The sequence below is a fragment of the Arthrobacter sp. RAF14 genome, from assembly GCF_052114185.1.
In the GTDB taxonomy this organism is placed as follows: domain Bacteria; phylum Actinomycetota; class Actinomycetes; order Actinomycetales; family Micrococcaceae; genus Arthrobacter_E.
Window position 1 is genome coordinate 222,421 of the sequence record NZ_JBFREG010000001.1, and the last position, 57,510, is coordinate 279,930.

The following is a 57,510-nucleotide window of genomic DNA, read 5'->3' on the forward strand; positions in this document are numbered from 1 at the left end:
GCCGGAGCTGCGCCAGATAGACGCGCAGATACTGCGTCTCCTCCGTGTAGGCCGGCCCCCAGACGGAACGCAGGAGATGCTGCTGCGTGACCAGCTTTCCCGAGTTCTCCACCAGGAGCTGCAGCACCGCCCACTCGCGCGGCGTCAGGTGCACCCGCTCACCGTCCCGGCTCACCGACGACGCCGCCAGATCGATCCGGAGCGCACCGGCCTCGACCGCGCCGGGTGCGAAGTCCTGGACCCGGCGCCGCTCCATAGCACGCATGCGGGCCAGCAGTTCGTCGAGGCCGAACGGCTTGGTGACGTAGTCGTCCGCCCCGGCGTCGAGGGCCTCCACCTTGTCCGAGGAGCCGTGCCGGGCCGAAAGCACGATGATCGGGACCTCCGTCCAGCCCCGCAGACCGTGAATGACCTCGGTGCCCTCCATGTCCGGCAGGCCGAGGTCCAGGACCACCACCTGTGGCGGATTCTCGGCGGCGGCGCGCAGTGCCGAGCCCCCGTCCGCGGCCACGGTCACGTCGTAGCCCTCGGCTCTCAGATTGATCTGCAGGGCGCGCAGCAGCTGCGGCTCGTCGTCCACCACCAGCACTTTTCTCATGCCACTTCCTCCCGTCCGTCCAGCCGTGGCCCCGCGTACAGGGGCAGCCGGACCACCATCGTGAGGCCGCCGCCCGGCGTCTCCTCCGCGGTGAGTTCCCCGCCCATGGCCTCGACGAAGCCGCGGGCCACCGCCAGTCCCAGCCCCAGGCCGCTCGCCTGCTCGTCCAACTGCCGGAACGGCTGGAACATCTCGGCCAGCCGGTCGCGGGCCACCCCGCCGCCATGATCCACCACACGCAGTTCGCTGGCGGGCCGCCCGTCCAGGACCGGACCCAGGAGACCGCCGGGCGTCGCCACCAGGACCACGCCGGAGTCGGGCGCGTGCTTGACCGCGTTCTCGACCAGGTTCGCCAGGGCGCGCTCCAACAGGCCGCGGTCCGCGTCGACCGGCGGAAGATTCGGCGCCAGTTCCACCCGCACCTGGCCCTCCCCGACGCCGGACAGCGCCTCCGGGACCACCTCCAGCCAGGAGACCGGTTCATGCAGCACCGTGACGGCGTCCCCGGAGATCCGGGACATGTCCAGGAGATTGGCGATCAGGGACACCAAGCGGTGATTGCAGCTTTCGATGGTCTCCAGCATCTCCTCCTGCTCCTCCTCGGTCATCTTGCTGCGCTGCCGCCGCAGCGCCGTGGCGGCGAGACTGATCCCCGCCAGCGGCGTGCGGAGATCGTGGGACGCCGCCTGCAGCAGTGAGGTCCGGATCCGGTTGCCCTCGGCGAGCTTGACCGTGTCGGCGAGGCTCAGCGCCAGACGGTCCCGTTCCAGCAGTGCCAGGAGATGCGATTCGAAGGCCCGCAGCAGACGACGCTCGCCACCCGAGAGCACCCGGCCGTTCCAGGCGAGCAGCACCGACGCCGTGAGTTCCTCCGCGGTGCCCGCCTCCTCCGGAGTGAGCGGCGCGGAGACGCCGCTGGACGCGCTCAGCCGCCAGCCACCGTCGTCGTCCGGGGAACCCGAGCCGTCCCGCTCGAACAGGGACACGGCCTCCAGCGCGAACTCCTCCCGCACCTGGCGCAGGAAGTCCGCGGGGCTCTGGTCACTGGCCAGCGACGACGACGCCAGCTCGTTCAGCGTGACCGCTTCGGCCCGCGCGCGGCGGGCCTCCACGCTGCGCCGGGCGGAGAGGCCCACCACCAGCGAGACGGCGATCGCCACCCCGAGGAACACGATCAGGGCGAAGAGATTCTGCGGATCCGAGATGGTGAACGTGTCCACCGGGGGTGTCACGAAGTAGTTCAGCAGCAGCGAGTCCAGGACGGCCGCCGGGACCGCCGGTTTGAGGCCGCCCACGAACGCCACCGTGATGACCACGCAGAGATGCGCGAGCACATGCGTGGCCAGGTCGAGGCCCTGGAACGGGGAGAGCAGCAGCGTGATGAGCGGAGGTCCCACGACCGCCAGCACGAAGCCCAGCGTGGTCCGGAGCCGCCCCAGCGACGGCGCGGTGGTCGGCAGGGCCGCCTGGCGGCCGGTGAAGGGATGGGTCACGAGGTGGACGTCGATGTCCCCGGAGCCGCGCACCACGGCATTGCTGACCCCGGTGCCGAGGAGCTGGTGCAGCCGCCCGTGCCGGGACACCCCGATGACGATCTGCGTGGCATTCGCGCCCCGGGCGTAGTCGAGGAGCGACGCCGCCGCGTCCTCGCCGGACACGTGGACGAAGCGGCCGCCCAGGTCCTCCACCAGGCGCTGCTGGGCGCCCAGCCGGCCCGCGGAACCGTCGTCCAGGCCGTCGGCGCGGCGCACGTGCACGGCCAGGAGGTCGCCGTCGTTCACCCGGGACAGGATGCGGGCGGCCCGCCGCAGGAGGACCTCGCCCTCCGGCCCGCCGGTCAGGCCCACCACGATCCGTTCGCGGGCGGGCCAGGTGCCTTCGATGCCCTGATGCTCGCGGTAACGGGCCAGGCCCTCGTCCACCCGGTCGGCCAGCCAGATCAGGGCGATCTCGCGCAGTGCGGAGAGGTTGCCGAGGCGGAAGTAGTTGGCCAGGGCGGCGTCGATGTTCTCGGCCGGGTACACGTTCCCCTGGCTCAGGCGCTGGCGGAGCAGCTCGGGGGCGATGTCCACCAATTCGATCTGGTCCGCATGACGCACGACGGCGTCGGGGACGGTCTCCTGCTGTCTGGTCCCGGTGATGGCCTGGACCACGTCGTGGAGTGACGCCAGATGCTGGACGTTGACGGTGGAGAGGACGTCGATCCCCGCGGCGAGCAGTTCCTCCACGTCCTCCCAGCGCTTGGCGTTCCGGCAGCCGGGGGCGTTGCTGTGGGCGTATTCGTCCACGACGGCGACGGCCGGCGCACGGTCCAGCACGGCGTCGAGGTCCATCTCCTCCAGCACGGTGCCGCGGTGGGTGTGGCGGCGGAGCGGGACCGCCTCCAACCCGTCCAGCAGGCGGGCGGTCTGGGGCCGTCCGTGGTCCAGGGCCACGGCCACCACGACGTCCTCCCCCGCCGCGCGGAGCCGGTGCGCCTCCTCCAGCATGGCGTAGGTCTTGCCGACGCCCGGGGCCGCCCCGAGGAACACCCGCAACCGGCCGCGTCTCATGCGCCGATCCTAACAGCGTGGGCGCGGACCGTGCGGGTGGCCGCCGGGCAGTCCACTAGTGGCTCCCGGCCTGCGGCGGGACTCCCCGCATCCGCTCTCCCACGGCCAGATTCAGCGTGGTGGTGTTGACGGATTCCTGGCCCAGCAGTGATTCGACGCCGGTGGTGGTGGACCCCTGGATGAGCGTCTTCACCTCGCCCAGGCCCAGCCCGGTGGCCCGTGCCACGCGCGGCGCCTGGAGGGCGGCATAGGCGGGGGAGATGTCCGGGTCCAGGCCGGAGGCGGAGGACGTCACCGCATCCTCCGGAACCGCCGACGCCGGAACCCCCTCACGGGCGGCGACCGCGGCCCGGGCCGTGGCCTTCGCCTCCGCCAGCGCGGCCGCTGTGGGGGCGAGGTTCGTGGCGGAGGACGTCTTCGGGTCCCAGGCCACGGCGGACGGCCGGGGGAAGAAGAACCGCTTCTCCGTCTCCGGCACCGGCTGGGCCAGCAGCGAGGACGCGGCCGCCGAGCCGCTCACGTTCTGGATCGAACCGTTCGCCTGCGCCGGCGCCACCCCCTGGCCGAGGGCGAAGACCGCCAGAGGATACAGCCCGCCCAGGATGACGGTGAGCAGGGCCAGCAGGACGAAGGCCACGCGGAATTGACGCAATGTCGCGGTCATGGGGTGCTCCTACGCGAGTCCGGGCAGCAGAGCCACCACGAGGTCGATGAGTTTGATGCCGAGGAACGGCGCGATCAGGCCGCCGACGCCGAACACCAGCAGATTGCGCCGCAGCGCGTTCTGGGCGCTCACGGCCCGGTACTTCACGCCTTTGAGCGCGAGCGGCACCAGGGCCACGATCACCAGGGCGTTGAAGATCACGGCCGAGAGGATCGCGCTCTGCGGGGAGTACAGGCCCATGATGTTCAGCAGCCCCAGGCCCGGGTACGCCACGGTGAACAGGGCCGGGATGATGGCGAAGTACTTCGCCACGTCATTGGCCACGGAGAAGGTGGTCAGAGAGCCGCGGGTGATGAGCAACTGCTTGCCGATCGCCACGATGTCCAGGAGCTTGGTGGGATCCGAGTCCAGGTCCACCATGTTGGCCGCCTCCTTGGCGGCCTGGGTTCCCGAGTTCATCGCCACCCCCACGTCCGCCGCGGCGAGCGCCGGGGCGTCGTTGGTGCCGTCGCCGGTCATGGCCACGAGGCGGCCCGCGGCCTGCTCCTGATGGATCCGGGCCAGCTTGTCCTCCGGCGTCGCTTCGGCGAGGAAGTCGTCCACCCCGGCCTGCTCGGCGATGGCCGCGGCGGTCAGCGGGTTGTCGCCCGTGATCATGACGGTCCGGATCCCCATGGTGCGCAGCGTGGTGAAGCGCTCGGCGATCCCGGGTTTGACCACGTCCGCCAGTTCCACGGTGCCCAGCACCTGGACTCCGCCCAGGGCGTCCTGGCGCGCCACCACCAGCGGCGTGCTGCCGCGCCGGGAGAGCTCGTCCACGGTGTCCGCCACCTCGGCGGGAAGCCCGCTGCCGCCGTCTTCGGCCCACTGCCCGACGGCGGCCGCGGCCCCCTTGCGCACCTTCACGCCGTGGTGGTCCAGGCCGCTCATCCGCGTCACCGCCGTGAACTCCACGGCCTCGGCCGGATCCGGTCCGGCGAACAGATCCTCCAGGGCGGGCCGGTTCCGTGCCGGGGCATCGCCGAGGCTTTCGGCCAGCTCCACGATCGACCGGCCCTCCGGGGTCTCATCGGCCAGAGAGGACAGCCGGGCCGCGTCCACCAGGTCATCACGGTCCACGCCCGGGGCCGGGAAGAACTCGACCGCCCTGCGGTTGCCATAGGTGATGGTGCCGGTCTTATCCATCATGAGTGTGGTGATGTCGCCTGCGGTCTCCACGGCGCGGCCGCTGGTTGCGAGGACATTGTGCTGGACCAGACGGTCCATCCCGGCGATGCCGATCGCGGGGACCAGGGCGCCGATGGTGGTGGGGATCAGGCAGACCAGGAGGGCCACCAGCACGATGGGGCTCGGGACCGCTCCGGCCAGCTGTGAGAACGGGACCAGGGTCACGGTGACCACCAGGAAGGTGATGGTCAGCGCCACGAGCAGGACGTGCAGCGCGATCTCGTTGGGGGTGCGCTTGCGTTCGGCGCCTTCCACCAGGGCGATCATGCGGTCCAGGAATGTGGCGCCCGGCTCGGCGCTGATCCGGACCACGATCCGGTCGGAGAGCACCGTGGTGCCACCCGTCACGGCGGAGCGGTCGCCGCCGGACTCCCGGACCACCGGGGCCGATTCACCCGTGATCGCGGACTCGTCCACCATGGCCAGACCCTCCACGATCTCGCCGTCGGAGGGGATGACATCCCCAGCCTCGCACACCACCAGATCGCCACGGTGGAGTTCGGAGGCCGCGACCGTCTCCTCGGCGGCACCGGAGAGCTTCCGAGCCTTCAGCCCTTCCCGGCTGGCGCGCAGGCTCTCCGCCTGGGCCTTGCCGCGGCCCTCCGCGAGGGCCTCGGAGTAGTTCCCGAACAGCACCGTGAGCGCCAGCCACACGGTGACCGCCAGGCTGAACCCGGCCTCCGGCGAACCGGAGGCGAACTGCCCCACGCAGACCAGGAGGGAGACGGCCGTGCCCACCAGGACGGTGAACATGACCGGGGAATGGGCCATGGCCCGGGGCGAGAACTTCTTCAGAGCCAGGGGCAGGGCGCCCAGGAGGGTCTTGCGGTCCCACGTGTTCCGGCGCTTGTAGCTGTGGCCGGAGAACTCCTCCTCGCGGGGAGCGGGTGTGGCCTCGGGTAGGGTGGTGTGTTCGTCGAGCGCGGTTTTCATGACAGGGTGCCTTCTGCGAGCGGGCCCAGAGCGAGGGCTGGGAGGTAGTTGAGTGCGGTCAGCAGGACCGCGACGGTGCTGAGCATGACGGCGAACAGGCCGCCGTGGGTGGGAAGCGTGCCGGCCGACGCCGGGACCCGGGGCTGGGTGACGAAGGCGCCCGCCAGGGCCAGGACCAGGACGATCCCCACGAAGCGTCCCAGCCACATGGCGATGCCGAGCATGGTGGACAGGGCAGGGCCGGAGCTGGTGATGCCGCCGAACGCGGAGCCGTTGTTGTTGGCGCCGGACGTGAAGGCGTACAGGACTTCGCTGAACTGATGCGGTCCCTGCGCGGGAGCCTGGGACAGGATCCCCGGGACCAGCACCGCGATGCCGGACAGGACCAGGATCAGGACCGGCACCACCAGGAGGTAGAGCGCCGCGAGCGTCATGTGCCGGGCCTGGACCTTCTTGCCCAGGTACTCGGGTGTCCGGCCGACCATGAGTCCTGCCAGGAAGACCGTGACCACGGCGATCACCAGCATCCCGTACAGACCGGAACCCACCCCGCCCGGGGCCACCTCGCCCAGCATCATGTTGAGCATGGCCAGGCCGCCGGCCAGCGGGGGCAGTGAATCGTGCGCGGCGTTGACCGCGCCCGTGGACGTCAGCGTGGTGGCGGAGGCGAACACCGAGCTCGCGGCGGGGCCGAAGCGCTGCTCCAGACCCTCCCCGGCGCCCGGGAAAGCGGACATCGCCCAGGCCATCGCCGTCGTCGTGAGCGCCCAGAGGCCGCCCATGACGCCCAGGACCGTGTAGCCCTGGCGGGCGTCGCCGGCCATCCGCCCGAAGACGTAGGGCAGGGCGGACGGGATCAGGAGGATCAGGAAGACCTCGAAGAGTGACGTGAAGGAGTTCGGGTTCTCGAACGGGTGCGCCGAGTTCGCGTTGAAGTACCCGCCGCCGTTGGTGCCCAGGAGCTTGATGGCCTCCTGGCTCGCCACCGGACCGCCCGGGATGGTCTGGGACGCACCCGTGAACGGATTGGTCACGGTGCCGCCCCAGAAGTTCTGCACCACGCCGGCCACCACGAGCACGACGGCGCCCAGCACGGCGAGTGGGAGCAGCACCCGGAGAGTGACACGGACCAGATCGGCCCAGAAGTTGCCCAGGTGACTCGTGCCGAAACGGGTGAGCCCCCGCATCAAGGCCACGGCCACGCTGATGCCCACCGCGGCGGACAGGAAGTTCTGCACGGCCAGCAGCGCCATCTGCGCCCCGTAGCCGAGCGTGGTCTCCGGGACGTACACCTGCCAGTTGGTGTTGGTGACGAAGGAGATGGCGGTGTTCATCGAGGTCCACGGATCCACCGCGCCCGGTCCGCCGGGGTTCCAGAGCCCCTGGAGCCGGAGCAGCAGGTAGATGACCAGCACGGAGACGACCGAGAAGGCCAGGACGCTGCGGGCGTAGCCGAGCCAGCCCTGCTCACGGGAGGACGACACCCCGGACAGGCGGAACAGGACCCGTTCCACGCGGGAGTCCTTGCGGCCTTCCAGCGCGGCATGCAGGTAGAGACCCAGGGGTTTGTGCAGCACACCCAGGAGCAGCACCAGCACCGCGATCTGGGTGACGAAGGAGAGCCAGGAGAACTGCATCACTGCCCCTTGTCGGAAGATTTGTCGGAAGAGATGAGGGAGACCACCAGGTAGACCAGCAGCGCTGCCGCCACCAGCCCCAGGAGGGCCCAGATCAGGACGTCGACGGTCATTTCCGTCCCACCACCTTGTCGATCGCACTGGCCAGCCAGACCATGGCGCCGGACAGGAGTACGAAGACCCCCACCGCGATCACGTCGTCCATCACACGTTCCTTTCGCCGCCCGGTGCGGGCGGACCATTCGCACTGGGCGCGGTTCACGCCGCACCCCGGACCGCGCTGCGGCCCACACCATCAGTGAAGTCCTGCGAGGGGCCGTTGACGCCGCCTTTTACGCTTCCTTGATGCGGGCGGGAGGAACCTTTGCGTTTCCTTTACGCGGTGCGTGGGAGAGCGGTCCCGGCCGGGCTCGGACGGCGTGGGGACCGCTCACTACACTGGTCTGGTGACTGAGCTCTCCGCCCTCGCCTCCGCCCGGATCGTCGTCGCTGAACTGCTCGACGGCGGTGTGCGGCACGTGGCCGTCTCGCCGGGGTCGCGCTCGGCGCCACTCGCCTACGCGCTCGCCGAAGCGGAGGCCGAGGGACGCCTCACCCTGCATGTGCGGATCGACGAGCGCGCGGCCGCCTTCACTGCGCTGGGCGTGATCCTGGGCAGCGGGGCCCCGGCCGCCGTCGTCGTGACGTCGGGGACGGCCGTGGGCAATCTCCTGCCGGCCGTCATGGAGGCCGATCACGTCGGAGCCCCGCTCGTGGTGCTCTCCGCGGACCGGCCGCTGGAACTGCGTGGCACGGGCGCCAGCCAGACCACGGAGCAGATGGACCTGTTCGGCGAGCACGCGCGCTTCGCCGTGGATGTTCCCGCCGGGGACGATCCTCAGCGGGGGATCCGGACCGCGCTCAGCGCCGCGACCGGGGCCTTCGAGGAGCTCTCGCCCGGCCCGGTCCAGGTGAATCTGGCGTTCCGCGACCCGCTGCTGCCCGGCCCGGACGCGGAGTTCCCGGCCGCTTCCGAGCGCCGGCCGTTCCACTTCGCCCCGGACCCCGCGCCGATCCACTACGACGCCCCGGACGGCCTGGCGGAGCACCGCACCCTGGTCCTGGCCGGGCACGACGCCGGACCGATCGCCGAGGCCTTCGCCCGTGCCCACGGCCTTCCGCTGGCCGCCGAGCCGAGTTCCAATGCCCGCTTCGGCCCGAACGCCGTGGGCCCGTACCGGCTGCTGCTGGACCGCTTCGGCCCGGAGTCCGCCGAGCCGCTGGAGCGGGTGGTGGTGTTCGGGCGGCCCACCCTCTCGCGTCCGGTGACGGCCCTTCTGGCTCGGCAGGACATCCCGCTGGCGCTCTACGAGCCCGTCCCCGTGGCCTGGTACCAGCCGGGCCGCCGTCTGGAACGGCCCATCAGCACTCTGCGGGAGCTCTCGGAGTTCGCCGGGGTGGCGCCGGAGGGCTGGCTCGACACCTGGCTCCTGGCGGGGGAGAAGGCGCAGCACGGCATCGAGCAGGTGCTCGCCCAGGAGCCCGGGCTCACCGGGCCGGCCGTCGCGGCGGCGGTGTGGGCGTCCGCCCGGGGCCAGCTGGTGCTCGGCTCCTCCAACGGCATCCGCGATGCCGACCTCGCCGCCGCCCCCACCTTGGATCCCTTGGCCACGGTGCAGGCCAACCGGGGTCTCGCCGGCATCGACGGCATGACCTCCACCGCGGTGGGCGTGGCGCTGGGTTCGGGCCGGGAGACCACACTGCTGTGCGGCGATGTCACCTTCCTGCACGACGCCGGCGGGCTCTTCCTCGGCGCGGGTGAGGCGGAACCGGATCTGCGCGTGGTGGTGCTCAACGACCAGGGCGGCGCGATCTTCAGCACCCTGGAGCACGGTGCGCTGGGCGGTGGGTACGAGGCCGCCGTCGAACGCCTCTTCGGCACCCCTCACACGGTCCGGCTCGACGCCCTCGCCGCGGCATACGGCGTCCCGCACGGTGCCGTGACGACGACGGCGGAACTCGACGCGGCGCTCGCCGAACCGGTGCGGGGCCGCAGTGTGCTGGAGGTCCGGTGCTCGCGCGACGGCCTCCGGGACCTCCACGCCCGCATCCGCGAAGCACTCTGAGAACCCTCGCGCCTCCTCACCACCACCCCGCCACTTCTCATCCCACCACGGTCCGTACTCACCTCGCCTCCTCAACGACTGCTCCGTAGGTGTCGTTTTGGGTGGTCAAAACGACACCTACGGAGCAGTCGGCGGGGTTTTGGGGAGCTGGGGTTCCCGGTCGCGTGGTCGCGGCGTAGCCTGAGGGCATGGCTGGGGGAGCTGAGGGCCCGAGGGCTGCTGAGAAGTTCGCGAAATCCACGGGACGTTCGATGGTGATCGCCGGACTCCTGGCCGGTGCGCTGACGGGGTGCACTTCTGCGGCAGCGCCGGACGGCACAGGTTCCGCGGGAGCTGCCCCACCGTCGTCGTGCAGCGCCGTGACGCCGGTCGCCACCAGCGCCGCCCTGCCCGCCGGTCGCTACGATGCCGGGTGCCGCCAGGGTCAGACGGATGCCAAGGTCTTCGACCCGATGAAGCAGGTCATCTCCCTCGACCCCCTCTTCATCCGGGACAACTTCTCCGGTTCCGCGACACCGCAGTTCGACGGCGCGGTCCAGTGGATGAAGGACCCGTTCTTCGTCCGGGCCGGCCGTACGGTGACGGTCACGGTGGCTCCGGACCAGCAGCGGAGCGTGGGGCTCGTGGCGGAGTACGGCGCGAGGGAGGGGAACACCTCCATCACCTTCACGGCGTGCCCGGCGTCCGTGACGCCCTACACCTGGTGGCCGGGCGGGTTCCTCGTGCACGGGGGAGACGCCGTGTGTATGCGTCTGACGGTCGCCGTCGCCGGAGCGGAGGGCGTGCGGAAGCCGGTCATCCCGGCGGGTGACATCGCGTGCCCAGCGTCTTGGTGACCTCTTAACCATCGATTGCTCCGTAGTTGTCGTTCTGGGCAGCCAAAACGACACCTAGGGAGCAGTCGATGGGGAGGGGTCGTCAGAGCACCCGGCTCAGGAACTCCTTGGTCCGGGCGTGCTGCGGGTTGGCGATGATCTCCCGGGGGTCGCCGGATTCCACCACCACGCCGCCGTCCATGAACGTCAGGGTGTCGCCGACCTCACGGGCGAACCCGATCTCGTGGGTCACCACGATCATGGTCATGCCCGACTTGGCCAGATCCTTCATCACGTTCAGCACATCGCCCACCAGCTCCGGGTCCAGGGCCGAGGTGGGCTCGTCGAAGAGCATCACCTCGGGATCCATGGCCAGCGCACGGGCGATCGCCACGCGCTGCTGCTGACCACCGGAAAGCTGCGAGGGGTAGTGGTTGATGCGGGAGCCGAGGCCCACCATGTCCAGGAGTTCCGCCGCCCGCTTCTTGGCGACGGACTTGCTCTGACCCTTGACCTGCATGGGCGCCTCGATGACGTTCTCCAGCGCGGTCATGTGCGGGAAGAGGTTGAACCGCTGGAACACCATGCCGATGTTCTGGCGCTGCGCAGCGATCTCCTTGTCCTTGAGATCGTGCAGCTGGCCGTTCTTCTCGCGGTAGCCGATCAGCTGGTCACCCACGTGGATGAGGCCGGCGCTGATGGTCTCCATGAGGTTGACGCAGCGGAGCATGGTCGACTTGCCGGAACCGGAGGGCCCGATGACGACGGCGACCTCACCCTGCTTGACCGTCAGGTCGATGCCCTTGAGGACATGGTGTTGCCCGTAGTACTTGTGCAGGCCCTCGATACGGACGAGGGGCTTGTTGATATCAGTCATGATCCTGAGCCTTACTGTCCGGACATTCGCGGTGCGCCTTCGGCCAGCATCTGAGCCTTGAGTGCCTCCGGATTGATCACCTGGGGTGCGCCGCCGTCAACGCCTCTGCCGTAGTACTTCTCCAGGAAGTGCTGGCCGACCATGAGAATGCTCGTGATGACCAAGTACCAGATCGCGGCGACGATGAGCAGCGGGACCGGGAGGTAAAGACGGTTGGCGAGTGCGTTGGTGACGAAGGTCAGATCCAGGGTGAACGGCACGGCGAGCACCAGGGAGGTGGTCTTCAGCATGCCGATGGTCTCGTTGCCGGTCGGAGGCACGATGATCCGCATGGCCTGCGGCAGGACGATACGCCACATGATCTTGCCGTTGGACATGCCCAGGGCCTGTGCGGCTTCCATCTGGCCCTTGTCCACGGACTTCAGACCTGCCCGGAAGATCTCGGCCAGGTAAGCCGACTCGTTGAGGCCCAGGCCCAGGATGGCGGCCACGGTCGCAGTGATCACGGTCGACGTGTCGACGCTGAACCACTGTGGACCATAAGGGATCCCGGCGCTGATCTTCGGGTAGAGCACTGCGATCAGGCCCCAGAAGATCAGCTGGGTGTACACCGGGGTGCCACGGAAGAACCACACCCAGAACCAGGCCGACCAGCGGAGGACCGGGTTGTCGGATTGCCGCATGACTGCCAGCAGGATGGCGAGGATGATCGCGATGGCCATGGAAGCCACGGTCAGCAGCAGGGTCCAGCCCACACCCTGCACGACTTTGACGTCGAGGATGTACTTGCCCACCACGTCCCAGTGGAATTCCTTATTGGTGAAGACATTCACCAGGATGGCGGCGACCACACCGATGATGATGACCGCACTGACGATGCGTCCGGGGTGCCGCACCGGCACTGAATGATTCAGTACCGGTGCGTCGTCTTTGTGACTCATGATCTACCTGAGCTTCTGGGGAGAGAGCGGATCAGGACGCGGCCGGAGCCGGGTTCAGCTCGGACTTGGTGATCGCACCTTCGGAGTTGCCCCAGGCGTCGAGGATCTTCTTGTAGGAGCCGTCCGCGATGAGGCTGTTCAGGGTGTCCTGGACCAGCGTCGCCAGAGCCGTGTCGGCCTTGGCCACGGTCACGCCCTGGGGAGCGGCGTCGTAGATGTCACCGATCTTCTCGAGCTGGCCGTTGGTCTGGGTCAGCGCGTAGCCGATGATGGGGGAGTCGGCGGCCATCGCGTCGATGGAGCCGTTGACCAGGCGCGTGGTGACATCCGTCTGGTTCTTCAGGGTCACGATGTCGATCGGCTTCTTGCCGGCGTCGACGCACTTCTTGTTGCGGTCCTTCAGGTCCGGGTCCTCCTGGACGGTGCCGGTCTGGACGCCGATGGACTTGCCGCAGACGTCGTCGAGGCTGAAGCCCTTCGGGTTGCCCTTCTTGACGGCCCAGGTGGTGCCGGCCTTGAAGTAGCTGACCATGTTGACGGCCTGCAGACGCTCCTTGTTGATGGTGAAGGAGGAGATGCCCAGATCGTACTTGGGGCCGAGCGCGGGGAGGATGCCGGTGAATTCGGCGGTCTGGACCTGGACCTTCAGGCCGAGCTTGGCGCCGATGGCCTTGGCGATGTCCACGTCGTAGCCGATCGGGGTCTGGCCGTCGGCGTCGAGGAACTCGGCCGGGGCGTAGCTGGTGTCGGAGCCGACCGTCAGGGTGCCCTTGGACTTGATCGCGGCCGGAACCTTGGCGGCGAGTGCGTCGTCCTTCTGGATGGTGCTGGGGTCGAACGTTGCAGCGCTGGAGGAGCCCGACGACGGCTTGGAGCCGCCGTCCGCCGTCTCGGAGGCGTTGGTGCAGGCGGAGAGTGCGAGGGCGCCGATGGCCAGCACGGCTGCCGTCTTGACCTTGGTGCTGCCGAGGATGGAGCGGTTGAACATCATGTTTTTTACCCTTTGTTGCGCTGGGACCTGGAGTTGAGTCCGCTTAAGTGTAGTCACGCTCTGAGAGGTGCGTCACAGTCAACTTGCATTGACTATTGGACAACGCGAGGCGGCGAAGCACAAGCCTGGAATGTTGCCTCTTGGTAAATTTTCCAGGCGACCTCTCGATGTGACTCCCATCACTAAAGCTCAGATCCGGCGCGGACGGTGAGCGAAAAACGCCAATTTGTCCGGTATCCCGGACGCGAAGGAAGTGCTTCGGAAAACGCGCGCAATCGCGCATTGAGTGCGGCGAAGGACGCGGCATGCCGAAGAAGATGCTATCGGGTGAGACCAGTGCCGAAGCCGCCGGTTCAGGACCTCAAAGCCTCAGGCCTTGACGTTGAGCGCTTCCAGCATCGGGCGGAACTTCGCCCAGGTCTCCGCGAGCTCGGACTCGGGGATCGATCCCTCCACGACGCCGCAGCCGGCGAAGAGCCGCGCCGTCGACCCGTCCAGGAGTCCGCCGCGCAGCCCGATGCCCCACTCGCCGTTCCCGGCGGCGTCGAGCCAGCCCACCGGCCCGGCGTAAGGCCCGCGGTCCAGGTGCTCCAGTTCGCGGATGATGGCGCCCGCCGGCAGGGTGGGCGTTCCGCACACGGCGGCGGTCGGGTGAAGGGCGTTGACCAGCGCGAGGGAGGACGGGATGTGCCCTTCGGCGTCCAGGAGCTCGGCCTTCACATCGGAGGCGAGGTGCCACACATTGGGCAGCTCCAGGATGAACGGCTCTTCATGAGCGTCGGTGGCCTCGGAGAACGGCTCCAGGGCGTTGACCAGGGAATCGATGGCGATCTGGTGTTCGTGGCGCTGCTTCACCGAACCGGCGAGGACCCGTTCGGCGAAGGCGGTCTCGTCCTCGTCCGCGGTGCGTTCCACGGCGTCCCGGCGGTCCAGGGTCCCGGCGAGGACGCGGGCCTGGGCGGTGCGGCCGACCACCTGGATGAGCATCTCCGGGGTCGCTCCGACGAAGCCGTCCACCCGGTACGTCCAGCATTCGCGGTACTGCCGCGCCAGCCGGGCCAGGACGTTCTCGGGGACCACGGCGGAGGGCAGATCCACCTCGACGTCACGGGCCAGGACGATCTTCTCGACGGCGCCAGAGCGGATGCGCGCCACGCCTTCCTGGACGGCGGCCATCCACTCCGCCTCGCTCAGTGAGCCCGGGCGGATGGGGGCGTTCAGCGTGGGGCGCTGCGCGGCGTCGTCGTCCGAGGACTGCGGACGGGGGAGCAGGCGCTCGACGGCGTCGCGGACGTCGTCCTCCGACGGCGCGGAGTCCGCGAAGGTCGACAGCGTCGCCCAGCGCAGGCCGTTCCGCTGGCCGATGACGAGTTCGGGCACCACGAGGCGCGAGGCGTAGCCGGATGTCTTGGAGAACGCGAAGGACCCGAACGCGGCAGGACCGGTGCCGGGAAGGCCGAGGGGGTCGTTGACCTGCGCCGTCAGTGACAGGGCGCGCCACCATTGCTCGGCGAGCATGAAACGTTCCGGGCCGGAGACCTCGAAGCGGGTCACTGCGCCGAAGCCGAGGAGGCCCGAACCGCGGCGGATCCAGCTCAGCGCGACGGCGGGGGCATGAGGGTCGGCGAGGAAAGCCGCCAGACCGTCCTCGGAGGCGTCCTCGCCCAGAGGTACGGTGGTGCTCTTCAGCGTGCTGCTCATGATGGAACAAGGGTACTCCTGAACTGCGCTTCGTCCTGTTCAGAGGCTGTTCCGTCCGTCCCCTCCGAACCGTCATGAGGAGAGCGTGGTCACACGGAATCCGTGGTCGTCGCGAATGTTTGCGACAATGAGACGGTGAGCAGCACACCGATCCGAGCCTCGCTCGACAAGCGCCCCGAAGAAGTAGCCACCATGTTCGACGATGTTGCGCCGAAGTACGACGTGGTCAACGATGTCCTGTCCCTCGGGCAGACGCGGCGGTGGCGCAAGATCGTCTTCGATGCGGTCGGCGCGGTTCCGGGGCAGCGCGTCCTCGACCTGGCGGCCGGCACCGGCACCTCCAGCGAGCCCTACGCGGATGCCGGGATCGACGTCGTGGCCTGCGATTTCTCCCTCGGCATGCTCAAGGTCGGCAAGCGCCGCCGCCCGGACATCGACTTCGTGGCCGGCGACGCCATGAACCTCCCGTTCGAGGACGACAGCTTCGACGCCTGCACCATCTCCTTCGGCCTGCGCAACGTGAACGAACCGCGCAAAGCCCTCGCCGAGATGCTCCGCGTCACCCGCCCCGGCGGCCGGATCGTCGTGGCGGAGTTCTCCCACCCGACCGTCCCCGTCTGGCGCACCATGTACACCGAGTACCTCATGCGCGCGCTCCCCGCGATCGCCCGCAAGGTCTCCTCCAACCCGGACGCCTACGTCTACCTGGCCGAGTCGATCCGCGCCTGGCCGAACCAGGACGAACTGGCACACTGGCTCCAGGACGCCGGCTGGGAGGACGTCGCCTACCGCAACCTGAACGGCGGCATCGTCGCCGTGCACCGCGGCGTCAAGCCCCTGACCGACGACGCCGCAGCCTCCATCGCACGCCCGGCGCCTGCCGCGCGCTAAAGGGAGCCCGGTGAACGTTCTCATTGTCGGCGCGGGTCCCGCCGGGTCCACCGCTGCGCACTACCTCGCCCAGGACGGCCATGAGGTCACGGTCCTGGAGAAGACGTCGTTCCCGCGGGAGAAGGTCTGCGGTGACGGGCTCACCCCGCGCGCGGTGCGTGAGATCCAGCGCCTCGGTCTGCCCCACGAGGAGGCCGACGGCTGGCGCCGGAACAAGGGCCTGCGCCTGATCGCCGGCGGCCGCCAGGTGGAGCTCGCCTGGCCCGAGGTCGGCGACTTCCCGCAGTACGGCCTGATCCGGACGCGCCTCGGCTTCGATGAGGCACTGGCCCGGCACGCGGAGGCCTCGGGCGCCACCGTCCTGGAACGCCATTCCGTCACCGAAGCGCTGCGCGACGATTCCGGACGCGTCGTCGGCGCCCGGGCCGCGATCCTCGATGAGCGCGGACGCAAGACCGGCGAGACGCGCGACTTCCACGCCGACGTCGTCCTTGCGGCAGACGGCAACTCGACCCGCACGGCAGTCTCCCTCGGCGTGGCCAAGCGCGACGACCGTCCCCTGGGCGTGGCCGTCCGCGGCTACTACACGAGCCCCCGGCACGAGGACGACTGGATGGAGGGCTGGCTCGAGCTCCCCGGCAAAGACGGCAAGCCCCTGCCCGGCTACGGCTGGATCTTCGGCGTCGGGGACGGCACTTCGAACGTCGGCCTGGGCATCCTCAACTCCTCCAAGGAATTCGGCCGCCTCGACTACAAGCAGGTCATGCGCGACTGGGTCGCCGCCATGCCGGGCGAGTGGGGCTACCGCGAGGAGAACCTCGTGGGCGAGATCCGCGGCACCGCCCTCCCCATGGGCTTCAACCGCACCCCCCACCATCTCCCGGGCATGCTGCTCCTCGGCGACGCTGGCGGCATGGTCTCGCCATTCAACGGCGAGGGCATCTCCTACGCGATGGAGTCCGCGCGTTTCGCCGCCGAGCACCTCATCGACGCCGATCGGGCCGCCCGCAGCGCCACCTCGGTGGGCGCCGCCGAACGTGCGCTCGACGCCGGCCTGGCCGCCTACGCCACCCAGGTGCGTGACGAGTGGGGCAGCCACTTCACACTCGGCCGGGTGTTCGCACGAATGATCGGCAATCCGCGGATCATGAAGCTGGCCCTCCGCACAGGCATGCCGCTGCCCGCCCTGATGCGGTTCGTGGTGCGCATGCTCGCGAATCTCACGGACCCCCGTTCGGGGCGTTTCGAGGACTCCGTGATCGCTCTGCTCGAACGACTGGTGCCCGCCACCTCGAACACCGGAACGGCGCCCGCTCCGCGTGCGTCACAGACCCTCCCCGCGACTCGTTAGGCTTTAACCGTGAGCACACCCGCAGACCGCACCTGGACGCACGCCGGACACGGACTTCCCAGCGCCGTGGAACCCGAGCCGAGCACCACGGCCATCGCCACCGGACTGACCTTGCCGCGTGGCTTCGCCGCCATCTCCGAGGATCAGGTGATCGGCCCCGCGCTGACCACCAATCTGGCCCGCGTGGAGAAGATGCTGCGGGAGGCCATCGCGAATTCCGATCCTCTGGCGGACGCCACCTCGCGTCACCTGGTGGAGGCCGGCGGCAAGCGCATCCGCCCGCTCCTGGCGCTCCTGTGCTCCCACCTGGGCGACTACACCCGTCCCGAGGTGCTGCAGGCCGCCGTCGTGGTGGAGCTGACCCATCTGGCCACGCTGTACCACGACGACGTCATGGACTCCGCGCCCGTACGCCGCGGTGCGCCGACCGCCCACGAGGTCTGGGGCAACTCGGTGGCCGTCCTGACAGGCGACCTGATCTTCGCCCGGGCGTCCATCCTGGTCTCCGAGCTCGGCGGCCGCGCTCTGGGCATCCAGGCCCGCACGTTCGAGCGGCTGTGCCTCGGCCAGCTGCATGAGACCGTGGGGCCGCGTGAGGACGAGGACCCGTTGCAGCACTACATCCAGGTGCTCGCGGACAAGACCGGTTCCCTCGTGGCCGCGTCCGCACAGCTCGGCGCGATCTTCGCCGGCGTCGATGAGACCGTGGAGAACGTCCTGGTCGAGTACGGCGAGAAGCTGGGCGTCGCGTTCCAGCTGGCCGATGACGTCATCGACGTCACGAGCGCCCGCGTGAAGTCCGGCAAGACCCCGGGCACGGACCTCCGTGAGGGCGTGCCGACCCTGCCGGTCCTCCTGCTGCGCCAGGCCGCCCGCGACGGCGACGCCTCCGCCGCCGAGGTGCTGGAACTGGTCGACGGTGACCTGAGCGGTGACGAGGCTCTGGCGGCCGCCGTCGCCGCGCTGGGCGCGCACCCGGTGACCGAACAGTCGTGGGCCGTGGCCCGTCGCTGGGCGGATGAGGCCATGGCCGCTCTGGAACCGCTTCCCGAGGGCGTGGTCAAGGAGTCCCTGGCGAACTTCGCGCTGGCCGTGGTGGAACGCACCGCCTGAGCCCCACAGCCGTCCCCACCTGGGACGTTGCGTTGTGACACTCCGTGACAGCATCCCGGCATGGTTCTGGACCGTGCCGGGATGTTCTGTTTCCGGATGACATCCCGTGAGCCGGAATTAGTCCACGGCAGACAACGAAACAGACCCGCAGGACATCTAGGGGGGATATCTGTCCGACGGGCCTGTTTCTTGGAAAATCGGGATTGCCTCAAAGGGCCCCCGATTAGAACCACCTTAGGAGGGGGCGATTCCTGAAGTCAGCTTATGACGGGAATTGTCACGCAGTCCAGTCATTCACTGAAAATTTCCTGCGGGTGGGATCCACGCGAGATCGCGGGGGTCAGGACTCCTCGTCCTCATCCTCGAAGGCCCAGGCGAGCATGTCGAAGGTGAACTCGGAGAAGGTGCCGTCCTCGCTCTTCCACTCGCCGCGGGCGTTGTTCTTCCGCCAGACGATGGGATCCGGGACGCTGAGGTCGCCCATCCGGATGCCCCAGGTGTAACTCTCGTCCTCGTCCTCCAGGAACATGAGGAAGCCTTCGTCATCCACTTCCAGTTCCTCCGGGTCCCAGAAGTAGTGGTAGGCCTCCATGATGTCTTCGCAGCCGCCGAGAGCCAGATAGAACTCCCGCATGGCCTGGGGAAGCGTCAGCTTCAGCCCGGCCAGGGCGGCGTCGAGCTCAGCCTCGGGGATGCCGTCCTCTTCCTGCCAGTCGTCTGCCAGGTACTTCGGGACAAGCGCGCGGTACTTCTCCAAGAACATTTCGCTCATGGGTTCCATCCTATCCAGTGGAGCAAGCCCCCGCGGTGGCCTGGGACGGAGTTCACCTTGCACTTTCTCGGGCTTCTTCTCCGTGAAGCCCGAGAAAGTGCAAAGTCGGCGTCCGGTGGGAGCCGCTGACCGGGTGGGAGCGGGTGCTTCAGGGACGCCAGCCCGCCCGGACCAGCGCCTGCCGGACCCGGAGCGCAGCCCGGGGCGGGTTTCCGTGGAGGTCCGCGGCCCCGAGCCGCACCTCCGTCCAGCCCAGCGCTTCGGTGACCGCGGCCCGGTCGATGTCCCGGCGGTGCTGCCGGGCGGTGGCGTGGGGCTCGCCGTCGTACTGCAAGGAGATCCGGTGGTTCCGGTAGGCTCCGTCCGGCCACAGCACCGGCTGGCCGAATTCGCCGCGGAGCATGACATTGAGTTCCGGCTCCGGGAGGCCCGCCGCGGTGAGGGCCAGCCGGAGTTTCGTCTCGCGAGGCGAGTCCGACCCCACCCGGATGAGGCCCCAGGCTTGTCGGGCCGCGACGACGCCGCGTGCCCGCGGATGCCGTGCGAGCATCGCGCCGAGGGCGGCGGGCGTGGTCCAGGGGAGTCGCGGGTTCGGAAACCCCTGGGGATGCGCGCAGACCAGGTGATCGCCTGCGATGACCAGCTCTTCGACGCTCAGGTCACGGGCCAGGTCGGGCCAGGTCCGTGCCGCAGTGGTGATCCGGAGGCCGTCGAGGTACCGGACCTCGTCGTCGGCGAGATCCAGAGTCAGCCCCACCACCCGACGACGGCGGGGCGGCGCGATTCCCGGCGGACTGCTCAGGCAGGCGGGCCAGAGCGCCTCATGGCGGCACGGCAGAGGCACGCCCTGAAGCAGTGCGGCCGAGAACCGGGCGAACGTGTCCTGCGGCCGGAGGTCGGCGAGGCCCCGGAGCTCGTCGGCGGGCCGCAGCTGTCCCTCCGTCGGACGCCGGAAGCCGTTGGTGGTGATCTCCAGGTCGCGGGCGTACAGCCGGTTTCGCGGGGTCCCGTGGCGCAGAGCCTCGCGATAGGTGAACGACGTGCCGGTCAGGTGGGGAGGCAGTAGGCTGGCACGCATGCTCCAGTGTGGACCGGATCGGTGGAGTGGCGCCGACGTTATCCACAGCCTTGGCCCGGGGGTGGGGCCGGTCAGCCGGCCGGTCGTGGTGTGGGAGGCCCGGAAACGGTGTTCACCTTGCACTTTCTCGGGCTTCTTCTCCGTGAAGCCCGAGAAAGTGCAAGGTCAACGGTGCGAGAGGCGCGAGGCGGGTGCCGCGAGGCGAGATGCTGGGATGCGTGGGAGCGGGTGCGTGGGTTCCGGGTCACGTGCCGGGGCGGTGCCAGCCGTGCACGGCCAGGGGGATGTACCAGTGCCGCCGCCACGCCGTCACCCGGAACGCGAACACCAGTGCGGCGATCGTGAGCCCGGAGACCGGGTTGAACCAGCCGAGATGCCACACCAGGGCTGTCAGCGTGGCCCCGCAGAAGGCCGGGAGCGCGTAGATCTCCCGGGCGTCGAACAGCGCCGGGACCTCATTGGCCGTGATGTCCCTCAGCACGCCACCGCCCACGGCGGTCGTGACGCCGAGCAGGACGGCCGCCACCGGATTCGCTCCGAGGGAGATGGCCTTCAGCGTGCCGGAGATGCAGAACAGTGCGAGCCCGCCGGCGTCGAACAGGGTCAGCAGTGAGGTGAAGCGCTGCACGCTGTTGAACAGGATGTAGACGAGCGCCGCGGCCAGGATCGCGGGCACCAGATAGACGGGCTGGCCGAACGCCGACGGCAGATGCACGCCCAGGATGACGTCGCGGACCACGCCGCCGCCCAGGCTGACCAGGCAGGCGAGGAGCACGGAGCCCACCACGTCGAAGCGTTTGCGCGCCGCCAGGAGTGAACCGGAGACGGCGAAGAAGAACACCCCGAGCAGGTCCAAGGCCAGAAGGCCGGTGTCAAAGGACATGGCCTTCCCTTCCGTCTGTCAGATCGCGCCGGGTGTGCCCTGCGCGGTGTCCCTTCGCAGGCCGGGAACCGGGGTCCGCCGACATGCTTCGCAATCAAGGTTAAGGCACCGGACGGCCACCCACGTTAAGCTCCCAGTCATGACTCACAGCCCCCTCCTGATCGCCTGCTCGCACGGAACCAGCAACGTCACCGGCGACGCCGAGGTGCGCGAGCTGCGCCGGGCGGTGTCCGCGCTCCGGCCCGATCTGGACGTGCGCGAGGCCTACGTCGATGTCCAGGAGCCGGCCCTCCCCGACGTGGTGGCGGCCCTCCCGGAGGGAGAGCCGGCCGTGATCGTGCCGGTGCTCCTGAGCGTCGGGTACCACGTCAAGGTGGACATCGCCCAGGCCTCCGGCTCCCGTCCGGGCACCTTCGCGGCGGCCCCGCTGGGGCCGGATCCGGTGCTGGTGGACGTGTTGGAGGAGCGCCTGCGGGAGGCCGGTCTGGCGGACGACGACGCCGTCGTCCTGGCCGCCGCCGGCTCCTCCAACCCGGCGGCCTCCGCAGCCGTGGAGGAGGTCGCGGGGCAGCTCGCCGACCGTCTCGGAAGGCCCGTGAGCTGCGGCTACGGGAGTGCGGCAGAACCGAAGGTGCCCGCCGCCGTGGCGGCAGCCCGGGAAGCGGGGGCGCCGCGCGTCGTCGTCGCGTCCTATCTGCTGGCCCACGGATGGTTCCACGACCAGCTCTTCAAGGCCGGGGCCGATGTGGTGACCGAGCCGCTCCTGCCGTCCGAAGCGCTGGCGGGGCTGGTGCTGAAGCGTTTCGACGAGGCGGTCGCCGCGTCCGGCGCGTGACGATTTGTTGCTCCCCGTGTCGTCACGTGTCCGGTGCCCTTGGGAGGCCAAAGTGGGCCACCCTACATTTTCTGTATGACCGACACAGCTCTAGCCGGAGCGACCCCCTCGCCCGAAGCCCGCCCCGCACGTACTCCGCGTGCCGGACGGCCGGCCGCCAAGCCGCATGGCCAGTGGAAGGTTGACGGCACCACGCCGCTCAACGCGAACGAGGTGTGGAAGCAGGAGGACGGCGGGCTCAGCGTCCGCGAACGCATCGAGACCATCTACTCCAAGGGTGGTTTCGACTCGATCGACGGCACCGATCTGCACGGTCGTTTCCGTTGGTGGGGCCTCTACACGCAGCGCAAGCCCGGGATCGACGGCGGCAAGACCGCCACCCTGGAACCGCACGAGCTGGAGGACAAGTACTTCATGCTCCGCGTCCGGATCGACGGCGGCGCGCTCACCACCGAGCAGCTGCGCGTGATCGGGCAGATCTCCGTGGACTTCGCCCGGGGATCGGCGGACATCACCGACCGGCAGAACATCCAGCTGCACTGGATCCGGGTGGAGGACGTGCCGGAGATCTGGCGCCGCCTCGAAGCCGTGGAACTCTCCACCACCGAGGCCTGCGGCGACGTTCCCCGTGTCATCCTCGGCTCCCCGGTGGCGGGCATCGCCAAGGACGAGATCATCGATCCCACGCCGCTGATCCACGAGATCGCCGAGAAGTTCATCGGCGACCCGGAACTGGCGAACCTGCCGCGCAAGTACAAGACCGCCATCACGGGCCACCCCTCCCAGGACGTGGTTCACGAGATCAACGACTGCGCCTTCGTGGGCGTGGTTCACCCCGAACTCGGCATCGGGTACGACCTCTGGGTGGGCGGTGCCCTCTCCACGAACCCCATGCTCGGCAAGCGCCTGGGCGCCTTCGTCACCCCTGAACAGGGTGCCGAAGTGTGGCACGGCGTCACGCAGATCTTCCGCGACTACGGCTACCGCCGCATGCGCACCAAAGCGCGTCTGAAGTTCCTCCTGGCCGATTGGGGCCCGGAGAAGTTCCGGCAGATCCTCGAGGACGAATACCTCGGGTACAAGCTGGCCGACGGCCCGGCAGCGCCCAAGCCTCCGACCCCCGGCGATCACATCGGCGTCCACGAGCAGAAGGACGGCCGGTTCTTCATCGGCGTCGCGCCCACCGTGGGCCGCCTGTCCGGCGAGAACCTGGTCCGTCTGGCGGACGTCCTGGAGGCGCACGGCTCCCAGCGGCTGCGCACCACCCCGCACCAGAAACTCGTGGTCCTCGACGTCCCCGGTGACCAGGTGGAACCGCTCATCGCCGAACTCGACACCCTGGGCCTCTCCGCCCGGCCGAGCGTCTTCCGGCGCGGCACCATCGCCTGCACCGGCATCGAATACTGCAAGCTGGCCATCGTGGAGACCAAGGTCACCGCGGCCACGGCCATCGCGGAGCTGGAACGCCGCCTCGCCGACCTGGTGGAGGCGGGCACCCTGCCGGACGCGCTGAGCCTGCACATCAACGGCTGCCCCAACTCCTGCGCTCGCATCCAGACCGCGGACATCGGACTCAAGGGCATGATGCTCCCGGTCGACGACGGCGACCCGGCCCCCGGCTTCCAGGTGCACCTGGGCGGCGGGCTGGCGTCGACGTCCCGCGAGGAGGCCGGGCTGGGCCGCACGGTCCGCGGCCTCAAGGTCTACGTGGCCGATCTGCCTGACTACGTGGAACGCGTGGTGCGGCGCTTCGTCGCCGACCGCGCCGAAGGACAGAGTTTCGCCGAATGGGCACACGCCGCAGACGAGGAGGCCCTCCAGTGAGCACCGCACTCCGCTCGCATGAGGAACTCCGGGCCATCGCCGAAGCCGGCGCGGCCGAACTCGACTGGGACGCGCCGGCCGAAGAGGTCATCGCCTGGGTGAAGCGCAACTTCGCTACGCCGACCGTCACCGTCGCCTGCTCCATGGCCGACGCCGTGCTGCCGGCCCTGGTGGCCGAGCAGCTGCCCGGCGTCGACGTGCTTTTCCTCGACACCGGCTACCACTTCCCGGAGACCTACCAGACCCGGGATCTGGTGGCCAAGACCCTCCGCGTGAACGTGGTGGACGTCCTGCCGGAGAACACCGTGGAGCAGCAGGACCGCCTGTTCGGCAAGGACCTCTTCGCCCGCGACGCGGCCTCCTGCTGCGCCATGCGCAAGGTGGCCCCGCTGCAGCGGACCCTGGCCGGCTACGAACTGTGGTTCACCGGGGTGCGCCGCGACGAGGCCCCCACCCGGACCGACACCCCGCTGGTGACCTGGGACGAGAAGAACGGCCTGGTCAAGGTCAACCCGGTGGCCCCGTGGACCTACGAGCAGCTCTTGGAGTACTCGGACGAACACCTGCTGCCGTCCAACCCGCTGCTGAGCCAGGGCTACCCGTCCATCGGCTGCCAGCCGTGCACCAACAAGGTCGCCCCGGGAGCAGACCCCCGCTCGGGCCGTTGGGCCGGGACCGACAAGACCGAATGCGGGCTCCACACATGAGCGGTCTTGCCTCTCGTCTCCGCAGTGCGGAGGACTTTCCGCGCGGCTTAGACACGCTCGCTCGTTCCTCGCTCGCGCGATGCGCCGCTTCCGGAAAGCCCTCTGCACCGCTCGCAGCAGGGCTCGGCTCGCTCGACGGGTCGCCCGCATGCGTCCTGTACGGATCTTTGCTAAGGATCCCCACTAACTTCCCGACCGAAATGAGCTTCTGATGACCGAACTACTGGAAGAGGCCGCTGTGGCTGAGAACCGGCTCGGGACGCTCGACGCCCTCGAGGCCGAGGCCATTCACATCATCCGTGAGGTCGTCGCCGAGTTCGAGCGCCCCGCGCTGCTGTTCTCCGGCGGCAAGGACTCCGTGGTCATGCTGCACCTGGCCACCAAGGCCTTCTGGCCGGGAAAGGTGCCTTTCCCGGTGCTGCACGTGGACACGGGGCACAACTTCCCCGAGGTGATCGAGTTCCGTGACCGGACCGTGGAGCGACTGGGCCTGAAGCTCGTGGTCGGCTCCGTGCAGGAGTTCATCGACCGCGGTGAGCTCCAGGAACGTGCGGACGGCACCCGCAACCCGCTCCAGACCGTGCCGCTGCTGGACGCCATCCAGAAGAACAAGTTCGACGCCGTCTTCGGTGGCGGCCGTCGCGACGAGGACAAGGCCCGTGCCAAGGAGCGCATCCTGTCCCTGCGTGACGAGTTCGGTCAGTGGGACCCGCGCAATCAGCGTCCCGAGCTGTGGAACCTCTACAACGGCCGCCACACGGTGGGCCAGCACGTGCGCGCGTTCCCCATCAGCAACTGGACCGAGCTGGACATCTGGCGCTACATCGAGCGCGAGAACATCGAGCTCCCGGGTCTCTACTACGCCCACGAGCGCGAGGTCTTCGCCCGGGACGGGATGTGGCGTGCCGTGGGCGAGGTCTCCCAGCCGGCCTCGCACGAGGAGGTCATCACCAAGCTGGTGCGCTACCGCACGGTGGGCGACATGTCCTGCACCGGCGCCGTGGAGAGCGACGCCGCTGACGTGGCCGCCGTCGTCGTCGAGGTCGCGGCCTCCACCCTGACCGAGCGTGGCGCGACCCGCGCCGATGACCGCATCTCCGAGGCGGCCATGGAAGATCGCAAGAAGGACGGGTATTTCTGATGAGCACCGCACTCGCGTCCAGCACGCTGTTCCGTTTCGCGACGGCCGGCAGCGTCGACGACGGCAAGTCCACGCTGGTGGGCCGCCTGCTGCACGACTCCAAGGCGATCTTGGCCGACACCCTCGACGCCGTCGCCCGCACCAGCGCGGACCGCGGCTTCGGCGGGGAGAAGGGTGGCCTGGATCTCGCCCTGCTGACCGACGGCCTGCGCGCCGAGCGGGAACAGGGCATCACGATCGACGTGGCCTACCGCTACTTCGCCACGGACCGACGCAGCTTCATCCTGGCAGACTGCCCCGGGCACGTGCAGTACACCAAGAACACGGTGACGGGCGCGTCCACGGCGGACGCCGTCGTCGTGCTGATCGATGCCCGCAAGGGTGTCCTGGAGCAGACCCGACGGCACCTGTCCGTGCTGCACCTGCTGCGTGTCCCGCATGTGGTGGTGGCCGTGAACAAGGTGGACCTGGTGGACTTCTCCGAGTCCGTGTTCCGGGAGATCGAGGCGGACATCCGCCGCGTGTCCAGGGAGCTGGGGATCGGGACGGCGCAGGCTGATGGAACCGCGGATCACGCCGACGTCCGGGTCATCCCGGTGTCCGCGCTGGACGGCGACAACGTCGTGGACCGCTCGCCGCGCATGCCCTGGTACGAGGGCCCGTCACTGCTGGAGGTCCTGGAGACCCTGCCCGCCGCGGACGAGCTGGAAGACGCGGAGGAGGCCTTCCGCTTCCCCGTGCAGCTCGCGATCCGTCCGCAGGGCGCGCTGGCGCCGGACGCCGTCGCGCGTGGTCTGGATGCCGAGGCGTTCCGCGATTACCGCGCGTACGCCGGGCAGGTCGCCGAAGGCACCGTCCGCGTGGGCGATTCCGTGGTGGTCCTCTCGCCGGGGCATGAGCCGCGCACGACGACGGTGGCGGGCATCGACTTCGCCGGCACCTCGCTGGAGACCGCCTTCGCCCCGCAATCGGTGGCACTCCGCCTCGCCGACGAGATCGACATCGCCCGCGGTGACACGATCGCCGCCGCAGGGACCGTGGGGGAGAGCTCCGCGGATCTGTACGGTTCCCTGGCGTGGCTGTCCTCCAAGCCGCTGCGCGAGGGGGCCCGGATGTTCGTCAAGCACGGCACCCAGACCGTGAAGGCGATCATCCGGACGGTCTCCGGGAAGCTGGATCTGGATACGTTCCAGGTGGAGCCCGCCTCGGGCCTGGAACTGAATGACATCGGCGAGGTCCAGATCCGCCTGGCCGCGCCGCTGCCCCTGGAACCGTATGCGAAGCACCGCCGCACGGGGGCGTTCCTGGTGATCGATCCCGCCGACGGCAACACCCTCGCCGCGGGCATGGTCAAGGAGCACCCGGGTGATTCCGAGGACGAGCGGTACTGGATCTGACACCCCGCACCACGTGAGTCGCCAGTAGGTGCCCGAATCCACGCGGAATACGGGCACCTACTGGCGACTCGCGAGAGAACAGCTGAGGCCCCTTCCCGACGCGGGAAGGGGCCTCAGCTGTCACTTCGCGGAGCCGGGGGAGCGGCTCAGCGGGGAACTCGCGCTAGGGAGCGCACTCGAACCTCGCCTCGCCCCACACCCCGTGGGCCCCATTGATGGAGCCGGAGGGCTTGACCACCAGGTCGAGGTAGTTGACGCCCTTCAGATCCACGTCGACGCTCTCCGGGGCGAACCCCGGCACGTAGGTCCGTGAGGTGTAGGCGGTGGCGCCATCGGCGTTCACGGAGAAGATGATGTTCCCTGCGAAACCCAGCGCAACTGAGCGCACAAGGGACGACGACGGGTAAAGGCCCGGGCAGCACGAAGGTCGGGCAGCACGAAGGCACGGCGGCTGGAGTGCCGCCGGGCCTTCGCCGGTTCCGTCAGTACCGGGTCAGAATGCCGCAGTTCCTGACTTCGAGTGCCTTGATCCAGCTCGGAACGGTGGCGATGACGTCAGCCGAACCGTAGTAGTTCTCCGAGATGTCACTCAGGGTGCCGTTGAACCCCGTGAGGGCGGCCAGGTAGCAGCCTTCGTGAGAGCCGGTGCCGTAGTACGTTCCCGGCAGGATGTCGATTCCGACCCGGTAGATTCCGTCCGCATAGATGCTGGTCGCCCTGGGACCGCTCGGAGTCACCGTGGTCCAGGAACCGCAGCCGTGGGACTCGAAGCCGACGTCCCCGGCGTTGATCTGCACGTACGTCCGCGCCGAGCCGAAGTAGTTGGCCTTGATGTCTTTCAGGAGGCCGCTGAACCCGCTGAGACGCGCCCAGTAACAGCTCGATCCGGCCCCGGTCGCCTTGTACAGGCCGGGCTTGATCTGCGTTCCCACGCGGTAGACGCCGTCGCCGCGAAGCACGGTGACGGGCCAGAGCGGGAGCTTCACGGCCGCACTCGTGACGGCCCTGCCGGCGTAGTAGGCGCGGCCCACGGCCACCCGGACGGACAGGGAACGGCCGTTGTCGACGGCGGCGACCCGGTAGGTCCGGCCGCGGGCGCCGGCGATCGCGGACCCGTTGCGGTACCACTGGTATGCGACGCTGGTCGGCGCGGGGCTGAAGCTGCCGGGGTAGGCCGTCAGGACGGAACCCAATGCGAGCCGGCCCGTGACCTTCGGTGCGGCCTTCAGCACGAAGAGCCCCTTGCCCACGCTGGTCGGGGTGGTGGCCACCGCACGCGTCATGTAGCCGGGTTTGGAGAGCGTGACCTTCACATTCACTCGGGTTCCGATGTACCCCGTGGTCAGGTAGAGCGAGTTTCCGATGGCACCCTTGAGCGCGACGCCGTTCCGGTACCACTGGTACCGGATGGTGGTGCCGACAGGCCATCCCTGGGCCACGCGGAGGGTGTTGCCGTAGCGGTGTGTCCCGGTCACCACGGGCGACTTCGTGGCCACGAGAAGTCCCACTGCGATCTTCCGGGCGGCCGAGAACCGGTCCACCGAGGTGTAGCCGGGCTTGACCGATCGGACCCGGACTTTGAGGGTCTTGCCGTTGTCCGCCGCGGTGGCGGTGTACCTGCGCTCCACGGCGCCGGTGATCGCCGTGTTCCCCCGGTACCACTGGTAGGTGAAGGAGGCCGCGCTCGGAGCGGAAGCGCCCGGGTTCGCGGTCTGCGCCTGGCCGACCCGCGCCGTGCCACTGATGGTGGGGACGGCGACCGAGCTGAAGGCGGCACTGGTGGCGGTGACCTGCGTGGACTGGAATTCGTGGTCCGTGAAGCCTTCGGCCGAGAGGGTGATGGTGGCCTGGAGGGGCCTGCCGGCGTCCGCCGGGCTGACCACATACTGCTCCGAGGTGGCGCCGGGGATCGGAGCGCCGGCCCGGTACCACTGGTGGCGGAGGGTGCCGCGCGTGGCGGAGTCATCCCACGCGGGCCTGTCGAGCGTCAGGGTCTCGCCGACGACGGCCCATCCCACCACGGCGTTGTTCCAGGTGAGGCCCGTGAACTCAGCATTGCGCACGACGAGTGGCGTTGACGTGGCGTCGGTTCCGGACGGCGTGTCCTCCCGGGACGCCGTCACCGTGAGCTGAACGGTCTTGCCCGCCATGCCGGGCAGCAGAACCAGGGAGTCGATCTCTCCGGTGGTGTGGTCGGCCGTCTGAACCGCCGTGCCGTCGACGGTCCAGACGAAGCGGAACTTCGTCGCGCCCTCCCACAGTCCTCCCTTGGAGGTCAGGGTCTGGCCGACCACCGGTTCGCCGTGGACGACGGGAACCGCGGTATTGCTCGGAGCCGGAGCCTCGGTGGGCTCGGTGGTCGTGGTCGGGTCCGGAGTCGGTGACGTCGTTTCCGTCGGCTCCTGGGTGGGTGTGGTGGTTTCGGTCGGTTCCGGTGACGGGGAGTCCGTCGGCGCCGGGGCCTCCGTGGGACCGCCGGCCGGCTCCCCGGTGGGCCCGTCGGTGGGCCCGTCCGTCGGCGCTTCCGCGACGATCGCCTGGGTGGCCGGTGCGGCCTGCGCGGCGGGCGCGATCAGCAGACCTGCGAACAAAGTGATGGCGCCCGTGGTCGCCACGATTCTGGCGGCGCGGCCGGAACGCGGCCGCACATGGGTGTTCCTGAAGAATGACAAAGAGATGCTCCCCCGAGTGACGTGATCAGTGATCTGATCAGCACGATCGTAGGGACATCCGGCGCCGTCCCACAATGACTTTCCAGATTTATGTGGATGAGCGGACGGAAGGTTCGCTGTGGAAGGCCGCGGGCCGCCGTCGTCGGACGGTCTGTGAGCGGACGGACGAGCCGGGAATTTTCCATGCAAACGCATGGTTCTTGAGGGCGTGAACAGCAAAAAGATCGGATTCCTGTCCTTCGGCCACTACGGCCGCTCGGCGGGATCGCAGACCCAGGATGCCGGCGAATCGCTGCGGCAGGCCATCGAACTCTCCGTCGCCGCGGAGGAGCAGGGCGTTGCCGGGGCTTTCTTCCGCGTCCACCACTTCGCGCGGCAAGGCGCCGCGCCCTTCCCCTTGCTCTCCGCCATCGCCGCACGCACCAGCACCCTGGAGATGGGCACCGGCGTGATCGACATGCGCTACGAGAACCCCCTGTACATGGCGGAGGAGGCCGCGGCGACCGACCTCATCAGTCAGGGCCGGCTCCAGCTCGGCGTGAGCCGTGGTTCACCCGAACCGGCCCTCAACGGTGCGGAGAACTTCGGTCACATCCCCCGCGACGGCGAAACGGCGGCGGACATGGCCCGTCGGCACACCGAGGTGTTCCGTAAGGCGATCACGGGTGCCGGGATCGCGCCGGCGGATGCCGGCAACGGCCGTCCAGGCCTTCTCCTGCCGGTGGAACCGCAGTCGCCCGGCCTGGAGCGCCGCATCTGGTGGGGTGCCGGGACCCGTGCGACGGCGGTCTGGGCCGCCGAGCAGGGCATGAACCTCATGAGCTCCACCCTCCTCACGGAGGACACCGGAGTGCCTTTCGACCAGTTGCAGGCCGAACAGATCCGGGTTTTCCGCGACGCCTGGAAGGACGCCGGTCACGACTGGACGCCCCGGGTCTCGGTGAGCCGCAGCATCATCCCGCTCGTGTCGGAGGAGGACCACCACTACTTCGGCCTGCGCGGACAGGTGGAAGGACGGGACCAGGTGGGCTGGCTGGACGGCGCGGTGTCACGCTTCGGACGTTCCTACATCGGCGAGCCGGATCAGCTGGCCGAGGAACTGGCCCGCGACGAAGCCGTGCAGGAGGCCGACACGGTTCTGGTCACCGTCCCCAACCAGTTGGGTGTGGACTACAACGCGGCGCTGCTGGGCAACATCGTCAAGCACGTGTTCCGCCAGGGCTGACCGGGGTCGCCTCCGGTCGCGACACCATGGAGGCGGCCGACCGGGTCAGCAGCGGGAGGACTCCGAGCACGCCGAGCATCAGGACCACCGCTCCCCAGCCGGGTCTGTCGGACTCGTGGCTGGACGCGGCCATCATCGTGAAGGTCAGCAGCACGAAGGCCCCGATGATCCCCAGCGTCACCAGGATCCAACCGGCGCGCCGGACCGGGATCGTCAGTGCCCGGCATGCGGCGATGACCAGGAGGACGAGCAGCAGCACTGTGACGATGAGCAGGCCGACGAAGCCGATCATGAACAGTGCCGACAGCGCAGGGTCGTCACCTGAGCTCGCCTCCGGAGCGACGCCGCGCTTGAAGACGACGGAGAACACGGAGACGGGCGTGTCCACCCGGGAGTCGCCCCGGGTGTCCCGAGCGGTGAAGATCGGCAGGCTCAGCCCCGCGATCAGCAGAGCCCCGAGGATCACGGCGTAGGCGCTGACCATCAGGCGCTCCAGGCGGGCGATGCGCCGCTCCAGCTCCCGGGTGGGGTCAGCCTGCTTCGTTTCATCGGTGGTGTGGTCGCTCATGTCCAACTCCTCGCCCCGCATGGTTCCGCCGTGGATGACCGCCGGGGCCGGATCTGCACTTATCCGGATCCGTGTGGTGTCACACCGCGCCGCTGTTTTCCAGCATGCGGCCTGGTCCGGGACGGGGCAATGGGCAGAGGTCCCCACGGTCGTTGCCCGAGCCTCCATCGGCCATGCCCATCGACTGTTCCAGAGGGTGCCGTTCTGAGTGATTTCAGGGTGAAAACGGCATCCTCTGGAGCAGTCGATGCGTTCTTACCCTGATCCTGGTGACCTCAGGCTTCCGCGCCGCGTGTCCTGACGGCCCAGTGAAAATGTGGGACATTAGCTATGGCGGGTATTCTGGCATTACAGACCGCCACAGCAACATCTTGGCCTCATCCAGCGCGGTGCATTCTGCCGCGCGCAACTGCAGAAGGTAGGAACCGTGGATCATCACATCCGCGCAACATACGACGCGATTCTCTCTCAGCCGGCACCTCGAGATCTCGATTGGGATCGGTTCGTCACCCTGTGGAAGGACATCGCGGACAAGGTGACCGAGGATCCCGGTGCCCGGCTCGCCGTGGACATCAACGGCCACCGCGAGGTGTTCCGCAGGCCGCACGACGGCCGTGTGTCCATCGAAGACATCGAGCTGGCGCGTCATATCCTCGCCAAAACCCCTGATGACAAGGGCAGCGGACACCTCCTGGTGGTGACCATCGACGAACGCGCGGCGCGGATCCTGGACTTCGACCTCGACACGCCCAAGGTGGTGGTGACCGAACACGATGTGAAGGATCCCAGCCCCGTGGCGCACCACATGCGCACGGTGGAGCGGCACACAGGCCGTGACGATGAGGCCGATCTCAAGGCATTTTTCGACAAGCTGGCCGAAACGCTTCGGCCCCTGGTCGCTTCGCAGACCTTCGTGCTGTTCGGCCACGGCGAAGGCAAGGCCAATACGGCCGCTGCCTTCGTGGAACGTGCCACCGCGCATCACCCGGAGGTTGCTGCGCAACTCGCCGCGACCGCGCAGATCGATCTGTCGGCAGCAACGGACACCATCCTGGAAGCGAAAGCCAAGGAACTCACTGGACGTTGAGACTCTTCGCCCGGGATCTTCCCGGAGTGTCGGGACAATGCTGATGTCACGATGTTTGTCAGCGCTATCTCGACGCTCCGGGGCGTTGGCTGCTGGATCGGACGGTCCGCCCTGACGCCGATGCCGTTCGATGCGCCGTCTGGTGAGCCGGTCACGATCTTGGTGTGGAGTATCGCGGGGTAGGCGCGTCGGTCGGCATCGAGGTTCCTGGTCCGGGTGCTTTCCGCGCACGACCCGGCTCATGAGGATCGTGGATTTCGGTGCGCAGGAGGCCGTCTCGATCTCCCACCATCCGCGGTAGAGCCGGACCAGGTGCGGTGCCGGGGCCGCGTGGATGCTCTCTGGTGGGACGATCCCGGTCATCTCACGAGGTGTCCCACAGCGAGTGAGCCGGGCGCGGGCAAGAGGGCAAAAGGGGGCGTGGTTCTGGTGGAACGATCGGTCTGGCGACCAGCTCCGCTCCTGCACGAGCCGCGTCACTTTCCCGAGATGCCGTGCCGCCATACTTCTTGAAGCCGCACCAGCTTCTTAATGCCGCACCAGGCCGCTCACCGAACGGCAATGGCACTAACGTGGGGGAACAGTCGCCCGGCCGAACCGTCGGGCCAGCAGCGAAGGAGCCCTCATGATCAGCCAGAACGAATACTTCGACGGCAACGTCCGCAGCCTGGGTTCCGGGGACGAGCAGGGGAAGTTCACGGTGGGTGTGATCGCGCCCGGCGAGTGGACCTTCGGCACGTCCTCCCCGGAGCGGATGCAGCTCGTGCGGGGCAGCTGGGATGTGAAACTGCCCGCGGAGAACGGCGAGTGGGTCCGGTACGAGGCGGGCTCGGCGTTCGAGATCGAGGCCGGAGTGTCCTTCACGGTCATGACGAGCGAACCCGTGGCCTACATCTGCTCGTACGAATGACCGTTCGGTGCCCGCTTGGCACCGCTATCGCCGGGATCGCAGCCCGCTGGGATCGCGGCTCGCTGAAACAGTGAGTTAACGCTGAAACAGCGAGTTCAGATCACTGTTTCAGCGTCAACTCACTGTTTCAGCGGCTTGGGGTGGGTCGGCGCCGTGCCGGGCGCCCGGACGGATCCGGGAGCGATCAGCATCCGTCGGGTCCCTCGGCCTCGGCCTTGAGGAACTCGTTCCGCTGCCGGATCAGCTTCGGCATGTACCAGCGGAGGACGGCCAGCTCGGCGAGGCGGCCGAGCGGGCCCAGCGGGGCGGCGAAGGTGATCTCGTCCCGCAGAAGGGTGCCGCCGTCGTCGTACGGGGTGAAGCGGTGCTCATGCCGCCAGAGCCTGAACGGTCCGCGGAGCTGCTCGTCGACGAAGTACGCCGGCTCCCGGCACTCCGAAATCCGCGAGGTCATGCGCAGGGGCACTCCGAAATGACGGGCCTGCCAGGTCACGGTGTCGCCCGGGCCCATGCGGCCGGTCAGGACGCCGCCCACCGCGCGTTCGCCCGAATCGGCCATGGAGCGGGTGTGGGCGTCGACGTCGAGGGACAGGCCGAAGACCTCTTCAGGCGGCGCCGCGATCCGGATCTCCTCGCTGAAGGTGATCATGGGCGCGACGCGCCATCTTCTCCGGGAGCGGTGCGGCGGGAAAGCATCTGCGGGTTCCTCTCCGGGGCGCTGGATTCTGAGGTCAGTCTAACTGCGTGCTCGGCCTGCATTCAGGCGCAGGGCCGGACCGCGGGATCACCCGCGGCCCGGCCCTGAACCGAGTCCGGCCCGGCCCTGAACCGAGTCCGGCCCGGCCCTGGAGCTATCAGGCCTCCAAAGGCTTCCGCGCAGTCTCCCGAGAGATCAGCACGCCGATCAGTGACAGTGCGGCGACTCCGATGAGGAAGAACGCCGGAGCCTGGGGATTGCCGGTCGCGTGAATCAGCCAGGTCCCGATGTACGGGGCCACACCACCGAACATCATGGCACCGATGTTGAACGGGAGTGCGAAACCGACGTAACGGGAACGGGTGGAGAGCATTTCCGTGAAGAATGCCGGGAAGACGGCGTCGTTGAGCGAGAAGATCGCCAGGAACACCAGGAGGACCACCACGGCCAGGACCACGCTCGCGCCGGAGAACAGCATCATCAGTGGGTAGCTCAGAAGGATGAACGCCACACTGGAGATCAGGAGGGTGCGCTTCCGGCCCAGCCGGTCGGAGAGGTGCGCCGCCGCGGGAACCATGGCCAGATAGACCACCAGGGAGATGGTGACCACCAGATTCGAGGAGGCCTCGCTCATCTTCTCCTGCTCGATGAGGTAGGTGGGGATGTAGCTCAGCAGCAGGTAGTATCCGCCCGCGTTGAGGGACATGACCAGGAGCAGCTTGCCCATGGAAGGAATCGCAGCCAGGACGTGACGGCCTCGGTCCAGGGGGCTCGCCGTGGGGACCACTCCGCTGCGGGATGCGGCGATGCGGGCCTTCTCCTTCTCCACGGCCGCACGGAACTGCGGAGTCTCCTCCAGCCGGAACCGGAGGTACAGGCCGATCAGGCCGACGGGGCCCGCCACCAGGAACGGGATGCGCCAGCCCCAGGCCTGCATGCTCTCGGGAGGAAGAACGGCGTAGAAGACCGTGGCCATGATGGAGGCGGCGAGGAAGCCGATGGCGGAGCCGAGCGGCACAACGCTGATCAGGAGGCCGCGGTTCCGGTCCGGGGCGTATTCGGCGATGAAGGTGCTGGCTCCGGCGTACTCACCTGCGGCGGAGAAGCTCTGCGTCATCCTGAGCAGGAGCAGCAGCACCGGCGCGGCGAATCCGATGGATGCGTAGCCGGGCAGGAAGCCGATGAGGAAGGTGGAACCGGACATCAGCAGGATGGTCGTGGCCAGGATCCGCTTGCGGCCCACCCGGTCACCGAGGATGCCCCAGACGAAGGCGCCGAGCGGCCGGACCAGGAAGGACAGGGCGAACACCGCGAAGGTGCTCATGAGCGCGACGCTGTGATCCTCCGTGGGGAAGAAGACGGTGGCGAGGGTGGTGGCCAGGTAGCTGTAGGAGGCGTAGTCGAAGTACTCCAGGACGGTCCCCAGTCCGCTGGCGGTGATCACCCGCCTGAGCGTGGTGCGATCCGACGCGGATCGGGGCAAGGTGGCTGCTTCCATGATGGTGACTCCTGAAACTCCGGGGGGATGGGGTGGCTGTGAGGGGCGTCACTCCCTCTGCCGTGAACTCATGATTTCACCCGTCCATTCCGGGGGATATGTCCCTGGAATACATTTCGCAATCATGGATTGGACCTGACGGACACTCCTAGTCCTGGCCGATGCCCCGGGCCTTGAGTGCCAGCCACAATTCGGTCTGCACATCCACGCTGTCCAGGCTGTGGCCGGTCAGCTGCATGATCCGCTGGACCCTGTTCCGGACCGTGTGCCGGTGCACTGCGAGCCGTTCCGCGGTGGTGTCCAGCGAACGATTCTCCAGAAGCCACGTGTGCAGGGTCTGGAGCAGGACTTCACCCTGGGGTGCGGAGTCGAGGGGCGCCAGGACGGCGTCGGCGAAGGATCGCAGATATGCCGGATCCGCCACGTTCAGGAGGAAGTCATGGGCGGAGCCGTCCACGAAGGAGATGATCGCTCCGGCCCGGCGGCTGGTCTCCAGCGCCGAGTGCGCCTGCCGCATGGTCCGTGAAGCCTGGGCCGGGGGGACCGGAGTGCCGATCCCGAGGGGGACTCCGAGGCCCAGTCGTTCCAGGGTCTCGCGGGGATCCTGGACTGCCAGGCACTCCACGATCCGCCCCTCCTGCCGCATCAGCTGTGTGGGCAGCAGGAGCGCCAGATCATCCACCAGCACCTCGGCGTGGGTTTCGTTCCTGGCCTCCACGGCCACCCCCCAGAGTTCCACCGCGTCCACTCCGAGGGAATGCAGCAGGGCCCGGTTCCGCCCTTCCTCGCTGCTCGACAGGAGGCGGGTGACGTATTGGGCGCGCTTGCGACGGGTGGGCTCGTCCAGGAACCAGCGGCGCTCGAATTCGAGTGCCAGGAGGGAGAGCAGCGCCGGCACGGCGAGATCCGTGACCTGGCTTCCCGAGGACCCGCGGGCCAGGTAACCGCGGACGCTGCTGCCGCCGGAGAAGGAGCGCAGTTCCAGCCCCTCCGGCAGATTCACGTCCTCCCGCCCGCTCAGCTGCCGGGAGCCGGTCAGGCCCGGCGGGTCATCCTGCACCTCCTGCCGCAATATGGCCAGGACGTCCGGATCCACTCCAGCGCTCCTGGCCAGCGTGCGGCCCACGCGGTCGAGGACGCAGACGGTTTCGCCGGTGGCCCGGTGCCAGCCCTGCACCAGGTCATCCAGGTTCCCGCCCCGCGCCACCACCCCGGTGAGCGTCATCTGCAGATCGAACGATTCCTGGAGCACGGTCCTTTCGGCGCTGATCCGTGCCGCGGTGACATCCCTGCTGATGGAGGTCAGCGAGGCGCCCGCCGGGGCGCCGAACAACGTGAGACCGGCGGCCTGGGCCAGGTTCACCAGTTCCGTGGGAAGAGACACCAGTGGGCGGTCCGAGCCGGTGCTGACCACCACGGCGCAGGCTCCCGCCTCCGCCAGTCCGGCGAAGAAGTCCTGCCAGGCCTTCCAGTCATCATGCAGCAGGCTCCCGGTGGTCAGCACCAGCTCGCCGCCGCTGAGCCAGGGTCGCGGGTCGCGGAACTCCACTGCGTAGGGCACTCCGACGGGGGAGTGGTGGCGGGCGCCGGCGTGCAGGAGCCGGAGGCCGGCGACGCCCCGTTCCCCGAGCTGCGCCACGGTCAGGGTCTCTGGGGTGATGCTCATGGGGAGATCCTAGGGTCGTCTGGGCTCGCGCACCAGCCCTCGACTGGACCTGATGGAGTGTTTTTCAATCCAGAATGTACTTCAGGGCGATTGTTGCTGAGTGGGCGGCCTCCTAACGTGAGTGATGACAGCAGCGACCGGCAGGCCTGCTGAAACCGAACGGAAGGAAGTCCCATGATCGGGCAGAACGAGTACTACGAGGGCCAGGTCAGGAGCCTGGAGTTCGCCAATGAGCAGGGCAAGTTCACGGTGGGTGTCATGGAGCCCGGTGAGTGGACCTTCGAGGCGCCCACCCGTGAGTGGATGCACCTGGTCCGGGGCTCCTGGGACGTCAAGCTGCCGGCCGACTCGAACGAATGGGTCAAGTATGAGGAAGGTTCCACCTTCCAGGTCGAAGGCGAGCAGTCCTTCACCGTGCGGGTCAGCGACACGGTCGCCTACCTCTGCCCCTACACCTGACAGGTGGGCGGCCGGGCCGCCCAGCCGCAGCGGCAGTGTTCCCCGTTCCGGTTCCCCGGGGCGGGGAACACTGCTGTCCGGGCCCGTCGGGCCACGGGGCTATGTGACCTTCCGTGACCTCGCGTGAACCGCCGTTTCGGCAGCTTTGATGAGTGTTACGCGCCGCCCCTATGGTTTTCGCATGGCTCTGATGGACATCTATCCCACGGCACTGCGCCTCCTCGGCCGCCCCGTGCTGGTGGTCGGCGGCGGCAAGGTCGCCGCGCGCCGTGCCAAGGGCCTGCTCGACGCCGGAGCCCAGGTCACGGTGGTCGCCCCCGAAGCAGTGGAGACTCTCCGCGAGCTCGCCGACGCCGGACTCCTCCACTGGGAGGCCCGCGGCTACCGCACCGAGGACCTGGACACCCCCTGGTTCGTCCAGACCGCCACCGGCGATTCCGCGGTGGACGCCCAGGTGGCGGCCGACGCGGAGGAGCGCCGGATCTGGTGTGTGAACGCCGGGGACCACGAGAGTTCCGCAGCCTGGACCCCCGCGGTCGCCGCCGTCGACGATGTGAAGATCGCCGTGAACGCCGGAGCCGACCCGCGCCGGGCGATGGCCGTGCGCGACGCCGTTGCCGCTGCTCTGGACGAAGGAACCCTCCCGCTCCGGCGCCACCGCCGGGCCGTCCCGCGCGGCGGTCAGGTCAATGGGCCGGTCAAGGGAAGCGTCGCCCTGGTCGGCGGCGGCCCCGGCGATCCCGGCCTCATGACCGTGCGGGCCCGGCAGCTGCTGGCGGAGGCCGACGTCGTGGTCGCGGACCGTCTCGGCCCGCGCTCGGTCCTGGATGATCTGCCGGAGGACGTCCGCGTCATCGAAGTCGGCAAGACCCCCGGCCATCACCCCGTCCCGCAGGACGAGATCAACCGCATCCTGGTCCGCGAAGCGCTCGCCGGCAACCGGGTGGTCCGGCTCAAGGGCGGGGACCCCTACGTCCTGGGCCGCGGCGGCGAGGAACTCGCCTTCTGCCGGGAGCACGACGTCGACGTCCACGTGGTGCCGGGCGTCACCTCGGCGATCTCGGTCCCGGCCGCCGCGGGCATCCCCGTGACGCATCGCGGGCTGGCCACGGGCTTCTCGGTGGTCACCGGGCACGATGAACTGGGCAGCCTGCCCGCCCGTCCCGACCACACCGTCGTCCTGCTGATGGGCGTCAAGGCGCTGAGCCGGTCCATGGCCACGCTGGCGGCGTCGGGTCTGGCGGCGGACACCCCCGTGGCGATCGTCGAACGCGGCTTCGCTCCGGATCAGCGCGTCACCGTGGCCACCGTGGCGGACATCGCCGCGCGGGCTGCCGACGTCGGGGTGGAGAATCCCGCCGTGATCGTGGTGGGAGACGTGGTCCGGCTCAGCCCCTACGCACCCGATCACCTGCGCCTCACCCACACTCATGCCCTCTGACCGACCGCTCCGCAGGACGCCGTTTTTCCCGGATTCCCAGCCCGGAATGGCATCCTATGGAGCAGCCGATCACCAAGACCGAAGGAACACAGCCGTGTCAGAACTCCCCACCCCCTCGAACGCAGCCGTCGGCTCCGCGGACCGCCCCCTGCGCGTCGCCGTGATCGGGTCCGGCCCGGCCGGTGTCTACGCCGCCGACATCCTCACCAAGAGCGACGAGGTGAAGAGCGGGGAACTGACCGTCAGCATCGACCTGTTCGACCGCTACCCGGCCCCGTACGGCCTGATCCGTTACGGCGTCGCGCCGGACCACCCGCGCATCAAGGGCATCGTCAACGCGCTGCACAAGGTGCTGGACCGCGGCGACATCCGTTTCTTCGGCAACGTCGACTACGGCACCGACCTCTCGCTCGAAGACCTCCAGAAGCATTACGACGCCGTCATCTTCGCCACCGGCGCCATCAAGGACGCGGATCTCAACATCCCGGGTGTGGAACTGGAAGGCTCCTTCGGCGGCGCGGACTTCGTGTCCTGGTACGACGGCCACCCGGACGTCTCCCGCGAGTGGCCGCTGGAGGCGAAGGAGATCGCGGTCATCGGCAACGGCAACGTCGCCCTGGACGTCGCCCGCGTCCTGTCCAAGCACGCGGATGACCTGCTCGTCACCGAGATCCCGGACAACGTCTACGCCGGTCTCAAGGCCAGCCCGGTCACGGACGTGCACGTCTTCGGCCGTCGCGGCCCCGCCCAGATCAAGTTCACCCCGCTGGAGCTGCGCGAACTCTCACACTCCCAGGACGTGGACATCATCCTCTACGCCGAGGACTTCGAGTTCGACGAGGCCTCCGATGAGGCCATCCAGAGCAACAACCAGATCAAGACCATGGTGGGCACGCTGACCAACTGGTTCGCCGAGCAGCCGGAGGACCTCTCCGAGCTGACCGCCTCCCGCCGCCTGCACCTTCACTTCCTGCACTCCCCGGTGGAGATCACCGACTCCCCGGAGACCCCGGGCAAGGTGGCAGGCATCCGCTTCGAGCGCACCGAGCTGGACGGCAGGGGCAACGCCCGCGGCACGGGCGAGTACGTGGACTACCCGGTTCAGGCCGTGTACCGCACCATCGGCTACTTCGGCTCGCCCCTGCCGGGCGTGGAGTTCGACCACCGGAAGGGCGTGGTGACCAACGACGGCGGCCGCGTCCTGGACGCCTCGGGCGCCCCGGTGCCGGGCGTCTACGCCACGGGCTGGATCAAGCGCGGACCGGTCGGTCTGATCGGCCACACCAAGGGTGACGCCCTGGAGACCATCACCCACCTGCTCGCCGACCGCACGGCACTGCCGGTCGCGGAGGACGGGGCGGAGGACGCGGTCGTGTCCCTGCTGGAAAACCGCGGGGTGGAGTACACGAGCTGGGACGGCTGGAACCGCCTGGACGCCCACGAGCGCACACTCGGCGCCGAGGCCACGGCCGGCGGCGGCTCGCACGGGGTGAGCGTCGAGCGCGAGCGCATCAAGGTGGTGTCCCGCGAGGAGATGGTGAGCATCTCGCGCGACGGGGCGGGTGCCGTCGTCGGCTCCTGACGTCCGCCGACGCACGTTGAGTGCTCAGTTGTTGCGGGTGTTTCCACGGAACATCCGCAACAACTGAGCACTCAACGCCGTTAAAGTGCACTCAGCTCCGGGATTCGGCGATCTCCAGACCGCAGCGGACGCTCTGTTCGGCGGTCTCCGGGTCGCCGGAGGACAGTGCCGTGATGAGGTCCTGGTGGCCGGGCTGAAGGCTCGGGTCGAAGTCCGGATGCCCCGACTGGTTCAGCAGGTCCCGCTTGAAGGCCCCGGCGAAGCCCGAGTAGAGCTGTTCCAGCAGCGGGTTGCCGCTCAGGCGGGCCACTCCGCGGTGGAACTCCCAGTCCAGCTCGGCCCACGTCTCGATCCGGCGGGAGTGCCAGGCGTCCAGGGAGGCGTCGAGGATCCGCTGCAGTTCCCTGATGCCCTCGGAGTCCGCACGCTGCGCCGCGAGCCGGGCGGCCTGGGTGTCCAGGACCTGCCGGACTTCGAACACATGGGCCGCGGTGTGTTCCCCCACGCTCCGGCTCGCGGTGCCTTCGAGTTCACTGCGGGCGCGGACGTACGTTCCGTCACCCTGCCGGACCTCCAGGACCCCGGCGTGCGCCAGGGCCTTGATGCCTTCGCGCAGGGTGCCCCGGGAGACGCCGAAGCGTTCCATGAGCTCCGATTCGGTGGGGATGCGCTGCCCGATCTCCCAGGCCCCGGACGCGATCGCCTCGCGCAGCTGCTGCGCTACGGCGGCAGCCAGGGGCTGCTTCCCTTCGGGGTGATGCAGATTCCCGGTGGGTGTGGAGGCCGGAGTCTTCGGCGTGTTCCGTGAAGCGGTCATGGCGTCACTCCCCGCCCCGAGGCGCGCGCTGTTCCGCGACCACCACGCGCGGTCCGTGCCCGCTGTGCAGGCGGCCCAGCAGGAAGGCGGCCACGGTCAGGACGACCGCGACGCCGACCGCCACGCCCAGCGGCAGGAGCCACTGACCGGTGAGACCGTGCAGGAGGCCGATGCCGAGCGGGCCGAGCGCCGAGAAGAGGTAGCCGAGGGACTGTGCCGCGGTGGAGAGCGCCGTGGTCTCGGCGGGGGTGCGGCCGCTCTGGCTGATGATGGCCAGGACCAGCGGGAAGATGCCGAGCCCCAGGCCCGTGAGGCACGCGGACAGCAGGGCGGTCTCGATCGGCGCGACCATGAGCAGGATGATCCCGGCCACCGTGCAGGCGGCGGGGATGGCGAGGGCCCAGGGGCGGGTGCTGTTCCGGGATCCGAACGCGAGGAACAGCATGCCCGCGAACATGGACACGAACTGCATGATGCCGAACATCAGGCCACTCTGGGTGGCGTCCATGCCGCTGTCGCTGAGGATGTAGGCGAACCAGCTCATGACGGCGTAGGCGAGGAAGCCCTGCGTGGAGAACACCACCGCGATCAGGACGGCCTTGCGGCCCCGGAGCGCGGCCCAGATGCCGTGGTGCTGTTCCGGGGCGACGGCCGGGGTCAGCTTCCGGCTGCGACGGCGGCCGAGTGCCAGCGGGATGAAGCCGAGGAGGCCGAGCGCCGCGATCACGGACCACGAGGCCAGCCCCGCGGACGGTGAGCCCAGCGCATGGGCCAGGGGGACGCTGACGGTGGCCGCCGTCGTCGCGCCGATGGTCATGGTGAAGGTGTAGAGACCTGTCACCAGGGAGGTGCGGTCCGCGTGGTCCTGGCGGATCAGCACCGGCATGGAGACGTTGCAGATCGCGAGGCCGCTCATGGCGACCACCGAGCCCACCAGCAGGGCCACGGTGTCCGGGATGCCGCGGATCGCGAGACCGCACGTGAGGAGGAAGAGCGCGAACACCACGGTGTTCTCGACGCCCAGGCGGCGGCTCAGAGGGTTGGTGGCCAGCCCGGCGAAGGCGAAGCACAGGGTGGGGATGCTCGGCAGGAGGGACGCGATGAACGCGCCGTAGCCCAGGGCCTGCTGGAGTTCGTGGAACAGTGCCGCGGCGCTCGTGATGCCCACCCGCAGATTGAGTCCCACCAGGATGACGCCCACCAGCGCGAAGAGCACCTTGCGGCGCCGGGAGCCGCCGGTTCCGCCCGTGTCTCCGGCTCCGCCCGTGGCGAGGGCCGACGCGTCGGCGAGCGCGGCGGGGCTGAGGATGGGCGCGGTGGATTCCGAGGTGGGTGTGGCTGGCATGTTCTAAAGGTTAGACCTTTAGTCGTTCTGGTATGCCATTCAGTGATGAGCGCCACAGAAAGTGGCCGGCGCGAGGGTGACTCAGCGGGTCCCGAGCCGGGAGATCGCCAGGGCCAGCCAGAGCTGGACGCGGTCCGCCGTGGTGGAGGGGTCGTAGCCGCTCAGCTCGGTGATCTGGGCCAGGCGGTACCGGACAGTGTTGCGATGCAGGGTGAGTGCCTGCGCCACGGCCGCCACGGAGCCGTCGTGCTCGAGATAGCTCTCCAGGGTGCTAAGCAGCCCGGCCCCGTGCGCGGCGTCGAAGTCGTGAAGAGGTTTGAGGGTCTCCATTGCCATGTCGGACAGCGGGACGTCCTCGCTCGCCAAGAGCAGCGACGTCAGGCTGAGCCGTTCGGGTTCGTTCACGGGCAGTCCGCGGGCGACGGCGTCGCGCGCCTCGAAGTAGCTCCAGCGCAGACCGTTCGCCTTGGCGTAGTGCCCGCCGATGCCGATCGTCGCCTTCAGCCCCGCCTCGGCGAGCAGCGCGTGAACGGCCTTCGCGGCCTCCACGGCGGTCTTGTCCTCCGGCGTGATGATGAGCAGCTCGGAGTCGACGACGGCGGTGGGGACGTCTTCCAGCTCGGGCGGCAGGGGAGTGGACATGATGGCTTTGTTCTGGGCCGGGGTGTTGCCCGGCGCCGGCCGCACGAGGATCACGACCTGACGCTTCGCCGCCGCGACGCCGATGGTCGAGAGCCTAGTCCCGGCGTCCTTCGGGTCCAGCACGCCGCGGATGACGTCCTGCATGACCTGGCCCGCCAGCTTGCGGGAGGCGTCCCGTTGGTGCTTCTGGTTATTCAGTTCGAGACTGATGAGGCTCTTCGCGTAGTCGAGGATGCCGGCGTCCCGGAAGGGTTCGCGGACCTGCAGGGTGGTGGCGTCGCGCTGGCCTGTGGAGATCGCGACGTCCAGCCAGTGCCCCGAATCCGGCTCGCCGATGGATCCCGCCGTGGTGCTGAAGATCTCGCGCCCGTAGCGCCGCAGCCGCAGGTCCGTGCGGAGCAGTCCCGCCAGCTGACGCAGCAGGGCGGGCAGCCCGCCGCCGGAGAGGAGCGAGCGGGCCAGGACCTGGTGGCCGGAGAGCATGCGTTCCAGCTTGGCCAGGTGGTCCGCGTGCTGCGCCTCCGCCACGAGCTTCCCCAGTGCGATGAACGGTGTCTCATACGGGACCTCGACCACGGGGATGTCCCAGCGGTTCGCCTCCGCCACGAGAGCCGGGGGCACCACCTCGGAGGACAGGCCCGTGCCGAAGCCGATGCCGACGGCGCCGGAGCGCTGCACCATGCGGACGAAATGACGCTGCGCCGCGGCCGTCTTCTGGCGCAGTCCTGTGGTCAGCACCAGCTCGCCGCCGCTCAGGAAGCGCTGGGGGTTCTCCTGCTCCGTGACGGCCACCCATTGAATGGGGGTGGAAAGGGTCGACTCGGCGGCCCCCACCTTCTTAAGCTTGAGAGACGGAACGGACAGAAGTGCCGCCAGCGTGATGGACATGAACCCATCATAGAAGTCCTTTGGACTCCCGCACAGCAAGCTTGAGGTTTGGCTGTGCACACGCCTATACATCGGCAAGCTTTCGTCATCTTATGCTCGAAGTCACACCCGTCGCAGGCGACTAAGAAGGAAAGAGTCCCCCATGACTGCAACCACCACCGAGCTCAGCTACCGCCTCGAGCAGAAGCGCAACATCGGCGAGTTCCCCGGCCCGAAGTCTCTCGAGCTGGCAGCCCGCCGTGACGCCGTCGTCGCCGGCGGCGTCGCCTCCTCCGTTCCCGTCTACATCGCCGATGGCGATGGCGGCATCATCAAGGACGTGGACGGCAACTCCTTCATCGACCTCGGCTCCGGCATCGCCGTGACGAGCGTGGGCGCCTCCGCCCCGGCCGTCGTCGCCGCGGTCCAGGAAGCCGTGCAGCACTTCACGCACACCTGCTTCATGGTCACCCCGTACGAGGGCTACGTCGCCGTCGCCGAGAAGCTCAACGAGCTCACCCCGGGCGACCACGAGAAGCGCTCCGTGCTGTTCAACTCCGGCGCCGAGGCCGTGGAGAACGCCATCAAGATCGCCCGCAAGGCCACCGGCCGCAACGCCGTCGTCGCGTTCGACCACGCCTACCACGGCCGCACCAACCTGACCATGGCGCTGACCGCCAAGGCCATGCCGTACAAGAGCGGCTTCGGTCCGTTCGCCTCGGACATCTACCGCCTGCCGATGAGCTACCCGTACCGCGAGGAGAACCCGGAGATCACGGGCACCGAGGCCGCCCAGCGCGCCATCCTCGCCATCGAGAAGCAGATCGGCGGCAGCGAGGTCGCCGCGATCATCATCGAGCCCATCCAGGGTGAGGGCGGCTTCATCGTCCCCGCCGAGGGCTTCCTCCCGACCCTGGCCGCGTGGGCCAAGGAGAACGGCGTCGTCTTCATCGCTGATGAAGTCCAGGCCGGCTTCTGCCGCACCGGCAAGTGGTTCGCCGTCGATCACGAGGGCGTCGTCCCGGACCTGATCACCATGGCCAAGGGCATCGCCGGCGGCATGCCGCTGTCCGCCGTCACCGGCCGCGCCGAGCTGCTCAACGCCGTTCACGGCGGCGGTCTGGGCGGCACCTACGGTGGCAACCCGGTGGCCTGCGCCGCCGCTCTCGCCGCGATCGAGACCATGGAGCAGTTCGACTTGAACGCCCGTGCCGAGCGCATCGGTCAGCTCATCCAGGACCGCATGAACTCCCTGGCCGGCGAGCTCTCCGTGATCGGTGACGTCCGTGGCCGTGGCGCCATGCAGGCCATCGAGCTCGTGGTGGCCGGTTCCAAGGAGCCGAACGCCGCGCTGACCAAGGCGATCGCCGACTACTGCCTGGCCCAGGGTGTCATCATCCTGACCTGTGGCACCTACGGCAACGTGATCCGCCTCCTGCCGCCGCTGACCATCGGTGAGGACCTCCTCAACGATGCTCTCGACGTCCTCGAGGCAGCCATCCGCGCCAACGCCTGAGCCTTCCCGGCTCCGGCTCTCTGAGCCTGGCCGCCCGTCCCGACCGTTCATCTGCCCGCGAACGGTCGGGACGGGCGGCCTTGTCATTTAAGCCGTGTCATTCACTCCGCACCCGGGCGACGCCGCGATTCAGCGCAGCACCGCCTTCTTCGAATGGCCGTGTCCGTCCAGGGTGAACTCGAGGGTGAGCGGCGAAGTGCTCACCACGCTCACACCGGGATCCGAACTCACGACGGCGGACGCCGCCACACCGGCCAGGCTCACCCGGGCGACCGGCTGGGTGCGGCTGGGATCGGAGAGCGCGACCACGAGGGCGTCACCGTCCTGCCGCACGGCCACGGAGCACGGGCCGCTGACCGTGATCCCCTGCGCCGGGGCGGCGCCGGAAAGGCTCGCGGCGTAGAAGTTCGCGAGTCTCAGGCCCTGTGCGCGATCCTCCACCATCTGGACGTCCGCAGAGTTCGCCAGGACGCGGACCGAGGGATTCGCCGACTCCTTGAACGTGTCCGAGTGATCCGCTCCGGGCAGGAGCAGGCAGGCGTAGCCGCCGTCCTGCGGGGTGGTTCCGTGGCTGTGGGTGATGGTGACGTAGTCGCGGTTCCTGACTTCGTCCGAGCCGCCGGTGTCCGCACCGGAATTGATCGCCTTCCACGTCCCGCTGCGGGCCACCACCGCCACGGTGACGTCCCCGGCGACGTTCTCCGCGGGGAGCAGGACGTAGCCGCCATGACTCACGATGTGGGCGTTCCGGGTGATCCTGACCCGGGCGTCCCCGGCGGTCAGCGTCCGCTTGCGGTTGTCGGTGCGCAGCTCGGGCACCTTCCCGGGCGGGAAGGACCGGTTCTCCAGGGTGGTGAACACCTCGTAGGGGCTGGTGGAGGAGATGCCCGCACCCAGGCAGACCACTTTGTCCTCCAGGAAGAACCAGGACTTCCGGGCGCTGAGGGTCTTGTTGAAATTGAGGTGGTCCATGCCCTGGATGCCCCAGCGGCCGTCCAGATCCAGACCGCCGGCGAAGGCCTGGAAGGCGCGGGGGATGCCGGTGCCGTTCGCGGCGCCGCTCTCGCGTGGTTCGCCCGTCACCGTGGTGCCGGGGAGGCGGTAGGGGTCCACGGTGGGCCAGAAGTCCGCGCTGTATTGGGAGGGATCCGTGGGTGTATAGACGAAGGTCATCCCGTCGCCCTGGTACCAGCCGAGGTTGTTCTCGAAATTGCCCCATTCATAGCGGCCGATCCGCTTCGAGGACACGTTCACCACGGAGCTGAAACCGGGGCGGTGGTGGACCAGGCGGTCCTGGTCGCCGAACGCCCTGGTGTAGACCGGAGCGGGCGCCGGGGTGATGGAGGAGTCCTTGAGGGCCGAAGTGACCAGGAGTGACTTGGCGATGCTCTGCCCGGGCAGACCGAACAGCGCGACGTCGGTGCAGCGTTCCAGCCAGCCCTTCACCAGGGAGAGGTAGCGGCTCCGGTACGGCTCCCCGGCGCCCGGCGCCAGCAGGAGGATGGCGGTGATGGCGCCGGCCCCGTCCACGTGATCCGGGTTGGCCTGGCGGGACACCGCCCGCCCGCGGACCGTGTCCATCATGCGTCCGTTCCAGATGAACGGTGCGTAGCTCGCCTCCACGGCGTCCAGGACCACGGATTTCTTCGGGTCGGTGACGTCCCACTCGCTGCCGCCCAGCAGGCCGAGGATCTCGGCGATCCCGCCCAGGGTGACCACTCCGTAGGTCCCCACGTAGGGGAGATAGCTGTGCTGGACGAAGGAGCCGTCGGCGTAGAACCCGTCGCCGCTCGTGACGTAGCCGAACACGCTGTTCCTGCCGTTGCGCACGGTGTCGCTGAGGGCGTCCCGGGCGAGGGCCACCTCGTCGGGGCGGTTGTCGAGGATGCCGCGCAGGGCGCAGGAGAGGGCCTTGTCCGTCCGGTTCGCGCCGGTCTCCGCCAGGATGGTGCCGCGGCCGCGCCAATTGGGGTCCGGCGTGAAGTACCGGACCGCGGCCAGGAGGGTGCTGCGCAGGGTGGCGGGGACTTCGTCGTGCAGCAGGACCAGGATGTCGGCCGCCTTGCGGGGGACGCCGATCTCCCAGAACCACCAGTTGCCGGCGGCCCGCATGCCGGTCTTGTAGGCGGTGGCGCTGAGGTAGCTCAGCGCGGCCACCAGATCGGAGGCCAGCCGCGCGTCGCCGTACTGGGCCGATCCCGCCGTGGCGTGGGCGAGGGCCAGATCGAAGATCCGGTTGAAGCTGACACCCATGTTGCCGGTGGCGTCGGCGGAGGTGCCGATGCCGGTCAGCGGGAGATCGGGCCACAGGCCGGACGTGCCGCTCGGGGTGATCATGGCCGTCCAGGTCTTGGTGGCGGCGTCGCTCATGGCCTGCAGTGCGGGGGCCAGCTCGGGGATGGCGGCGGCGCTGCCGTCTCCGGCCAGCATGAGACGGCGTCGCGCCACCAGATCATCCAGGGAGGCCGCGGGTGCGGCGGCGGCCGACGTGGCGGTGGCGCCCAGGAGCGCGCCGGCCCCCAGGAGTGCGAACAGGGTTCTGCGATTCAGCTCGGCGGACAACACGGACCTCCAGTGCTCGGGGAGTGGGTAGTCCGAGCCTAGATGTGAGTGTTCTTGATCACAATAGGTTGGAAGTGTTCATTTACTTTCACCTGCGGCGGACCGTGAGGGTGTGCCGCAGCGCATCGACGGTGAGGATGATGAGTCCCAGCCAGACCATGCCGAAGCCGATCCAGCGCTCGGGGGACATGCGCTCGTGGAGGACCAGAGTGGCGATGATCAGCTGCAGCGTCGGCGCCAGGTACTGGAGCATGCCGATCGTGGTCAGGGGAAGGCGAGCGGCGGACGCGCCGAAGAACACGAGCGGGACGGCCGTGACGGCGCCGGACGCGGCCATGAGCCAGAAGTGCGTCGAGCCGTACCCGGTCACGGTGGCGGCCTGGTTCAGCGTCAGCGCCACCATGGTCACGGCGGCGAAGGGCGCCAGGACCAGGGTCTCCACGCTGAGGCTCGTGATGGAGTCGACGCCGGAGCCCACCTTCTTCTTGACCAGGCCGTAGAAGCCGAAGCTGAACGCCAGCGTCAGGGCGATCCACGGCAGCTTGCCGTAGGCCACGGTGAGCACGACGACCGCCAGGAAGCCGATGCCCACCGAGATCCACTGGAGAGGACGGAGACGCTCCTTCAGGACCAGGACGCCGAGCAGGACCGAGACGAGTGGATTGATGTAGTACCCCAGGGACGCCTCCACGGCCTGGCCGCTCATGACGCCGAAGGTGTAGGCCAGCCAGTTGACGGCGATCAGCAGCGCGGCGATGGCCAGGATGCCCAGGGTCTTCGGCCGTTTCAGGACGAGCGCGAAGGTCTTCCAGGACCGGGTGACGGTCAGCAGGATGGCGCAGAAGAGGAGGGACCAGAGGACCCGGTTCGCCACGATCTCCACCGGGCCGGCCGGGAGCAGCAGCATGAAGTAGAGCGGAAGCAGACCCCAGAGCGTGTACGCGCCGACCCCGTAGGCGAGGCCCTGCCGCTGTCGCGTGGCGGCCAGCTCGGACGCCGTGGCCGGGGTGCCGGTGGAGGCGCCGCTCGCGGGGGTGGTGGGAGCAAGGGTTTTCGAGATGGGGTCCGTCACGTCGGCACAACCGGCCGCGCGCGGGCGTTATTCCGAACAATTAGAATAGTTCTGCCTGTGCTAATGGTGCGGGCACTGTCAACCTTGGAAGGTCAGCTCTTGTCTGTCGAGTCTGTGCACACATCCGCCCGCCCCCTGCGCGTCGCCATCATCGGTTCCGGCCCGGCCGGCGTCTATGCCGCGGACATCCTCACGAAGTCCCAGGGCGTCAAAGACGGTGAAGTGCACGTCTCCATCGACCTCTTCGAGCGTTACCCGGCCCCGTACGGTCTGATCCGCTACGGTGTCGCCCCCGATCACCCCCGCATCAAGGGCATCGTGAACGCGCTGCACAAGGTGCTGGACCGCGGCGACATCCGCTTCTTCGGCAATGTGCACTTCGGCCAGGACGTCAGCCTGGAGGACCTCCAGAAGCATTACGACGCCGTCATCTTCGCCACCGGCGCCATCAAGGACGCGGAGCTGAACATCCCGGGCATCGATCTGAAGGGATCCTTCGGCGGCGCGGACTTCGTGTCCTGGTACGACGGCCACCCGGACGTCTCCCGCGAGTGGCCGCTGGAGGCGAAGGAGATCGCGGTCATCGGCAACGGCAATGTGGCCCTCGACGTCGCGCGCGTCCTCTCCAAGCACGCGGATGACCTGCTCGTCACCGAGATCCCGGACAACGTCTACGAGGGTCTCAAAAAGTCCCCGGTGACCGATGTGCACGTGTTCGGCCGCCGCGGTCCCGCGCAGGTGAAGTTCACCCCGCTGGAGCTGCGCGAGCTGTCCCACTCCCGTGACGTGGACATCGTGCTGTACCCGGAGGACTTCGACTTCGACGAGGCCTCGGACGAGGCGATCAAGACGAACAACCAGGTCAAGACCATGGTCAACACGCTGACCAACTGGCTGGTGGAAGAGGCTCATGAGGGTGAGGACGCCGCATCCCGCCGTCTGCACCTGCACTTCCTGCACTCCCCGGTGGAGATCCTGGAGGATCCGGAACGCCCCGGGCATGTGGGCGGCATCCGCTTCGAACGGATGGAACTGGACGGCACCGGCAACGCCCGCGGCACGGGGGAGTATGTGGACTACCCCGTTCAGGCCGTCTACCGGGCCATCGGATACTTCGGCTCCCCGCTGCCGGGCCTGGAGTTCGACGAGCGCCGCGGCGTCCTGAGGAACGACGGCGGCCGCGTCCTGGGCGCGGATGGCGCCCCGGTGCCGGGCGTCTACGCCACGGGCTGGATCAAGCGCGGACCGGTGGGTCTGATCGGCCACACCAAGGGTGACGCCCTCGAAACCATCGGCTACCTCCTGGAGGACCGCCTGCAGCTGCCCGCCGCCGACGAGCCGTCCGAGGACGCCGTCGTCGCGCTGCTGGAGGAGCGCGGCGTCGAGTACACCACCTGGGAAGGGTGGAACCGCCTGGACGCTCATGAGCTCGCTCTCGGCGCCGAAGCGACGGCGAATGGAGGTTCGCACGGCGTGACTATTGCGCGTGAGCGCATCAAGGTGGTACCCCGCGAGGAGATGGTGAGCATTTCTCGAGGTCAGTAAGGCATTCGGCGCTCGGCGGAGTGCGAAAGAACTGTTTCTGAATCTCATATCGTGGACGAGTACGGATGGTCCGAGGGGTGGACACTACCCTTGTGACGATCCTTTACACGACACAGAATGTGGAATCTGATGAACATTCTCCGTACCAAGTCAATTGAGAAGTCAATTGCTGACGCCGAGGAGCCGGGTCGCCGGCTCAAGCGTTCCCTGAGTGCCTGGGACCTCATGATCATGGGCGTCGCCGTGGCCGTCGGCGCCGGCATCTTCTCCGTTGGCGCCAAGGCTGCCGCCAACTTCGCCGGCCCGGCCGTCACGCTGTCCTTCGTCATCGCGGCCGTCACCTGCGCGCTGGCCATCATGTGTTACGCCGAATTCGCCACGGCCATCCCCGTGGCGGGTTCGGCGTATGTCTTCACCTACGCCACTCTGGGCGAGGTCCTCGCCTGGATCGTCGGCTGGAACCTCATCCTGGAGCTCTTCACCGCGGCCGCCGTGATCGCCAAGTACTGGGGCATCTACCTCTCCAAGGTCTTCGACCTGGTGGGGGTCAAGATGCCCGAGGCCGTCAACATCGGCGGACTGGACGTCTACTGGGGCGCGTTCCTCATCGTGGCCATCTTCACGGTCCTGCTGGTGCTGGGCACCAAGCTCTCGGCCCGCGTGGGCAATGTCTTCACGCTCATCAAGATCGCCGTGGTCCTCTTCGTGATCATCGTGGGCTTCTTCTACATCAAGGCGGAGAACTACACCCCGTTCGTCCCGCAGTCCGTGCCGAGCGCAGGCAACGCCGTGGAGGACGTCATGAAGCAGTCCCTCTTCGGCTTCCTGACGGGCGCCGCTCCGGCGCAGTACGGCACGCTGGGCATCTTCGCCGGTGCGGCGCTGGTGTTCTTCGCCTTCATCGGCTTCGACGTCGTGGCGACCTCCGCGGAGGAGGTCAAGAACCCGCAGAAGACCCTGCCGCGCGGCATCTTCGGCGGTCTGGCCCTGGTCACCCTGCTCTACATCCTGGTGTCCCTGGCCCTGACCGGCATGGTGTCCTACACGGACCTGGCCAAGGCCAAGAGCCCCACGCTCACCACCGCGTTCGAGGCCGTCGGCAACACCGACGCCGCCAAGGTCATCGCCTTCGGCTCCCTGATCGGCCTCACCACGGTCATCATGGTGCTCCTCATGGGCCTGGCCCGTGTGGTCCTGGCCATGAGCCGCGACGGTCTGCTGCCGCGGGCCCTGTCCAAGACGAGCGACAAGCACTCCACCCCGGCCCGCACTCAGATCCTGTGCGGCGTGGCCGTGGCGCTGGTGGCCGGCCTGACCCAGGTGGACATCCTGGAGGAGATGATCAACATCGGCACCCTGTGCGCCTTCGTGATGGTCTCCGTGGGCATCCTGGTGCTGCGCCGCAAGCGCCCGGACCTCCGTCCGGCGTTCCGGGTGCCGCTCGGCCCGGTGCTTCCCGCGCTGTCCGCCGTGCTGTGCTTCTACCTGATGACGAACCTGGCCGTGCAGACCTGGCTGTTCTTCCTCATCTGGCTGGTGCTCGGCTTCGCGATCTACTTCGCGTACGGCCAGCGGCACTCCCGCCTGAACGAACGCTTCACGGAGGCGAAGGAGTTCGTGGACGATCCGGCAGCTTCGGCCACCGGCCGCTGACCCGGCCCACGACGACGGCGCCGCACCCTTCCCGGGGTGCGGCGCCGTCGTCGTCCCCGGGTGGGCTCCCGCCCGCGTGCGGTCGGCCCGCCGTCATCTCGCGGCCCGCTTGCGCTCGCCGAGTGGCACGGGGACCTAAGATGGCGCGTATGGCGCGTCCTCCCCGACCTGAACGTAAATCAGAGCTCATGCACGACATCCTGCTGTACCTGCAGGACAAGTCGATCGCGGACCTCACCTTCCGAACCCTCGCCGACGGACTGGGCATCAGCAGCTACGTGCTGGTGTACCACTTCGGTTCCCGCGAGGAACTCATCTCCCAGATCGTGCACGCGATCGAGGCCCGTCCCTCAGAGGTGCTGGAGCCGGAGATGGTCAGTGCCGACCGGGCGGAATTCGAGGCCTGGCTGCGGAACGCCTGGAAGGTGGGGCTGCGCGAGTACGGCATCCAGCTGCAGCGCCTCCATTTCGAGGCGGCCATGCAGGACTCGGTGCTGGAGAAACCGCGTGGCAACGGCAGCCAGCTGTACCACTCCTGGGTGGACGTGGTGCAGGAATGGCTCAGGAACCAGGGCCTGGGCGAAGCCGAGGCACGGAGGACCGCCCGTCTGTTCGTGGCCACGCTGACCGGGCTGCGCTATGACGTGATCGTCACGGGCGAGCGCGAGGGGGCCACGGAGGCGTTCGAGCGGCTGCTGAAGTCCTTCTTCCTCACCATCGACTCGGAGTTGAAACCGGGGACCTGACGGCTGTCACACGCCGCGGCCCGTCTGTGTCGCCGTGTTACTGTGACGTCCGTCAAAGAAAATCGCTGGAGATGATCACTCGCATGGTGCTCCAGCGCAGCAAAAAAGGGGAAACCATGAGCAAGACCATCGTCACGCGCGCACTCGGCGTCGTCGCCGTTCCGCTGCTGGCCGTGAGCCTGAGCGCCTGTGGCGGCCAGAGCGTCGCGGACGCCTGCTCCAAGCTGGACAGCGACATGAGCGGCATCAGCACCGAACTGCAGTCCAACATGACCAAGTTCGCGTCCGATCCCAAGGCCGCGGCCGACGGGCTGAGCAAGTTCTCGGACAAGCTCGCCGAGAGCGTCAAGGGCGTCTCCAATCCGGACGTCAAGCCGAAGGCCGAAGCGGCGAGTGCCGCCTACGCCGACTTCACCGCGAAGATCAAGGCCGCCGCCGCGGATCCCTCCACGGCTTCGTCCAAGATGACCGAGCTCTCGGGCTCCGTCACCAAGGTCTCGGACAGCTTCACCGAGCTGGGCAAGGTCTGCAAGAAGTAACGGCCTCCCCCGTCGGGCACGGGAAAGGCCCCGGAACCACCTTGCGGTGGCGCCGGGGCCTTTCAGCGTCCGGAGGGGACTACTTCTTGAGCTCGAAGCGGTCGTTGTCCATGACCTTGGCCCATGCCGCGGCGAAGTCGGTGACGAACTTCTCCTGGGCATCGTCCGAGGCGTAGACCTCGGCGAGGGCGCGGAGTTCGGAGTTGGCGCCGAACACCAGGTCCACGCGGCTGCCGGTCCAGCGGCCGTCAGCAGTGGTGTAGCTCTGCTCGTCGTCCGCCGGGATCCAGGTCTGACCGAGGTCCAGCAGGTTCACGAAGAAGTCGTTGCTGAGGGCGCCCGGGCGTTCGGTGAAGACACCGGTGCTGGAGCCGTCCCAGTTGTTGCCGAGCACGCGCAGACCGCCGAGGAGCACGGTCATCTCCGGGCCGGAGAGGTTGAGCAGGTTCGCGCGGTCGATCAGCAGGTACTCGGCGGGCAGGTTGATGTAGCCGCTGTTGTAGTTGCGGAAGCCATCGGCCACCGGCTGCAGCCAGGCGAACTGCTCCGGGCTGGTCTGCTCCTGCGTGGCATCCACGCGGCCCGGGGTGAAGGGCACGGTGATGTTCTGGCCGGCGGCCAGGGCGGCCTGCTCCACACCGACGTTGCCGGCGAGCACCACGACGTCCGCGAAGGACACCGGGACGGCGGCGGTCGCGTTGAAGTCGGCCACGATGCCCTCCAGGACGGAGATCACGGGCTTCAGCTTGTCCGGCTGGTTGACGGGCCAGTTGACCTGCGGTTCCAGACGGATGCGGCCACCGTTGGCGCCGCCGCGCTTGTCGGAGCCGCGGAAGGACGCCGCGGACTTCCACGCGGTGGAGACCAGGTCCTCGACGGAGAGGCCGGAGGCGGCGATCTTCTCCTTGAGCACGGCGATCTCTGCGTCGCCGATGGTCTGAGCCGGGGCGGCGGGCAGCGGATCCTGCCAGATGAGGTCCTCCGCCGGGACCTCCTTGCCGAGGTAACGGACCTTGGGGCCCATGTCACGGTGGGTCAGCTTGAACCAGGCGCGGGCGAAGGCCTCTTCGAATTCGGCCGGGTTCTCCTTGAAGCGCAGGGAGATCGGACCGTAGATCGGGTCCTCGCGCAGGGCAAGGTCGCTCGTCAGCATGCGGGGCTCGCGACGGCCGGCCGAGTGGGCCATGGGGACCATGTCCGCGCCGCCGCCGTTGGTGGGACGCCACTGCTTGGCGCCGGCGGGGGACTCCATGAGCTCCCACTCGTACGCGTAGAGGATGTGGAAGAACTCGTTGTCCCAGCGGGTCGGGTGGTAGGTCCAGGTGACCTCCAGGCCGGAGCCGACGGTGTCGTCGCCCGAGCCGGTGCCGTAGCCGTTCTTCCAGCCGAAGCCCTGGTTCTCCAGCGGAGCAGCCTCCGGGTCCGGGCCGATCTGGTCGTCCTTGTGGGCGCCGTGGGTCTTGCCGAAGGTGTGGCCGCCGGCGATCAGGGCCACGGTCTCCTCGTCGTCCATGCCCATGCGGCGGAAGGTCTCACGGATGTCGATGGCGGAGGCCAGCGGGTCCGGGTTGCCGTCCGGGCCTTCCGGGTTCACGTAGATCAGGCCCATCTGCACGGCGGCCAGGGGGGCTTCCAGGTCACGGACGCCGGTGTAGCGCTCGTTGTCCAGCCAGACCTTCTCCGGGCCCCAGTAGACATCGTCGTCGGCTTCCCAGACATCCGGGCGGCCACCGGCGAAGCCGAAGGTCTTCAGGCCCATGTCCTCGAGGGCGACGTTGCCCGCCAGGATGAACAGATCGGCCCAGGAGATCGACTGGCCGTACTTCTTCTTGATCGGCCAGAGCAGGCGGCGGCACTTGTCCAGGCCCACGTTGTCCGGCCAGGAGTTCAGGGGTGCGAAGCGCTGCTGGCCCGCGCCGCCGCCACCGCGGCCGTCGTGGGAGCGGTAGGTGCCGGCGGAGTGCCAGGCCATGCGGATCATGAAGGGGCCGTAGTGACCGAAGTCGGCGGGCCACCAGTCCTTGGAGTCCGTCATGAGGGCCGTCAGATCGGCCTTGACCGCGTCCAGGTCCAGCGCGTTGAACGCCTCGGTGTAGTTGAAGTCCGGGTCGAGCGGGTTCGCCACCTCGGGGTTCTTCGCCAGGATCTTCAGGTTGAGCTTGTTGGGCCACCACTCAGTGTTGGCGCTGCCCTTGGTGGGGTGTACACGGCCGCCGTGGGCGACGGGGCACTTGGAGACGGTGCTCTCAGACACAGTGTTCCTTCCGGGGATGGTTGATTACGGAGGTGAAAGGGGATTCGGGGGCCGCGGGCGCGGCTCAGCCGCCGTCCTGACGTTCGGCGGCGAGGCAGTCCTGACAGATGCCCTGGTAAAGGACATCCGCGATCTGGATGCTCATGGGCTGCTGGTCATCGTTCCAGTGGGGGTGCAGGCACGGCGCATGCCCGACGGCGCAGTCCACGTCCTCGATGCGTCCGCACCGTGTGCAGATGGCGTGGTGGTGGTTGTCACCCGTGCGGGTCTCGTAGAGCGCGGGGGAGTGCGGCGGTTCGAAACGCCGCAGCATGCCGAGTTCCGTCAGGTCGCCGAGCACCACGTAAACGGACTGCGCAGAGAGTCCGGGAAGCTCGTGGCGGGCCAGGTCGAGGATGTTCTCCGCGGTCGAGTGCGGATGGGTGTCGATGGCTGCGAGCACGGCAAGGCGCTGCTTCGTGACGCGCCGTCCGGCGGTACGCAGTTGCTCGGACCAGGCGGAGGCCCGGTCGGGGAGTGCCGTGAACTGGGACATGCCCCCATTCAAGCACTTATTTTGACTAGCTCGCAATTACCGGAGGGAAATTCCTTGAAATAGATCGGGCGGCGCCCAGGGAGACTCAGGGGTCGACGATCCGCTGGTCGGTGTTCGTGTAGCTGATCGAGTCCGCGGTGCTTCCCACCAGGCCCATGGTGACGCGCAGGAGCCCCGGCGCGACGTCGTCCAGCGGGGGAGGCGTGTCGGTGCCGAGCGTGAGCGAACGGCCGTTTGAAGTCGTCGCGGTGATCGAGCCGAGATACACGCTGACGTGACCTTGCAGCGTCATGGTGTCAGCCGAGGTGACCAGCCCGGGGCCGTTCGGTGGCCGCACGGTGAGGGAGAAGTCGGTGATGGTGATGGAGTCCGCGCTGATCTTCAGCGTGCGGACACTTCCGCCGTCGACGGTCGGCACCGAGACGATCCCGATCGAGTGCAGGCCCGTGAAGGACAGCCCCCGGGAGCCCATGGAGGCGGGCGTCCTGGTGAAGATGGGGGCGCTGTCCTCCCGGGTGGCCTTCACGGGCTTCTTCGGGGACGGCTTCGCGGTCGGCGAGGGGTGGGCGGAGTCGGTGG

The 57,510-nt window shown here is 68.6% G+C and carries 48 protein-coding genes (2 of these 48 cut by a window edge); 21 read left to right on the forward strand and 27 right to left on the reverse strand.

What is annotated here, in order from left to right:
- The 6 genes in view from AB4Y75_RS01105 to AB4Y75_RS01130 are tightly spaced (at most 55 nt apart) and all read right to left on the reverse strand, a layout consistent with a single transcriptional unit that may run on beyond the window.
- Nucleotides 1-598, reverse strand: the 5' portion of a protein-coding gene (locus tag AB4Y75_RS01105) for a response regulator (protein WP_441434076.1). 77 nt of this gene lie to the left of the window's left edge; 598 of the gene's 675 nt are visible here — the first part of the coding sequence; its start codon is at nt 596-598; its stop codon lies off the left edge, out of view.
- On the reverse strand, nt 595-3,150 hold the full coding sequence (locus AB4Y75_RS01110) for a DUF4118 domain-containing protein (protein ID WP_441434077.1): 2,556 nt from the start codon (nt 3,148-3,150) through the stop codon (nt 595-597). Before AB4Y75_RS01110 ends, AB4Y75_RS01105 begins: the two co-directional genes overlap by 4 nt.
- 55 nt (nt 3,151-3,205) lie before the next feature.
- Entirely contained in the window at nt 3,206-3,814 is a 609-nt protein-coding gene (locus tag AB4Y75_RS01115; RefSeq protein ID WP_441434078.1) for a potassium-transporting ATPase subunit C, read from the reverse strand.
- A gap of 9 nt (nt 3,815-3,823) precedes the next feature.
- Nucleotides 3,824-5,974 carry a potassium-transporting ATPase subunit KdpB gene (gene kdpB, locus AB4Y75_RS01120; protein ID WP_441434079.1) on the reverse strand — a complete coding sequence of 717 codons (2,151 nt, stop codon included), beginning with the start codon at nt 5,972-5,974 and terminating at the stop codon, nt 3,824-3,826.
- Entirely contained in the window at nt 5,971-7,611 is a 1,641-nt protein-coding gene (kdpA, locus tag AB4Y75_RS01125) for a potassium-transporting ATPase subunit KdpA (RefSeq protein WP_441434080.1), read from the reverse strand. Before kdpA ends, kdpB begins: the two co-directional genes overlap by 4 nt.
- Nucleotides 7,611-7,724, reverse strand: a complete 114-nt coding sequence (locus tag AB4Y75_RS01130; RefSeq protein WP_441434081.1) for a potassium-transporting ATPase subunit F — start codon at nt 7,722-7,724, stop codon at nt 7,611-7,613. Before AB4Y75_RS01130 ends, kdpA begins: the two co-directional genes overlap by 1 nt.
- A gap of 333 nt (nt 7,725-8,057) precedes the next feature.
- On the opposite strand from AB4Y75_RS01130, the gene menD reads away from it, so the two are divergent.
- Together menD and AB4Y75_RS01140 are read left to right on the forward strand one after the other, a co-directional pair.
- The gene (menD, locus tag AB4Y75_RS01135) at nt 8,058-9,716 is read left to right on the forward strand and encodes a 2-succinyl-5-enolpyruvyl-6-hydroxy-3-cyclohexene-1-carboxylic-acid synthase (protein ID WP_441434082.1); all 1,659 of its coding nucleotides are present in this window, start codon (nt 8,058-8,060) and stop codon (nt 9,714-9,716) included.
- 188 nt (nt 9,717-9,904) lie between these two features.
- Nucleotides 9,905-10,552, forward strand: a complete 648-nt coding sequence (locus AB4Y75_RS01140; protein WP_441434083.1) for a hypothetical protein — start codon at nt 9,905-9,907, stop codon at nt 10,550-10,552.
- A gap of 82 nt (nt 10,553-10,634) precedes the next feature.
- Here AB4Y75_RS01140 and AB4Y75_RS01145 read toward each other — a convergent pair whose 3' ends face one another.
- The 4 genes from AB4Y75_RS01145 to AB4Y75_RS01160 form a co-directional block, all read right to left on the reverse strand.
- Nucleotides 10,635-11,408: an amino acid ABC transporter ATP-binding protein gene (locus AB4Y75_RS01145; protein WP_441434084.1), complete on the reverse strand. Its 774-nt coding sequence runs from the start codon at nt 11,406-11,408 to the stop codon at nt 10,635-10,637.
- 11 nt (nt 11,409-11,419) lie between these two features.
- Nucleotides 11,420-12,349: an amino acid ABC transporter permease gene (locus AB4Y75_RS01150; RefSeq protein ID WP_441434085.1), complete on the reverse strand. Its 930-nt coding sequence runs from the start codon at nt 12,347-12,349 to the stop codon at nt 11,420-11,422.
- Between the two features lie 31 nt (nt 12,350-12,380).
- Nucleotides 12,381-13,340: an ABC transporter substrate-binding protein gene (locus AB4Y75_RS01155; protein WP_441434086.1), complete on the reverse strand. Its 960-nt coding sequence runs from the start codon at nt 13,338-13,340 to the stop codon at nt 12,381-12,383.
- Between the two features lie 369 nt (nt 13,341-13,709).
- On the reverse strand, nt 13,710-15,041 hold the full coding sequence (locus AB4Y75_RS01160; protein WP_441434087.1) for an isochorismate synthase: 1,332 nt from the start codon (nt 15,039-15,041) through the stop codon (nt 13,710-13,712).
- A gap of 150 nt (nt 15,042-15,191) precedes the next feature.
- On the opposite strand from AB4Y75_RS01160, the gene AB4Y75_RS01165 reads away from it, so the two are divergent.
- The 3 genes from AB4Y75_RS01165 to AB4Y75_RS01175 are packed head-to-tail and all read left to right on the forward strand — an operon-like array spanning nt 15,192 to nt 18,396.
- Nucleotides 15,192-15,932, forward strand: a complete 741-nt coding sequence (locus AB4Y75_RS01165) for a demethylmenaquinone methyltransferase (RefSeq protein WP_441435235.1) — start codon at nt 15,192-15,194, stop codon at nt 15,930-15,932.
- 10 nt (nt 15,933-15,942) lie between these two features.
- Nucleotides 15,943-17,283 carry a geranylgeranyl reductase family protein gene (locus tag AB4Y75_RS01170; RefSeq protein ID WP_441434088.1) on the forward strand — a complete coding sequence of 447 codons (1,341 nt, stop codon included), beginning with the start codon at nt 15,943-15,945 and terminating at the stop codon, nt 17,281-17,283.
- Between the two features lie 9 nt (nt 17,284-17,292).
- Entirely contained in the window at nt 17,293-18,396 is a 1,104-nt protein-coding gene (locus AB4Y75_RS01175; RefSeq protein WP_370957641.1) for a polyprenyl synthetase family protein, read from the forward strand.
- A 340-nt stretch (nt 18,397-18,736) separates the two neighbouring features.
- On the opposite strand, the gene AB4Y75_RS01180 is transcribed toward AB4Y75_RS01175, so the two are convergent.
- The 3 genes from AB4Y75_RS01180 to AB4Y75_RS01190 form a co-directional block, all read right to left on the reverse strand.
- Nucleotides 18,737-19,168 carry a hypothetical protein gene (locus AB4Y75_RS01180; RefSeq protein WP_441434089.1) on the reverse strand — a complete coding sequence of 144 codons (432 nt, stop codon included), beginning with the start codon at nt 19,166-19,168 and terminating at the stop codon, nt 18,737-18,739.
- A gap of 148 nt (nt 19,169-19,316) precedes the next feature.
- Nucleotides 19,317-20,246, reverse strand: a complete 930-nt coding sequence (locus AB4Y75_RS01185) for a hypothetical protein (protein WP_441434090.1) — start codon at nt 20,244-20,246, stop codon at nt 19,317-19,319.
- 244 nt (nt 20,247-20,490) lie between these two features.
- The gene (locus AB4Y75_RS01190) at nt 20,491-21,129 is read right to left on the reverse strand and encodes a trimeric intracellular cation channel family protein (RefSeq protein ID WP_441434091.1); all 639 of its coding nucleotides are present in this window, start codon (nt 21,127-21,129) and stop codon (nt 20,491-20,493) included.
- A 139-nt stretch (nt 21,130-21,268) separates the two neighbouring features.
- Between AB4Y75_RS01190 and AB4Y75_RS01195 the strand changes: the two genes are divergently transcribed.
- The 5 genes from AB4Y75_RS01195 to AB4Y75_RS01215 all read left to right on the forward strand — a co-directional run bounded on the left by AB4Y75_RS01195 (nt 21,269) and on the right by AB4Y75_RS01215 (nt 27,033).
- The gene (locus AB4Y75_RS01195; RefSeq protein ID WP_441434092.1) at nt 21,269-21,964 is read left to right on the forward strand and encodes a sirohydrochlorin chelatase; all 696 of its coding nucleotides are present in this window, start codon (nt 21,269-21,271) and stop codon (nt 21,962-21,964) included.
- A 75-nt stretch (nt 21,965-22,039) separates the two neighbouring features.
- Entirely contained in the window at nt 22,040-23,788 is a 1,749-nt protein-coding gene (locus tag AB4Y75_RS01200) for a nitrite/sulfite reductase (RefSeq protein WP_441434093.1), read from the forward strand.
- Nucleotides 23,752-24,495 (forward strand): phosphoadenylyl-sulfate reductase, encoded by a 744-nt coding sequence (locus AB4Y75_RS01205; RefSeq protein ID WP_441434094.1) that lies wholly within the window; start codon nt 23,752-23,754, stop codon nt 24,493-24,495. Before AB4Y75_RS01200 ends, AB4Y75_RS01205 begins: the two co-directional genes overlap by 37 nt.
- Before the next feature lie 211 nt (nt 24,496-24,706).
- On the forward strand, nt 24,707-25,636 hold the full coding sequence (gene cysD / locus AB4Y75_RS01210) for a sulfate adenylyltransferase subunit CysD (RefSeq protein WP_441434095.1): 930 nt from the start codon (nt 24,707-24,709) through the stop codon (nt 25,634-25,636).
- Nucleotides 25,636-27,033, forward strand: a complete 1,398-nt coding sequence (locus tag AB4Y75_RS01215; protein WP_441434096.1) for a sulfate adenylyltransferase subunit 1 — start codon at nt 25,636-25,638, stop codon at nt 27,031-27,033. Before cysD ends, AB4Y75_RS01215 begins: the two co-directional genes overlap by 1 nt.
- Before the next feature lie 163 nt (nt 27,034-27,196).
- On the opposite strand, the gene AB4Y75_RS01220 is transcribed toward AB4Y75_RS01215, so the two are convergent.
- Entirely contained in the window at nt 27,197-27,421 is a 225-nt protein-coding gene (locus tag AB4Y75_RS01220) for an NPCBM/NEW2 domain-containing protein (protein WP_441434097.1), read from the reverse strand.
- 94 nt (nt 27,422-27,515) lie between these two features.
- Complete coding sequence (locus AB4Y75_RS01225; RefSeq protein ID WP_441434098.1) at nt 27,516-29,705, reverse strand: hypothetical protein; 2,190 nt, start codon at nt 29,703-29,705, stop codon at nt 27,516-27,518.
- A gap of 208 nt (nt 29,706-29,913) precedes the next feature.
- Here AB4Y75_RS01225 and AB4Y75_RS01230 point away from each other — a divergent pair, with 208 nt between their 5' ends.
- Nucleotides 29,914-30,930 (forward strand): LLM class flavin-dependent oxidoreductase, encoded by a 1,017-nt coding sequence (locus tag AB4Y75_RS01230; RefSeq protein WP_441434099.1) that lies wholly within the window; start codon nt 29,914-29,916, stop codon nt 30,928-30,930.
- Here AB4Y75_RS01230 and AB4Y75_RS01235 read toward each other — a convergent pair.
- Complete coding sequence (locus AB4Y75_RS01235; RefSeq protein WP_441434100.1) at nt 30,905-31,498, reverse strand: hypothetical protein; 594 nt, start codon at nt 31,496-31,498, stop codon at nt 30,905-30,907. The genes AB4Y75_RS01230 and AB4Y75_RS01235 overlap by 26 nt on opposite strands.
- 427 nt (nt 31,499-31,925) lie before the next feature.
- Between AB4Y75_RS01235 and AB4Y75_RS01240 the strand changes: the two genes are divergently transcribed.
- On the forward strand, nt 31,926-32,585 hold the full coding sequence (locus AB4Y75_RS01240) for a hypothetical protein (protein ID WP_441434101.1): 660 nt from the start codon (nt 31,926-31,928) through the stop codon (nt 32,583-32,585).
- A 625-nt stretch (nt 32,586-33,210) separates the two neighbouring features.
- The gene (ppnP, locus tag AB4Y75_RS01245; protein WP_441434102.1) at nt 33,211-33,495 is read left to right on the forward strand and encodes a pyrimidine/purine nucleoside phosphorylase; all 285 of its coding nucleotides are present in this window, start codon (nt 33,211-33,213) and stop codon (nt 33,493-33,495) included.
- Between the two features lie 184 nt (nt 33,496-33,679).
- On the opposite strand, the gene AB4Y75_RS01250 is transcribed toward ppnP (AB4Y75_RS01245), so the two are convergent.
- From AB4Y75_RS01250 to AB4Y75_RS01260, 3 genes are all read right to left on the reverse strand, one after another.
- The gene (locus tag AB4Y75_RS01250; protein ID WP_441434103.1) at nt 33,680-34,144 is read right to left on the reverse strand and encodes an SRPBCC family protein; all 465 of its coding nucleotides are present in this window, start codon (nt 34,142-34,144) and stop codon (nt 33,680-33,682) included.
- Between the two features lie 205 nt (nt 34,145-34,349).
- Nucleotides 34,350-35,690, reverse strand: a complete 1,341-nt coding sequence (locus AB4Y75_RS01255) for an MFS transporter (protein ID WP_441434104.1) — start codon at nt 35,688-35,690, stop codon at nt 34,350-34,352.
- Nucleotides 35,691-35,838: 148 nt separating this feature from the next.
- Nucleotides 35,839-37,356 carry a PucR family transcriptional regulator gene (locus AB4Y75_RS01260; RefSeq protein ID WP_441434105.1) on the reverse strand — a complete coding sequence of 506 codons (1,518 nt, stop codon included), beginning with the start codon at nt 37,354-37,356 and terminating at the stop codon, nt 35,839-35,841.
- Nucleotides 37,357-37,530: 174 nt separating this feature from the next.
- Here AB4Y75_RS01260 and ppnP (AB4Y75_RS01265) point away from each other — a divergent pair, with 174 nt between their 5' ends.
- From ppnP (AB4Y75_RS01265) to AB4Y75_RS01275, 3 genes are all read left to right on the forward strand, one after another.
- Nucleotides 37,531-37,815, forward strand: a complete 285-nt coding sequence (gene ppnP / locus AB4Y75_RS01265; protein WP_441434106.1) for a pyrimidine/purine nucleoside phosphorylase — start codon at nt 37,531-37,533, stop codon at nt 37,813-37,815.
- Nucleotides 37,816-37,996: 181 nt separating this feature from the next.
- Entirely contained in the window at nt 37,997-39,256 is a 1,260-nt protein-coding gene (gene cobA, locus AB4Y75_RS01270) for a uroporphyrinogen-III C-methyltransferase (RefSeq protein WP_441434107.1), read from the forward strand.
- Between the two features lie 46 nt (nt 39,257-39,302).
- Complete coding sequence (locus AB4Y75_RS01275; RefSeq protein WP_441434108.1) at nt 39,303-40,838, forward strand: FAD-dependent oxidoreductase; 1,536 nt, start codon at nt 39,303-39,305, stop codon at nt 40,836-40,838.
- 91 nt (nt 40,839-40,929) lie between these two features.
- Here the strand turns inward: AB4Y75_RS01275 and AB4Y75_RS01280 are convergent, their stop codons facing one another.
- From AB4Y75_RS01280 to AB4Y75_RS01290, 3 genes are all read right to left on the reverse strand, one after another.
- Nucleotides 40,930-41,655: a FadR/GntR family transcriptional regulator gene (locus AB4Y75_RS01280; RefSeq protein ID WP_441434109.1), complete on the reverse strand. Its 726-nt coding sequence runs from the start codon at nt 41,653-41,655 to the stop codon at nt 40,930-40,932.
- 4 nt (nt 41,656-41,659) lie between these two features.
- The gene (locus AB4Y75_RS01285) at nt 41,660-43,000 is read right to left on the reverse strand and encodes an MFS transporter (RefSeq protein WP_441434110.1); all 1,341 of its coding nucleotides are present in this window, start codon (nt 42,998-43,000) and stop codon (nt 41,660-41,662) included.
- Between the two features lie 81 nt (nt 43,001-43,081).
- A complete protein-coding gene (locus tag AB4Y75_RS01290) occupies nt 43,082-44,530 on the reverse strand; it encodes a PucR family transcriptional regulator (RefSeq protein WP_441434111.1) in 1,449 nt (482 codons plus the stop codon).
- A 142-nt stretch (nt 44,531-44,672) separates the two neighbouring features.
- Here AB4Y75_RS01290 and gabT point away from each other — a divergent pair, with 142 nt between their 5' ends.
- Nucleotides 44,673-46,025 (forward strand): 4-aminobutyrate--2-oxoglutarate transaminase, encoded by a 1,353-nt coding sequence (gene gabT / locus AB4Y75_RS01295; protein WP_441434112.1) that lies wholly within the window; start codon nt 44,673-44,675, stop codon nt 46,023-46,025.
- 129 nt (nt 46,026-46,154) lie between these two features.
- On the opposite strand, the gene AB4Y75_RS01300 is transcribed toward gabT, so the two are convergent.
- Together AB4Y75_RS01300 and rarD are read right to left on the reverse strand one after the other, a co-directional pair.
- Nucleotides 46,155-48,590, reverse strand: coding sequence for a polysaccharide lyase 8 family protein (locus AB4Y75_RS01300; RefSeq protein ID WP_441434113.1), 2,436 nt, complete (start codon nt 48,588-48,590; stop codon nt 46,155-46,157).
- Nucleotides 48,591-48,675: 85 nt separating this feature from the next.
- Entirely contained in the window at nt 48,676-49,659 is a 984-nt protein-coding gene (rarD, locus tag AB4Y75_RS01305; RefSeq protein ID WP_441434114.1) for an EamA family transporter RarD, read from the reverse strand.
- Nucleotides 49,660-49,722: 63 nt separating this feature from the next.
- Here rarD and AB4Y75_RS01310 point away from each other — a divergent pair, with 63 nt between their 5' ends.
- The 4 genes from AB4Y75_RS01310 to AB4Y75_RS01325 all read left to right on the forward strand — a co-directional run bounded on the left by AB4Y75_RS01310 (nt 49,723) and on the right by AB4Y75_RS01325 (nt 54,142).
- The gene (locus tag AB4Y75_RS01310) at nt 49,723-51,204 is read left to right on the forward strand and encodes an FAD-dependent oxidoreductase (protein WP_441434115.1); all 1,482 of its coding nucleotides are present in this window, start codon (nt 49,723-49,725) and stop codon (nt 51,202-51,204) included.
- Nucleotides 51,205-51,333: 129 nt separating this feature from the next.
- A complete protein-coding gene (locus AB4Y75_RS01315; RefSeq protein WP_441434116.1) occupies nt 51,334-52,857 on the forward strand; it encodes an APC family permease in 1,524 nt (507 codons plus the stop codon).
- 188 nt (nt 52,858-53,045) lie between these two features.
- A complete protein-coding gene (locus AB4Y75_RS01320) occupies nt 53,046-53,603 on the forward strand; it encodes a TetR/AcrR family transcriptional regulator (protein WP_441434117.1) in 558 nt (185 codons plus the stop codon).
- 116 nt (nt 53,604-53,719) lie between these two features.
- Entirely contained in the window at nt 53,720-54,142 is a 423-nt protein-coding gene (locus AB4Y75_RS01325; RefSeq protein WP_441434118.1) for a hypothetical protein, read from the forward strand.
- Between the two features lie 79 nt (nt 54,143-54,221).
- On the opposite strand, the gene katG is transcribed toward AB4Y75_RS01325, so the two are convergent.
- The 3 genes from katG to AB4Y75_RS01340 all read right to left on the reverse strand — a co-directional run.
- Nucleotides 54,222-56,396, reverse strand: coding sequence for a catalase/peroxidase HPI (katG, locus tag AB4Y75_RS01330; RefSeq protein ID WP_441434119.1), 2,175 nt, complete (start codon nt 56,394-56,396; stop codon nt 54,222-54,224).
- A gap of 64 nt (nt 56,397-56,460) precedes the next feature.
- Nucleotides 56,461-56,931 (reverse strand): Fur family transcriptional regulator, encoded by a 471-nt coding sequence (locus AB4Y75_RS01335; protein WP_441434120.1) that lies wholly within the window; start codon nt 56,929-56,931, stop codon nt 56,461-56,463.
- Nucleotides 56,932-57,016: 85 nt separating this feature from the next.
- On the reverse strand, nt 57,017-57,510 hold the 3' portion of the coding sequence (locus AB4Y75_RS01340; protein ID WP_441434121.1) for a hypothetical protein. It continues 331 nt past the right edge of the window; only the last 494 of its 825 coding nucleotides appear in the window; its start codon lies beyond the right edge, outside the window; the stop codon is at nt 57,017-57,019.

Coding starts and splice junctions, on each gene's coding strand:
- AB4Y75_RS01110 (WP_441434077.1), bottom strand. CDS start 3,150: ATGAGACGCGGCCGGTTGCGGGTGTTCCTCGGGGCGGCCCCGGGCGTC.
- AB4Y75_RS01115 (WP_441434078.1), bottom strand. CDS start 3,814: ATGACCGCGACATTGCGTCAATTCCGCGTGGCCTTCGTCCTGCTGGCC.
- kdpB (WP_441434079.1), bottom strand. CDS start 5,974: ATGAAAACCGCGCTCGACGAACACACCACCCTACCCGAGGCCACACCC.
- kdpA (WP_441434080.1), bottom strand. CDS start 7,611: ATGCAGTTCTCCTGGCTCTCCTTCGTCACCCAGATCGCGGTGCTGGTG.
- AB4Y75_RS01130 (WP_441434081.1), bottom strand. CDS start 7,724: ATGACCGTCGACGTCCTGATCTGGGCCCTCCTGGGGCTGGTGGCGGCA.
- AB4Y75_RS01140 (WP_441434083.1), top strand. CDS start 9,905: ATGGCTGGGGGAGCTGAGGGCCCGAGGGCTGCTGAGAAGTTCGCGAAA.
- AB4Y75_RS01145 (WP_441434084.1), bottom strand. CDS start 11,408: ATGACTGATATCAACAAGCCCCTCGTCCGTATCGAGGGCCTGCACAAG.
- AB4Y75_RS01150 (WP_441434085.1), bottom strand. CDS start 12,349: ATGAGTCACAAAGACGACGCACCGGTACTGAATCATTCAGTGCCGGTG.
- AB4Y75_RS01155 (WP_441434086.1), bottom strand. CDS start 13,340: ATGATGTTCAACCGCTCCATCCTCGGCAGCACCAAGGTCAAGACGGCA.
- AB4Y75_RS01160 (WP_441434087.1), bottom strand. CDS start 15,041: ATGAGCAGCACGCTGAAGAGCACCACCGTACCTCTGGGCGAGGACGCC.
- AB4Y75_RS01180 (WP_441434089.1), bottom strand. CDS start 19,168: ATGAGCGAAATGTTCTTGGAGAAGTACCGCGCGCTTGTCCCGAAGTAC.
- AB4Y75_RS01185 (WP_441434090.1), bottom strand. CDS start 20,246: ATGCGTGCCAGCCTACTGCCTCCCCACCTGACCGGCACGTCGTTCACC.
- AB4Y75_RS01190 (WP_441434091.1), bottom strand. CDS start 21,129: ATGTCCTTTGACACCGGCCTTCTGGCCTTGGACCTGCTCGGGGTGTTC.
- AB4Y75_RS01195 (WP_441434092.1), top strand. CDS start 21,269: ATGACTCACAGCCCCCTCCTGATCGCCTGCTCGCACGGAACCAGCAAC.
- AB4Y75_RS01200 (WP_441434093.1), top strand. CDS start 22,040: ATGACCGACACAGCTCTAGCCGGAGCGACCCCCTCGCCCGAAGCCCGC.
- AB4Y75_RS01205 (WP_441434094.1), top strand. CDS start 23,752: ATGGGCACACGCCGCAGACGAGGAGGCCCTCCAGTGAGCACCGCACTC.
- cysD (WP_441434095.1), top strand. CDS start 24,707: ATGACCGAACTACTGGAAGAGGCCGCTGTGGCTGAGAACCGGCTCGGG.
- AB4Y75_RS01215 (WP_441434096.1), top strand. CDS start 25,636: ATGAGCACCGCACTCGCGTCCAGCACGCTGTTCCGTTTCGCGACGGCC.
- AB4Y75_RS01235 (WP_441434100.1), bottom strand. CDS start 31,498: ATGAGCGACCACACCACCGATGAAACGAAGCAGGCTGACCCCACCCGG.
- ppnP (WP_441434102.1), top strand. CDS start 33,211: ATGATCAGCCAGAACGAATACTTCGACGGCAACGTCCGCAGCCTGGGT.
- AB4Y75_RS01250 (WP_441434103.1), bottom strand. CDS start 34,144: ATGATCACCTTCAGCGAGGAGATCCGGATCGCGGCGCCGCCTGAAGAG.
- AB4Y75_RS01255 (WP_441434104.1), bottom strand. CDS start 35,690: ATGGAAGCAGCCACCTTGCCCCGATCCGCGTCGGATCGCACCACGCTC.
- AB4Y75_RS01260 (WP_441434105.1), bottom strand. CDS start 37,356: ATGAGCATCACCCCAGAGACCCTGACCGTGGCGCAGCTCGGGGAACGG.
- ppnP (WP_441434106.1), top strand. CDS start 37,531: ATGATCGGGCAGAACGAGTACTACGAGGGCCAGGTCAGGAGCCTGGAG.
- cobA (WP_441434107.1), top strand. CDS start 37,997: ATGGCTCTGATGGACATCTATCCCACGGCACTGCGCCTCCTCGGCCGC.
- AB4Y75_RS01275 (WP_441434108.1), top strand. CDS start 39,303: ATGGCATCCTATGGAGCAGCCGATCACCAAGACCGAAGGAACACAGCC.
- AB4Y75_RS01280 (WP_441434109.1), bottom strand. CDS start 41,655: ATGACCGCTTCACGGAACACGCCGAAGACTCCGGCCTCCACACCCACC.
- AB4Y75_RS01285 (WP_441434110.1), bottom strand. CDS start 43,000: ATGCCAGCCACACCCACCTCGGAATCCACCGCGCCCATCCTCAGCCCC.
- AB4Y75_RS01290 (WP_441434111.1), bottom strand. CDS start 44,530: ATGTCCATCACGCTGGCGGCACTTCTGTCCGTTCCGTCTCTCAAGCTT.
- gabT (WP_441434112.1), top strand. CDS start 44,673: ATGACTGCAACCACCACCGAGCTCAGCTACCGCCTCGAGCAGAAGCGC.
- AB4Y75_RS01310 (WP_441434115.1), top strand. CDS start 49,723: ATGGTGCGGGCACTGTCAACCTTGGAAGGTCAGCTCTTGTCTGTCGAG.
- AB4Y75_RS01315 (WP_441434116.1), top strand. CDS start 51,334: ATGAACATTCTCCGTACCAAGTCAATTGAGAAGTCAATTGCTGACGCC.
- AB4Y75_RS01320 (WP_441434117.1), top strand. CDS start 53,046: ATGCACGACATCCTGCTGTACCTGCAGGACAAGTCGATCGCGGACCTC.
- AB4Y75_RS01325 (WP_441434118.1), top strand. CDS start 53,720: ATGAGCAAGACCATCGTCACGCGCGCACTCGGCGTCGTCGCCGTTCCG.
- AB4Y75_RS01335 (WP_441434120.1), bottom strand. CDS start 56,931: ATGTCCCAGTTCACGGCACTCCCCGACCGGGCCTCCGCCTGGTCCGAG.